This window comes from Janthinobacterium sp. 1_2014MBL_MicDiv (assembly GCF_001865675.1).
In the GTDB taxonomy this organism is placed as follows: domain Bacteria; phylum Pseudomonadota; class Gammaproteobacteria; order Burkholderiales; family Burkholderiaceae_D; genus Janthinobacterium.
On record NZ_CP011319.1, the window covers coordinates 5,009,630 to 5,066,397 of the forward strand.

The window sequence follows — 56,768 nt, forward strand, 5'->3', positions numbered from 1 at the left end:
CGATGCCGTCGTCGGAAAACTCCAGCAGCAGCCATGGCAAGGCGGCAACCTCCTCGTCCACCTCGATGCGCGCGCGTATCGTGATCTGCCCCGGCCCGCCTTGCGGGTAGCCGTGGCGGGCGCTGTTCATCAGCAGGTTCGAGAGGATTTGCGACAGCTTGCCGGCCGCCAGGCGCACCTGGCAGTCGGGCGCGATGTCGAGCTCCACGCGCAGGGCCGCCTTGCGCAGTTCCGGGCTGTGCGCCGACACCAGGCCGTGCACATAGTCATGCAGGGCCAGGTCGGCCACGTATTCGCTGACCTGGTCCACGGCCAGCTGCTTGAAATTACCGATCAGGTCGGCCGCGCGCGCCAGGTTGCGCTCGATCAAGGCGGCCGCGCCCTTCAGCGCTTCGGCGATGTCGATCAGCTCGGCACGGCTGACCTTGGCGCCACCGAGCAGCTGCACCAGCTGGTCGGCATAGCTGCCCATGCTCGACGCCGCCGTCAGCGCCACGCCGACGGGCGTGTTGACTTCATGCGAAACGCCCGCCACCAGCGAACCGAGCGCCGCCATCTGTTCCTGCTCGATCAGGTTGGCCTGCGCCGTCAGCAGCGATTCCGTGCGCTGGCGTACGATTTCTTCCAGCTGCTGCGTGCGCTCCTGGTGCTGCAGCTCGGCCGCGCTGCGGGCCGAGAAGATCGACAGCAGCAGCAGGGCCAGCAAACGCTTGTTTTCATCGATGGGACGCGTGTCGATGGCCGACAGGATGCCCAGGGTCTTGCCCTCGGTATCGATGAGCGGCATGCCGACATAGCTTTCCGCATGCATGTCGACCAGCAGGCTATCGAATGGAAAGCGACGCTGGATGTCGCTGCCGTGAAAACACATGCTCTGGCAGGTGACGTCCTGGCAAGGCGTGTGCTGCAGGCTGTATTCGATGTTCGGCTGGTAGTCGTTGCCGCCCCACAGGGCCAGGGTGCGGATGCCTTCGCTGCCATCCGCCATGCGGATCAGGCGGCCGGCGATCACGTACTGCACGTCGAGCGCCTCGGCCAGGTCCTTGACGAGGATGCGCAGGAAGTCGTCGCCCCGGGCGCGCGCCGTCGAGGCGGTGATCGAGCGCAGGGCCGCCTCCGCCAGGGTGCGCCGCTGCTCGGGATCGAACAGGGGTTCTTGCGAATTCACATCAAACAGCGGAATACTCATGAATGCTCCTGCGCAGCACGGAAAGCGCAGGCAAACCTGCCGGCGCGGCGACTCTCAGCCATTGGCCCGGGCGAGCGGACCTGCCGCGATTGTACCCCCGGATATTGTCCAATAATACAGATTTGCAGGAATTTTTTATAGCCAGCCGGATCGCTTGAACAAGTAATACATATAACCGCAGACACAGCTCATCACTCCCACGGCCGCAGGATAGCCGTAATGCCAGTCCAGTTCCGGCATGAACTTGAAGTTCATGCCCCAGATGCCGGCAAACGCGGTAAACACGGCGAAAATAGCCGCCCAGGCCGCCAACTGCTTGTTCACTTCGCTCTCGTCAATGGCCACCATCGACAGATTCACCTGGATCGCCGTGCTGATCGTATCGCGGATGGTGTCGAGCGTGCCATTGATGCGCGCCAGGTGATCGTGCACGTCGCGGAAATATTCCTGCGTATCGTGGCACAGCGGCGGCACGCGCCCGCCATGCAGCTTGCCCACCGCTTCCATCAGGGGCGCCACCACGTGGCGCAAGACCATCACCTTGCGCTTCAACTGGTACAGCCGTTCGATATTGTCGCGCTCGGTGCCGCGGTCGAAGATGCGGTCCTCGATCAGTTCCAGCTCCGACTCGAGCGCGTCGAGCACGGGAAAGTAGCGGTCGACGACGGCATCCATCAGCGCATACAGGACGAAAGCGGAGCCCTGGCGCAGCAGATGCGGTTCGCGCTCGGCGCGCGCGCGCACGCCGAGGAAGCCTTGCGAGCTGTTGCTGCGCGACGAGAGCACGTAATTGGCGCCAACGAAAATGTCGACTTCGCCCAGCACCAGCTCGTCGCCCACCATTTCCACGGTTTTCACGACGGCAAACAGGGAGTCGCCATATTCCTCGATCTTCGGGCGCTGGTGGCCGCGCTGCGCGTCTTCCACCGCCAGTTCGTGCAGGCAAAACTCGTGCTGCATCTGCTTCAGCTCGTCGGGCGTGGCGTCGAGCAGGGCGACCCAGACGAAGCAATCGGGGCGCTCCACGTAATCGCTGATATCGTCGATCGGCAAGTCGGCCAGTTTTTTGCCATCCTGGTAGGCCACGCAGTTAATCAGCATACAGTTCCACAATGAAAGTTAAGACCGGACGAAACCATCCGGCAGGCGCCAGCTTACCCTATCGTCCGCTTTGATTGTGCATTGTGGCGCGCAACAGACGCCGGGGAAGGAAGGCGGACGGAGCGGGCTCCCCTTGCGGGCGCCCCGTGGCTCCGTCCGGCAGGTGGCTCAATCGTCCTTGGCGCCGTCGATGCCCAGTTCCGAGATCTTGCGCGTGATGGTGTTGCGGCCGATGCCCAGGCGCACGGCGGCGTCGTTCTTGCGCCCATGCGTATGCTTGAGCGCCGTCTTGATCAGGGCCGACTCGAATTGCCGTCCCAGCACGGCCATGACCTCCTGCTGCCCCGCGCCCAGCATGCCGGCCGCCTGCAGTTCCAGCAAGCCGATCCAGCCCGGCGGCGCGCCATTGGCGGGCGCGGCGGCCTCGAACACCTGGCCGCCATGCGCATGGGCCACGGCCGGTGCCGCGCCTTCGCCCGAGACGACGCTGGCGGCGCCATCGCCCTGCCCCTGCGTCAATTCCAGCGGCAAATCCTTGATTTCCACCGTCTGGCCCGGCGCCATGACGGTGATCCAGTTGCACAGGTTTTCCAGCTGGCGCACATTGCCGGGCAAATCTAGGCTGCTGAGAAACTGCATGGTCGGTTCGCTCATGCGCTTGGCTTCCACGCCCAGCTGGCGCGCACTTTGCACCAGGAAGTGGCGCACCAGGATGGGGATATCCTCGCGCCGCTCCCTCAAACTGGGCAGGCGCAGGCGGATCACGTTCAGGCGGTGATACAAGTCTTCGCGGAACAGGCCGTCGCGCACGCGCTGCTCGAGGTTCTGGTGCGTGGCCGTGATCACGCGCACATTGGCTTTCATGGGCTGGTGCCCGCCGACGCGATAGAAATGGCCGTCGGACAGCACGCGCAAGAGCCGCGTCTGCAGGTCGAACGGCATGTCGCCGATCTCGTCGAGGAACAGGGTGCCGTTCTCGGCTTGCTCGAAGCGGCCCCGGCGGGTCGTCTGCGCGCCCGTAAAGGCGCCCCGTTCATGGCCGAACAGTTCCGATTCCAGCAAATCCTTGGGAATCGCCGCCGTGTTGAGGGCGATGAAGGGCTGCGCCGCGCGCGGACTGTGCTTGTGCAGCGCGCGCGCCACCAGTTCCTTGCCGGAACCGGATTCGCCCGTGATGAGCACCGTCACGTTCGATTGCGACAGGCGGCCGATGGCGCGGAAGACTTCCTGCATGGCCGGCGCCTGGCCGAGGATTTCCGGCGTTTCCGACGGCCCCGATTCGACGCTCGTCTCGCGCAGGCTCTCTTCCAGCGCGCGGCGGATCAGTTCGACGGCCTTGTCGATGTCGAAGGGCTTGGCCAGGTATTCGAAGGCGCCGCCCTGGAAGGCCGCGACGGCCGAATCGAGGTCGGAAAAGGCCGTGATGATGATGACAGGCAAGCCGGGAAAGCGCGACTTGACCGTCTGCAGCAATTCCAGGCCGGACGCGCCCGGCATGCGGATGTCGGACACGAGCACTTGCGGCGTGTCCAGTTCCAGCGCGGCGATGGCGTCACGCGCATTGGCAAAACTCTTGGTGGCGAGATTTTCCCGCGCCAGGGCTTTTTCCAGCACCCAGCGGATTGATTCGTCGTCGTCAACTATCCAGATTGGCTTCATTAGTGTGTGCGTCCCGCAATGGATTTCATGGGTGGGATACGCCCCCGCTTATGGCAAGGGCAGAACGATCCTGAAATCGGTGTATCCAGGCCGGCTTTCGCACTCGATCACGCCCAGGTGCTGCTGCACGAAGGTTTGCGCCAAGGTCAGTCCCAAACCGCTGCCGCCTTCCCTGCCCGACACCAGCGGGTAGAAAATCCGGTCGCGGATCTGGGGTGCGATGCCCGGTCCATTGTCAATGATATGCAAGTCTAATGCCAGGTTGTAGCGGACCTTGGCCAGGGTCACCTGGCGCGCCACGCGCGTCTTGAAAATCAGTTCCGCATCGCCCGCCTCGATGCGCTCGGCCAGCGCCTGCGCCGCGTTGTGCGCGATGTTGAGCACGGTCTGTATCAATTGTTCCTTGTCGCCGCGGAACTCGGGGATCGAGGCGTCGTAATCGCGCGAAATGGTCAGGCCGCTGGGAAACTCGGCCAGGATCAGGCTGCGCACGCGCTCGCACACTTCGTGGATATTCACGTCGCCGACGATGTGCGGGCGGCGGTGCGGCGCCAGCAGGCGATCGACCAGGGTCTGCAGGCGGTCCGCTTCCTTGATGATGACCTGCGTGTATTCGCGCAGCTCGCTCAGGTGCAGGGCCGGCAATTCCAGCTCCAGCAGCTGCGCCGCGCCGCGGATGCCGCCCAGCGGGTTCTTGATTTCATGCGCCAGGTTGCGGATCAGCTCCTTGTTGACCTGGCTCTGGTCGAGGATGCGTTCCTCGCGGTCGAGTTTGAGTTGCTGCACGTTTTCGCGCAGCTCGATCAGCACGCTGTCGGGCGGCGCGTCGAGCGCGCTGATGATGCTGTGCACGCGCAGCGGTTCGCGCCCCAGGCGTTCCAGGCTCAAGTCCTGGCGCAAGTCGGAAAACTTGTGCTCGAGCGCCTGCGCGCAGATGCCGGCCAGCTCGTCGGGATTGAGGAACAGGGCCGTCAGCTTTTGCCGCGACAGGGCTTTCAGCGAGCTTTCCAGCAGGTTTTCCGCCGCCGCGTTGGCATAGCCGATGCGGCCGTCGCCGTCGAGCAGGATCACGGCTGACGCGAGCAGATCGAGGCCGGCCAGGTGGGCCGGGCGGCTGGAGTGGGTGTCTGTAGTCATCGTCTCGTCATCGGATATTCGCGATCTCGCGTTTCAGGGCCTCGACGTTCTGCTGTGTCCGGCTAATGTTGTCCTTCAGTTGCGCCACCCGCTCCTGGTACTTGGCATAGTTGCGCTCATTGCCCTGGCGTTCCGGCTGGCCCTCGTTGAATTCCAGGCGCTGCGCCGCCAGTTTCTGCTCTTCGCTGCGTAATTCATCCTGCAAGATCTGGCGCCGGTCCAGGTCGCGCGCGCGCTGCTCGGCGCCATCGACCCGGGGAAACGCGCCGGCGGCGGGCGCCGGCGTGCCTGCCGCCTGGGTACTGGGTCGCGCGGGCGCGCCCGACGGGGGCGGCGTCTTGCGCGCCGGCGGCGCCGTGATGGCGCCCGGTAAATCGAGCAGCTGGCAACTGGCGTTGCGCCGCATATCCGTCAATTCCTTGTGGCCCTGGGCATCCGTGCACAGGAAAATCTGCCCATGCGCCTGGGCCGCGGCGCCCAGCAATCCGGCCATCAACGCCATTCTGTAATGCTTAGTCAATCTCTACTCCTGTCAGCTTGCATCGCATCGATGCTGGGCTGAATATACAACATCACACTGGCGCGCCGGATAAAAAAACGCGGGCAAGACCATCGCCTCACCCGCGTTTTTTATTCACTACCGGCAAGTTGCCGGCATGGCGCCATTACAGCGAGTAGTACATGTCGAACTCGGCAGGATGCGTGGTCATGCGCATGCGCTGTACGTCCTGCATTTTCAGTTCCAGGTAGGCATCGATCATCGAATCGCTGAAGACACCGCCACGGGTCAGGAACTCGCGGTCCTTGTCCAGGGCTTCCAGCGCTTCTTCCAGCGAGGCGCAAACGGTAGGGATCAGTGCATCTTCCTCTGGCGGCAGATGGTACAGATCTTTCGATGCGGCTTCGCCCGGATGGATCTTGTTGGCAACGCCGTCCAGGCCAGCCATCAGCAGTGCGGCGAAGCACAGGTACGGGTTCGCCAGTGGATCCGGGAAACGCGCTTCCACGCGACGGCCTTTTGGATTGGCCACGTGCGGGATACGGATCGAGGCGGAACGGTTTTTCGCCGAGTACGCCAGTTTCACCGGTGCTTCGTAGCCTGGTACCAGGCGCTTGTACGAGTTGGTGCCCGGATTGGTGATCGCGTTCAGTGCCTTGGCGTGCTTGATGATGCCGCCGATGTAGTACAGGGCGAAATCGGACAGGCCGGCATAGCCGTCACCGGCGAACAGGTTCTTGCCATCTTTCCATACGGATTGATGCACGTGCATGCCCGAGCCGTTGTCGCCAACGATAGGTTTCGGCATGAAGGTGGCGGTCTTGCCATAGCTGTGCGCCACGTTCCACACCACGTATTTCAGGTTTTGCGTCCAGTCGGCGCGCTCGACCAGGGTCGAGAACTTGGTGCCGATTTCATTCTGGCCCGCGCCAGCGACTTCGTGATGATGTACCTCAACCGGGATGCCCAGCGATTCCAGGATCAGGCACATTTCCGAACGCATGTCCTGGAAGCTGTCCACTGGCGGCACGGGGAAGTAGCCGCCCTTGACGGTAGGACGGTGGCCGCTGTTGCCGCCTTCGATGTCCTTGCCGGTCGACCACGAACCTTCGTCCGAACCGATCTTGACGAAGCAGCCCGACATGTCGATCTTCCAGCGCACGCTGTCGAAGATGAAGAATTCCGGCTCAGGGCCGAAGTAGGCGGTGTCGCCCATGCCCGACGATTTCAGGTAGGCTTCGGCGCGTTTCGCGATCGAGCGCGGGTCGCGGTCGTAGCCCTTGCCGTCCGACGGTTCGATCACGTCGCACTGCATGAACAGCGTCGTTTCTTCCATGAACGGGTCGATATTGGCGGTGTTTGGATCCGGCAGCAAGATCATGTCGGACGCTTCAATGCCTTTCCAGCCAGCGATCGAGGAGCCGTCGAAGGCATGGCCCGATTCGAATTTGTCCATGTCGAAGTGCGACACGGGAACCGTCACGTGCTGCTCTTTACCACGGGTATCGGCAAAGCGGAAATCAACGAATTTGACTTCGTTCTCTTCTACCATCTTCAAGACTTCTGCGGCTGTCATTGCCATGCGTATCTCCTAAATGAATGTGGGGTGAGCCGACCTTAATGCGTCCGGGCTGATGAAGCGAAGCAAACATTGCGTGCCACCAAAACTCATAGGGATCATAGCAGATTCCATGCCAGCTCCAGGAGCTCCTGGGTGTCGGCGGCAAAATCGCTGTCATCCCAGTGAAAGTTTTCATGGCGGCGATTTCCACGCAAGAACAGCCGCACATCAGGAATGCACTATACAAGTGCGAAAAACTAATAACGCACCATTATCGTGCATTTCCTTGCTTTTTTGAGAAAATGCCTCTTTATGGTGCGACGCGCATGCACCGCGTATTCCCGTTTGCGGGGCGCCGGTGGCGCACTATAATCGTTCATACCATTCCACCTTCATCGAGGACGCCATGACCACCGCCGCCGACATCCTGAGCACCGCCCGCAGCCGCGCCAATGAGGGTACGCCGTACGCCGGCGCCGTGACGCCGCAGGAAGCGTATGAATTGCTGCAACTCGATGCCAGCGTCAAGCTGATCGACGTGCGCACCAATGCCGAGCGCGACTGGGTCGGCCGGGTCGACATCGCCGATACCCAGCATGGTGCGGTGCAATGGGCCACTTATCCGGGCGGCGTGCCCAATCCCGACTTTCTCGCGCAACTGGCTGCCCAGGCCGGCAAAGACGAAGTACTGCTGTTCCTGTGCCGCTCCGGCGTGCGCTCGCGCCATGCGGCCAAGCTGGCCACCGAACACGGCTATGCGAATTGCTTCGACATCCTCGAAGGCTTCGAGGGCGACAAGGATGCCGACGGCCACCGCAAACAGATCGGTGGCTGGTGCAAGGCGGGCTTGCCGTGGCTGGGCGCCTGAGGTTTTAACGGTGCGGCTATTGCTCGGGCCTGACGGCGCGCTCCGGCGCTAAGCAGGAAACGCCCGCATCCAGCGCTCAGGCCGGCTCGCCCGCCTCCGCCGCGGCGGTCGGATGCTCGCCCATCAGGGTTTGAATCCGCTTGCGCACGAAATTGATGTGGCTGCGCAAGCCGTACAGGCCGTCCGCAAACGACAGCGGGATCGAAATCTGGTTGACCATTTCCTCGATCTGGTCGAGCCGCGTCAATTGCTCCGCATACACTGCAGCACGCCTATCTTCCGGCACGTCTTCCAGCGCCTGCTCGACCGTGCGCAGCTGGCCATACCAGCGGTACACGCGCGAGCGGATGCGCCACACATACAGCGGCGGCACGACGCGCGACAGGGGCAGGATCAGCGCGCCCAGCGCCACCACCAGCACCCACATGCGGTCGAAGAAATTGGCCAGCCAGAAACTCATATAGCGCTGCAGCACGGGCGCGCCATCCTTGTAGAATTTCAGCGCTTCCGGCGCGACGGGAATTTCCGTGTAGCGCGCGGACGGGAACTGCCCCTGCTGCTGGAACCAGCCCGTGCCGCCGTGGATGCCGGCCGCCGCCTGCACGAACAGGTCGATCAGGGCCGGATGCAAGTCTTCGCGCGCCACCAGCGTGGCGGTCGGCGCGATCAGGTGATAATCCTGCGCGGGAATGTTCTGCCCCAGGTCGACGATGCCACGCGGCAAGATGACGTGGGTCAGAAAGGGCAGGCGCCGCGTGTACGCCTCGGCTTGCGAAAAATCAAACAGCTTGATGCCCGGCGTTTGCAGCAGCATCTGGATCAGCGGCGCTTCCGGCGCCGAGCTGAACACGAGGCCGTCGATGCGCCCTTCCAGCAGCTCCACCGTGGCGGGCGTGTTTTGCAGGTCGCTTACCGTCAGCTCCGTTGCTTCTACGCCATTTACGGACAGCAATTGACGGAACAGGCTGGGCACGCCCGTGCCCTCCGGCCCCAGGTTGATCTTCATGCCTTTCAGTTGCGTCAGCTCCGTGACGGCCTTGTCTTCGCGCATGAACAGCCACACGGGTTCCGTAAACAGGCTGCCCAGCGAAATCAGGCCATGCCGTTCGGCATCGGCGTGCTCCGTCGAGCCGCTTTGCACGAAGGCGATATCGGTCTTGCCGCCATTTAAGCGCTGCAGGTTTTCCTGCGAGCCCAGCGATGGCTGCAGGGTCACCTTGATGCCGTGCTTGGCCAGGGTGGCCGCGTATTTCTTGCCGAATTCTTCATAGGCGCTATTGTCCTGCCCCGTCGACAGGCTGACCTGACGCGGCGGCGCCGGATCGACCAGCCAGTACGCCAGCGCGCAGACGGCGCCGATCAGCAGCAGGGTGGGGCCGGCGGTGGCGAGGAAATCGCGCACGGAAAAGCGGCTGAACGCGAGGATTTTGGACATGTGGTGGCGCATAGGTTTCATGGGTGGCTACGATGCCAAGAAAACCGCAACTATGCAAGGCATCTCTCGCGCGCGGCGTGGCCAATTCGGCTACAGTGCTGGATCAACCACTTGCCGCGGGAGCCCTGCATGCTGAAAATTCTTGGAAAAGCCGCCTCGATCAACGTCCGCAAAGTCCTGTGGACGTGCGAGGAACTCGATCTGCCGTACGAACGCGAAGACTGGGGCAGCGGCTTTCGCGCCACCGACGACCCCGCCTTCCTGGCCCTGAACCCGAACGCCATGGTGCCCGTGCTGCTCGATGGCGACCTGGTGCTGTGGGAATCGAACACGATTTGCCGCTACCTGTGCGCGCAGGCGGGCCGCGACGACTTGTTGCCAAGCAGCCCCCGTGCCCGCGCGGAAGTGGAAAAATGGATGGATTGGCAGATGGGCGATTTGAACAACAGCTGGCGCTACGCCTTCATGTCGCTGGTGCGCCACAGCCCGGCGCACCAGGATGCCGCGCAACTGGCGGCCGGTATTGCCGGATGGAACAAGATGATGGGCATCCTCGAGCAGCAGTTGCAGCGCACGGGCGCCTTCGTGTGCGGCGAAGCGTTTACCGTGGCCGATATCGTGCTGGGCCTGTCCGTCAAGCGCTGGCTGATGGCGCCGCTGCAGCGTCCCGACTACCGCGCCATCGCCGCCTATCATGCGCGCCTGGCGGACAAGACCGCCGTGTTTGCCGGCTAATCGAGTTCCACTGCTTCGACCGTGCCGCCGATGACATAGCAATCGCCATCGCGGCGCACCTCGTCCAGGGTCGCAGGCTCGTCGTGCGCATACGTGCCGTCGACATCGACGCACCACAGGTCGCCAAAGCGCAGCAGCTTCACGCCGCAGCAGATGCGGTTGATGAAGTTGCCCGGCGTCTTCAGCGCCACTTCCTCCACCTCGCCCACCGTGATGGCCACCCGGCGCCAGACATTGCCTACCAGCACATGATTTCTCGCGTGCAAGACGATACGCACGGACAGCACGCCGCGAGGTTGATACAGCTGCTCGATCGATACCAGCGAGCCATCGTCGAAACGGTGGTATTGCTCAAAAATCTGTTGCGTCCTGTCCATCGTTCCTTTCTTCTCCACAAAAAAAACCGGCCTGTCGAGGCCGGCTTTCATCATACAAGCGCGCCCGCTTAATTGGTGCACTGCCTGGCCACGCCTTCGGCCGGCGCGGGCGGCTCGATCAGCGGCATCAGGCTCGGCGCCAGCGAGACGAGCAACTGTACCGGCAAGGCGCTGGTGAAATCGTAGTTCTTCGATTCCGGCCCCCGCACATACGCCGTCATGCTGCCATAGAAGCGTTCGCCGATATTGAAGACGAACGTGGCCGAGCGGTTCACATAGCGCGACTCGATCAGGCGGCCACCGGCGCCATACACGTCGAAACGCTGGTCGCCCGTGCCCGTCTTGCCGCCCATCGGGATGGGCACGCCGTCGGCGCCGACGAATGCCGTCTTCGCCCGCTTCGCCGTGCCGTCCGACACCACTTCGCGGATGGCCTTGGCCACGGCGCGCGCCACGTCCGGCGACAGCACTTGCTCCGCCTCCACCTTGCTGCCCCGCTGGAACTTGGTGTCATATGGCGTGTTGGCGGCGAAATGCATGGAATCGATGCGCACGCTCGGCTTGCGCACGCCATCGTTGATGATGATGCCCATCAACTCGGCCAGCGCGGCGGGCCGGTCGGCCGAGGCACCCAGGGTCGTCGCGTACGACGGCACGAGCGAGTCGAACGGATAGCCCATCTTCTTCCACTGGCGGTGGATTTCCAGGAACCCTTCCACTTCCAGCAAATTGGCGATGCGGCGGTCCTGCGCATGCTTGCGGTGCGTATTGAACAGCCATTTGTACACTTCCTGGCGTTCCTTTTCGCTGGCCGCCACCATCTGCGACAGGGTGGAACCCTCGTGCTGGCGCAGGTACGCCACCATCCACAGTTCCAGCGGATGCACATTGGCGAGATAACCACGGTCGGCCAGCGACCAGTTTTCCATCGCGTACTGCTCGTACATCTTGGCCACGCGCTCGGGCGGCACTTCATTTTGCGATGGCAAGTTGGCGTTGAGGAAATCGCCGAATTCCGCCACGGTGCCCTTCGGATTGATGGTGCGGAAGATATTCGCCAGGCGCACGGGGGTCGGGCGTATGCTGGCCAGCAAGATCTTTTCCTGCTCGTCGACGCTCTTGCCACGGTATTTCTGATAGAAGCGGTGCAGGAATTCGCGCCCTTCCTTGTCGGCAAAACGGCTCAGGTACTGCGCGCGGCGCGGATCGTCGGCGTCCGCCAGCAAGGAGGCGGACGAATCGGGACGCGAAAACATGTAGTAGCGGGCCACGTCGCGCATCAGGCGCACGAACACCAGGTTGGTCGACTGGCGCAGCGCCTGCTGCAAGGTCATGATGCGGCTGTCGTCGAGCTTGGAGAAGTTGCCGAAATGGTGCAAGCCGCCGCCCGTGAAGAAGCCTTCGCCCGGGTTGCCCGAATACTTGCGTTCCATGGCGGCCGCCAGCATGGCCGGCAGCTTGCGCGCCTCGCCGAGCGGCAATGGTTTCAAATAGGCAATCGCCCACTGCGACAGCATGTCCTTCGGATCGACGGCGATCTTGCCCAGCTCGGCGGCGCCCATGCCGCTGTAGCGCTGGTGCAGCTGGTCGATGATGTCCAGGTAGGTCACCAGCGTGCGCAGCTTGGCCGTGGAGCCGAGGTCGAGCTTGGCGCCCTCGTTGATGTCGAGCGGCTGGTCATAGTTGTCCGTCTGCACGCGCAGCAGGTTGGCCTGCTCGCCCTTTTGCAGCAGGGTAAAGCTGTACACGACATTGGCCGGGTCGCCATTGCCCAGCATGCCCTTGCCCGTCAGGCCGGCCGCTTTCGCCACTTCGGGGTCGCGCAGCTCGCGCAAGACCTTGGTGACGGCGTTTTGCGCCTGCGCGTCAAGCGTGCTGACCACTTTCAGGTCAAGACGGTCGAGGTTGTACAAGCGCGGATCGCCGAGCATGCCAGCCAGGTGGTTGCGCACGGCATTCGAGGCCTTGCGCGTGACGAACGAGGTCGACGCTTCCGACTGCACGCCCGAGGCCGTCGATGGGCGCAGGCGCTCGGCGACGGCGGCATCGCGCAGCTGCGGCGAGATCACGCCCGCCTGCGCCAGCAGGCGCAGATGGCTGTTCGTCAATTCTTCCAGGTCGGCGCCGCCGGCCACCAGATAATGCGAGGGACGGCGCTGCGCGATCAGCAGGCTCAGCGCCTGCTTGTAGGCGAGCGCGCTGCCCGGCTGGTCCATATTGCCCTTGAGCAAAGTCTTGACCTCGGCGAACGGGCGGCCATACCAGACCCACATGCCGTCGCCAATGCCGTTGACTTCGCCAAAGCCGCTTTTCGCCGACAGCGGCACGGTATTGAGGTAATTGACGACGATCTTGCGCCGCGCTTCCATGGTGTTTTCGCCATCCTGGTACGAACGCAGGCTGGCCGAAATCATCTGCAGCAGCTTGTCCTGCATGGAACTGGTGCGGCCGTCTTCCGAATGCCGGTATTTTTCGATCTGCGTGGCCAGGGTGCTGCCGCCGCCGCTGCGGTGGCCGCCAAACAGGTTCAGCGCCTTGTCGAGGACAGCCTTGCTCAGGCGGTCCCACTCCACGGCCGGGTTGCGCTCGGGCGTGCCCGGGTCGAGCAATTCGCGGTTTTCAATGAACAGCAGGCTTTGCACGAGCGCCGGCGGCGCTTCGGCGAAGCCGTCGAACATGCGCTCCGGGTAGCTGGCGGCAAACAGGGGCGCGGCACGGCAATCGAGGATGGACAGGCCGGCGCGGTTTTTCTCGTGATACGTGGCAAAGATGCCGCGATCGACCAGCTGCACCATCTTCGGCGACATGCGCGCCTGCGCCGTGATTTCATAATCGCGCGCGTTGAGCTTGGTGATGAAGTCCGGCAGGCTGGCATAGCCGAGCCGCTCGTCGTACGGGCCATGCTGCGGGTAGCGGATGGCGTCCGCCGGCGCGGGACCGGGCTCGACCTTGTACGTCAGCTGGCGGTCCAGGCGCGTGAAGAATTCCGCCTGCAGGGCCGACGTGCGCACTTCGCGCATGACGAACCAGGCCACGCCGGCGATCAGCGCCAGCGCAATGATGGCAAAGATGGGCCAGATGCGCGAACGGCGCTTCTTCGGCGGGCTCGCCGGCGGCGGGGCCTCGGCGCCCGCGTCGGGCAGTGTATCGGCTGGGGGCCGCTCTTGCGCGGCCAGGTTGACGCCTGTGTCTTTCATGGGATGCTGGGGTAAGGTTGGGTGTGGACGGCGCGGAAAATGCGGTAGCTGCACCGCACACTCGTGCGGCAATGGCTGCAATCCGCGCAGGGTAAGACCGGGGCCAGCCGTAGCTGGTCACAACGAAGCTTGCTTAACATGATGTCCATACCGGTGAATCAAAAATACGCTCTACTGCACAGGCAGGCGGCCCCGCTTCCTGCACGCGACGCCCCTGTTCACCATTCCACCACATCGGCATGAAAACGACTGACGAGCGCACACAAAAATCTTGCTTCATTGAAGATTTTCGCAAAAAAACAACGTCTTGGACTGTACGCTCGCGAACATAGGAGCAAGGCGGGCTGGACGCCAGCGAAAAAGCCGCCGGCGCCGGGCTGGCGGCCGGTCAGATGGTGGTGTATTCCGCCTGCAAGGTATCGAGCGCGGCGCGCATCTCGGCAAAGGCGGCCGCCGCCTGCGCGGGCTCGCCCTTGACGCCCAGTTCGATATGCCGGCGCGTCTGCGCGTCGCCCACGCTGGGCAGGCTGAACACCTTGATCAGCGGAAACTCCGCCTCGAGCCGCACCATCAGCGGCGTCAGCAGCGATTCCGCCGTCTCGTACACGAGCAAGGCGTGTTCCGCGTGCGGTACCTGGTTGAACAGGTGGGCGTAATGCGTATCGAGCACCCACTCGATCATGGGCCAGGACATGATGGGAAAGCCCGGTACAAAGTAATGCTCGCGCACGGCAAAGCCGGCAATCTTGTTGTACGGATTCGGTATCAGTTCGGCGCCATGGACGAATTCCGCCATTTTCAGGCGGTGCAGGTTTTCCGGCGAGTGCAAATCGGCCGGCACGCCCGCCTCCTCGCCCATTTCCGTGATCCGTTGCTGGATATTGGCCTTGCCCTGCGGATGCAATACCAGCGGCAAGCCCAGCGCGTCGGCGGCGGCCTGGCGCGTGTGGTCGTCCGGCGTGGCGCCGATGCCGCCGAAGCTGAAGACGATGTCGCCGCTGGCAAAGCTGCGCTTGAGCAAGGCGACGAGGCGGGCCGGTTCATCGCCCACGTATTCCGCCCAGCTCAGCTGCAAACCGCGCTGCTTGAGCATTTGCACCACTTTCGGAAAATGCTGGTCCGTGCGCTTGCCCGACAGGATTTCGTCGCCGATGATGATCAATCCGATAGCCATGAAACTTCCTTCTTCGATTCGATAGTGAGGGTCAGGCGTCCGCCGGTGCCACGTCCGTCATGCCGCGCTGGCCCCGCAGGCGCGCCAGTGCTTCCAGGCAGTAATACTGGAACCACAGGCCCGTGAAGATAAAGATCAGCACATACAGCCAGATGGCGAACGCCGCCAGGAAGGGGAAAAACACGACGGACATCACGCCGCCCATCCACAGCAGGCCAGGCACGGCGCCGGCCGCGCCGGACACCATGCCGATGGCCAGCAGGGGCCAGCGCTGCTCGCGCATGATGGCGTGGCGCTCGTCCACGCTGGCGTAGTCGGCCATCGCGTCATACGCCATCACCCGGTAGGTCAGCCAGCCCCACAGCACGGCCTGTCCCACCAGCGCGGCCGGCGGAAACGCGTACAGGGGCAGCATGACGAGCCAGGCGACGATGAACAGCAGAAAGGTGGCAAGCGAGGTGCCGACGCTGCCGACCAGGCTGCCGCCATGCTTCTTTTCCAGTTGCGGAAAATGCCGGCCGCCGATATGGCGGCCGATGGCCGGCATGGCGAACAGGCCCATGAAGATCAGGGCCGTCAAGATCATCAGCGGCAGCAGCATGAACATGGCGATCAGCGGCACGATGACGGCTTTCAGCACGCCCAGGCCGAACGTGGCCAGCACCTGGCCGCTGGTGCGGAAGAAATCGTACTGCGTGAACAGCGCGTGCAGGCTGTCGATCAGCGGCTGCAGGCCGACATACAGCAAGCCGCCCCACAGGATCAGCGACAGGATGAACGGCGCGACACTCAGCAGCAATATCCTGCCGTGCAATTGCGACAGCAAGGCACGGCCATACGAGTTCAGCACATTACGCATCAACGGCGTCCTTTTCGTTTCAATCTTGCAAATTCCACCATGCGGCGCAGGCCCAGCCATTGCTGTTGCCAGAAGCCGCGTCCATAGTTGCGTCCCGGCCGGCCCACGCCATTGCCGTCGATGCGGGCCAGCTGGTCGCGCACGCCCGTGCGCGCATAGCCTGCCGAGAAATTCGCGGTGCCCAGCAGCATATCCCAAATCGGCAAGACCACGCCGAAGTTGCAGCCGCCCATGCTGCCCTTGCCTTTCGACTCATGCCCCACGCCGATCGCATGGTGCGTGCGGTGAAAACGCGGCGAAATCAAGAGCCGCTCGCCGATGCGGCCGAAGTGTATCCTCACATTCGCGTGCTGCAAGCTTTGCAAGATGCGCGAAATCGAGACCAGCAGCACATATTGTCCCGGCGGCACGCCGATACCGAGCGCCACCAGGGCCATGACCACGTCGCGCAAAAAGTCATCGAGCAGGTGGTTGCGGTCATCGCTCCACAAGTTCATGTTTTGCTGGCTGTGATGCAGGCTGTGCAAACCCCACCACCAGCCGAAATGGTGCGAGGCGCGGTGGTAGCAATAGTCGACGAAGTCGATGATCACAAAATAAATGATAAAACTGAGCAAGGGGCTGATGCCGGGCAACAGCGACTCCAGGTTCAAGGGATGGATATTGTCGAAGCGCAAAGCCCCGGCCAATGCATCCATCAGCGGGTCGAGCGTGAAGAAAACCAGCACGGAAAACAGGCCGATGCGGTGCAGCACGGTATAGATGAAATCGTTCCAGCGGGCGCGCGGATCCGTCATCTTTTGCGCGGGTATCAGCGCTTCGAGCGGGCGCAGCACGAGAAACAGCAGCAGCAGTTCGCACAGGCCGATCAGCAGCCATTCCGTGCCTTCGAACGCCTCTTCCGTGAATTCGCCAAAGCCCAGGTGGTACACGAGCGGATTGACGACCGTCTGGAACAGCCAGCCCTGCGCCGCGCCAAAGGCATCGACCACCGTGTCGACGGCGGGCTGCAGGAGGGACGCGATGTCGGCGGCCATCATGGCTGCCCCTTCTTCTGCGCGTAATCGGGATGCTCGCGCAGCGTGGCAAAACAGAAACCCTTGTCCTGCAAGCCTTTGACCAGGGCATCGAGGTTGGCCGGCGCCCACGCATCCTTGCGCGACCAGATGCCCATGTGCGAGATGAAGATATCGCCGCTGCGCAGGTTCGCCAGCGCTCTCTTGAGCAGCATGGCGTTTGGATACTTATCGCTGGGCAATTCATCGCCCGAGTACCCTGCTGGCGCCCAGCCCGCATGCCGGTAACCGCAGGCGCTGCCTGCCGCCAGCGTGCGCGGCGACGTATAGCCGCCCGGCGCGCGCCAGAACGGGTCGAGCTTGTGCCCGGTCAGCTCCTGGAAACGCGTGTCGACACGGCGTAATTCCTCGCAGAACTGCTTGTCGGTGAAGGACGCGAGCTTGCCGCCCTCCTTGCCGAACTGGGGCTTGACCTGGATCAAACCGTTGGCTAGATCCTTCTTCCAGTACACGTGGTCAAACGTATGCGTGCCGAACGCATGGCCTTCGGCCACGCGGTCCTTCCAGTATGACGCCCAAGAGGCATCAAGCGAATAGTCGCCGCGCGTGGTCTTTTCATTGGCCAGGAAAAACGTGGCTTTGATATGGCGTTTATTGAGTACGTCGGCAATCAGCTGCGCTTGCGACTGGCTACCCGTGTCGAACGTCAGGTAGATCGTGCCCTTGCAGGCGGCCGGAGCGGCCGACAGCGCGGGTGTGGCGACGGCGCCAGGCGCGGCAAGCTTGGCAGGCGCGGCGCTGGAAGCGGCAGGCACGGGACTGGCAGCGGCAGTCGCATGCGCGCAAGCGTGCGGCAGCATGGTCGCACACAGCAGCATGGCGGGCATGACGGCGCGGCGGCTCACGCCAGGAGCCAGGCGGCGCAAAATCAGGGGCGCCATCATCACATGCGCGGCGAGTGGGTGGCGAAATACACGCCATGGGGCGAGCGGCCCACGGGTATCAGCTTGATCACCTTGCGCGTCGTCAAGTCGATCACGGCCACTTTCTTGATCCAGCGCAAGGTCACCCACATGGTCTTGCCGTCGGGCGTGATTTCCATGCAGTCCGGACCGCCCGGCACATTGATGGTGCCCACGTTTTCCAGCGTTTTCTGGTCGATGATATTGATCGTGTTCGATACGCGGTTCGAGACGAACGTCATGCGGTTGTCGCCGAGCGCGCGGAAATTGTGCGTGCCGGCGCCGGCCTTGATGCGCTTGACGGTCTTTTGCGTGCGCCAGTCGATCACTTCCACATAGTCGCTGCCCATGATGCCGACCAGCAAATGTTTGCCATCGGGCGTCATCGTGATGCCGGCCGGCGCGGGGCCGACGGGCATGGTCCATTTCACCGTCTGCGTCTCCAGGTCGATGGCGCTGACCTGGTTGCTGCCCTGCTGGGTAATGAAGGCCATGCGGCTGTCGGCCGTGAACGCCATGTGGCTAGGCAACTTTGGCAGCGGGATGCGCTTGGCCAGGGTCAGGTTCTTGCCATCGTAGCGGTACAGGTCGATGCGGTCCAGGCGCAGCGAATTCGAGATGAACCACTTCTGGTCCGGCGAAAAGCCGATCTGGTAGGGGTCGAGGATGTTGCTGATGCGGCGCTGGATCTGGCCCGACACGGGGTCGAGGAAGATCAGCTCATTGCCGACGGAACTGGCGACGATCAGCGACTTGCCGTCCGGCGTCTCCATCAGGTGATGCGGCTCCTTGCCGACGGCAAAGGTGGACAGGGGCGCATAGGTTTTCTGGTCCAGCAGTTGCACCGTAGCATCACGGGAATTGAGCACCACCACCACTTCGGCTTGCGCCGTAGACATTGCGGAAACCAGGCACAGCGAGGAAAAAAGAAGGCGGCGTAGACTGCGGAACATGGAAGAAATCACTGTTAAATACAAAACATGTATTTTACGTGGAAACACTGTATTTATTGTGTGAAATCCCCCCTTAAATGCTACCGCTGGCAACAAGCGACGGTAATTTCCGGTTTTTCCATTCGACAGGGCCTGGAATGGCGCTTTGCAAGCCATTGCTCTACAATCTGAAGCTTTCATCGCCTACACAAGGATTATCATGACCACCATTACCACCGCTTCCGGCCTGCAATACATCGACACCGTTGTCGGCGAAGGCGCTGAAGCGCAAGCCGGCAACAATGTTGTCGTGCACTACACGGGCTGGCTGCAAAACGACGACGGCAGCGCCGGTGCGAAATTTGACTCGAGCAAGGACCGCAACGACCCGTTCGAGTTCCCGCTGGCCGCTGGCCGCGTGATTCAAGGCTGGGACGAAGGCGTGCAAGGCATGAAAGTGGGCGGCAAGCGCCAGCTGATCATCCCGGCAGCACTGGGCTATGGCGCGCGTGGCGCCGGTGGCGTGATCCCACCGAACGCCACCCTGATTTTCGACGTCGAACTGCTGGGCGTCTAAGCACCGACCGGGCAAGGTTCACATGACCGCGCCAGGCGCCGCCCCTGTTCACTCAGCGGCGGCGCTTTTTTTGAGTGTGTCCTCTAATGCACGGCGCGCTTTTTTCACTATGATGTCAGGCACTGCAGCACGCACGGTGGCCACTCCGCCAGGCCTGCCGCACTTTCCCAGCGATTCCATCAGCACACAGGAGCCATCATGAGTTTACAAGAGCAATTCGACCAAGCGCAACTCGATTCCAAGACCCTGTCCGAGCGTCCGGACAATATGACCTTGTTGAAAATCTACGCCTTGTTCAAGCAAGCGTCGAGCGGCGACGCCACGGGCGAGCGTCCCGGCATGACCGACTTCGTCAACCGCGCCAAGTTCGACGCCTGGGCGGCCCTGGCCGGCACCTCGAAAGAAGAGGCGCAGCAGCAATACATCGACCTGATCGAAGACTTGAAGGACTGATCGTCCCCCCTGCCCCGGCTGACGCCGGGGCAATGTTATGATTTCCGCATGACACCATCACCGATTTCCCAGGTTTCCCTGGCCCACGCCGCCGACCTGCCCCGTCTGTTCGACGTCTGGCACCTGTCCGTGCGCGCCACCCACGATTTCCTTGCCGACAACGATATCGCCTTCCTCAGCCCCTTCGTGCGCGACGAACTGGCCAGGGTGACGGCCGAACGCCTGCTGCACGTGCTGCGCGCCGATGACGGCGTCGCCTATGCCTTCCTGTGCGTCGAGCACGCCAAGATCGAGATGCTGTTCGTGCATCCGGAGCGGCGCGGCAGCGGCGCCGGCAGCGCGCTGGTCCGGCACGCCATCGCCAGCCTGCAAGCGACGGCCGTCGATGTGAACGAGCACAACACGCAGGCGCATGGCTTTTACCGCCACCTGGGTTTTCTCGACGCAAGCCGTTCCGAACGCGACCCGTTCGGCAAGCCTTTCCCCATTTTGCACCTGAAACTGGCCGAAACAGGCTAAAAACTCACCAAAAACCACGAAAACAGGCGGTTAACGCAAAAGTGGCTACCGTATCGGTAGCCACTCTTTATGCGGAAATAAACGGCGCTGACTCTTATTGCTTCGCCGCCGCCTGCGCTTGCGCGATCCAGCCGTCAAACGTCTGCTGGTGGAACTTGATCCAGCCGGCCGTGTGGCGCGCGATATCGGCTTGCGTGTTTTCGCCGCGGCGCATGCGCTCGTTCTGCGCATTGATGTCGGCCACCGGCAATTGCATCACTTCGAACAGCTTGGCCGCGGCCGGGTTTTTCTGCGCCCACTCCTTGTTGGCCACGATGCGCGCCGTGTTGACGGCAAAACCGTAATCGCTGCCATCGTCGAGGCGGGTATTCACCTTGTCCGGATTGGCCGAGAACGGCACTTTCAGCCAGATGACATCCTTGCCCGGCACCAGTACGCCGCTGACCCAGTACGGCGTCCACGTGTAGTACAGGATCGGTTCGCCACGCTTGTAGCGGCCCAGGGTGTCGGCGATCAGGGCCGCATAGCTGCCCTGCACGTGGGTCACCGTCTCGCGCAGCTTGTACGCATCCATATGGTTCTCGATCAGCGCTTCGCAGCCCCAGCCTGGGTTGCAACCGGTCAAGTCGGCCTTGCCGTCGCCATCATGGTCGAACAGCTTGGCCAGGGTCGGGTCGCGCAACTGGTCGATATTCGTGATGTTGTACTTTTCCGCCGTGGCCTTGTCGATCAGATAACCCTGCGCCGCCGGCCCCGCATACTGGCCCGTGCGCAACAGCTTGGCGTCGCCGCCCGCATTGTTATAAAAATCCTTGTGCATCGGGTCCCAGTGCACGGCCATGAAGGTGGCGTCGCCGTTGGCGATGGCGATATGCGCGGTCGGGTATTCCACTTCCTTGATCGGCTGCACTTCGTAGCCGAGCTTTTCCAGGGCCTTGTCGACCAGCATGGTCTGGAAGGTTTCTTCCGCGATCGAACTTTGCAGCGGCTGGACCTTGACGCCCTTGCCCGGCAGCGCATTGGCGGCCGCGGCCGGCGTTTGCGCCATGGCCAGGCTGGTGGTCAGGGCCAGGGCGGCAATCGCCAGGGCCGAATACCACTGGAACTTGCGTTGCGATTTTTGCGTTACCTCAAAATGGTCAATTTGATGCATGTGCTTCCTTTCTTATTGTGCGCTGGCCAGCGTAGCTTGCTGGTCAGCATTATTTTTCACGGTATTGCCACGCACCAGGCGCAGCACGCAGCCCACGGGACCCGTCTGGTACCAGTGGCGCACGCCGCGGCGTGGCTGGCCCATCGCCTGCGTCAAACGGTCCAGGGTAATGGCCAGCAGCACGATGCCCAGGCCACCGACTGTTGCCAGGCCCATGTCCAGGCGGCCGATGCCGCGCAGTACCATCTGACCCAGGCCACCGACGGCGATCATCGAGGCGATCACCACCATCGACAGCGACAGCATCAGCGACTGGTTGATGCCGGCCATGATCGATGGCATGGCCAGCGGGAATTGCACGCGGGTCAGCAACTGCCATGGCGAGGCGCCATATGCGCGGGCCGCTTCGATCAGGTCCGGACGCACCTGGCGGATACCGAGGTTGGTCAGACGCACCAGCGGCGGCAGGGCAAAGATGATCGTCACGATCACGCCCGGCGCATTCCCGATACCGAACAGCATCACCACCGGCACCAGGTAAACAAAGGCTGGCGTCGTCTGCATGGCGTCCAGCAAGGGGCGCAGGATGTTTTGCGCGCGGTCGCTGCTGGCAAGGAAAATACCCAACGGCAAGCCGATGGCTAGGCAGAACGCCAGCGACGTCAGCACCAGCGACAGGGTGGTCATGGCTTCCGGCCAGATGCCCAGCATGGACACGAGCAGCAGCGCCAGCACGGTGCCGATGGCCAGGGTGCGGCTGGTAAATTGCCACGCCAGCAAGCCGATGATGGCGATCACCGTCAGCGACGGCGCCGCCAGCAGCACGCCTTCCACGCCGGACAGCACGCTGTCGATCGGCGCGCGCACGGCCTGGAAGAAGGGGCGGAAATGCGCGACGACCCAGCCCAGGCCCTGGTTGATCCAGCTTTCCAGCGGCAGCGAGCCATCGAAAATCTGCGTCAGGTGGAAACCGGCCGCATGTTCCGGCTGTACGGCAGGCGCGGCCGCATCGAGCCACGCGGTGCTGGCGTCGGTGGGCGGCGTCAGCGCCCAGGGGTTGATCTGGGCGGCCTGTTCAACAACAGGTTCTACTGTGGAAACGGTGCTTGGGTTCATGCTTGTCCTTTCTGTTGTTGTGGCTCGGCAATGGCTGGCGTATCGCGGTCGAGGAACTTCAGCAAGGTAGTCTTGCTGATGGCGCCGCGGAAGCTGCCGTCATTGGCCACCACAGGGACGGCGTAAGGCAGTTGCGCCACCTGGCCGAACAGGCCGGCGACTGGCTCATCTGCATTGATGGTCTGCACGTCGGGCAGGTAGGCATGCGCCAGGCCCAGCGGTCCGACATGGCCGTCGAGCGCATTGCGCAGCGAATCGGCCGAGACGACGCCGAGGAACTTGCGCTGCGGATTGACGACATACGCAAACGCGCGATCCTGCTCTTCCAGCATCGACAGGGCGGCGCGCGAACCGCGGCTCGGCGACTCCGACACCACGATCTGGCTCTTGCGGGCAATATCGCTGGCCTTGAAGACGGCCGCCGCATCGACGCCGCGCACGAAGTTGCGCACGTAATCGTTGGCCGGCTTGCGCAGGATTTCTTCCGGCGTGCCCACTTGCACCACGTGGCCGTCTTTCATGATGGCGACGCGGTCGCCGATGCGCATGGCTTCATCGAGGTCATGCGAAATGAAGACGATGGTGCGGCGCTTGATCTGCTGCAGGCGCAGCAGTTCCGATTGCATTTCCGTACGGATAATCGGATCGAGCGCGGAAAACGCTTCATCCATCAGCAGAATCGATGGATCGCAAGCCAGCGCACGGGCCAGGCCCACGCGCTGCTGCATGCCGCCCGACAATTCATCGGGATAGCTGGCGCCGTAGCCGTCCAGGCCCACCTGCTCCAGCGCTTGCTGGGCCAGCGCATGGCGCTCGGCCTTCGGCATGCCGGCCAGCTCCATGCCGAAGGCGGTGTTGTCGAGTACGGTAATTTGCGGCAACAGCGCGAACGACTGGAACACCATGCTGATGTCCTTGCGGCGCAGGGCGCGCAGCTGGGCGTCCGGCAAGGTGTTGATGTCGTTGCCGTCGATCATGATACGGCCGGCGGTCGGCTCGATCAGGCGGTTCAGCATGCGCACCAGGGTCGACTTGCCCGAACCGGACAAGCCCATGATGACGAAGATCTCGCCCGCTTCAATGGTAAAGGTGGCGTCGAAGACGCCGATGGTGCAGTCGGTCTTGGCCAGGATGTCCTGCTTGCTGGCGCCCTGACGGACGAGTTCAAGCGCTTCTTCTGGCTTGTCGCCGAACACTTTGAACACATGGTCGATAATAATTTGTTTTGCCACGATGTGGTTCTCCCTCGATTTGACGAATGGAATGAAACCCAGCAAGCCTGCTAGCTTGCGGCGGGAATCAGCAAACCCCGTTCCGTCGGCTACGCCACGGCGCACAAGCGCACGGGAGCGACAGGAAAAGGGGGTGACACGCGTGTGACCAGCGGATGGCAAAAGCCGATGCCGGGGTGCCGTGTGCGTGCTAAAAGAGGCTGTGGTTCAGGACTTTTAACAACGCTAGCGCCATGCAAATACATGGCACCAAATGTATTTAACCGAAAAAATCGATTACTTACGTTTAACTGGATGCGGGTGTAAAACCCAAAGAATTATTCACCACTCAGCGAGTGGGAGTACTGCGAAGCAGAAGGTGAAACGCGGTGTAGCTGTTGTAAATATGACTCAAGTATAACGCAAAAAGCCCGCAAAGTCCAATGGCTTTCCAAATAGAAATGTGCTAGCAATGTTCGCCAGCGTACAGTCAAGTGGGGAACAAGGGGGTAAAGCGGCGAAAAGAAGCCAGTTGCCTGCGTCTTTTCGCCCTTCGCTGCGGCGCCATTCCTACCACCAAAAGTGGCGCCAGACAAGCGGGTGCAAGGCCGTCAGGCTGGCTCGGTAAACACCTTACGCATCTTCTCGGCGATCTTGCCTTCAATCGTGGAGGCGAAGGCGCTGAGCATGAAACCCAGCTTGATTTGCAGTTGCGCCTGCTCTTTTTCAAGCGTCAGCGAACCATCGACGCCGCTGCGCTCGAAACGCAGCACGTCGCCATCCCAGGCGCACGCCAGGTCATATTCCTGGGCCAGCTTGTCGGCCACTTGCTGCGCCGCTTCACGCGCCTTTACCGCTGTCAGCTTATGTTGCTGAACTATATTTATATCCGCCATCAAACGATCCTTTTATTAAAAACGGGGGCAATACGGCCAGCATCATACCAGCCGCGCTGCGGCAGGCGCGGCCGCGGCCAGCGTCGGCACGCCGAAAAAACCTGCGTTTTCCTCTGCATCGCTTGCGCTGCATCAAACCGTAGCAAGCGATGCGGGCCGACTATTCCTGTTCCAGCTGCGCGTGTCTTGGAGAGCTATCATGGACCAGAAAGTCATCGTGCCGGTCGAAGCCGTGCTGACCCAATGCGTGTCCCTGCCCGTCGGCTATGTCCCCACGCCGTCGGCGCCCTACCGCCAGCACCGCAAGAATGCGCAGCTCACCCTGCAGCCGGGTCCGCCCCGCGTGCTCGATCCCGCCACGCGCAAGCTTGAAGCCGTGCCCATCGGCTCGCGCGTGCTGATCTGGAAGCAGGATCCGTCCGTCAGCGAGCTGGGCACGCGCAAGGCCTTCCTGCCCGGCCTGATCCTGCAGGGCCCGCGCGACGCGCGCATCACGTTTGGCGAACCGGGCATCGCCCAGGTCAGCCCGAATGCCTTCGGCGACTTCATCGTCTCGCCCAATACCGACCAGTTCGACGCCGTCCACACCTATGCCATCGTGCGCATGACGCTCACCATGTACCAGCGCGCGCTGGCCAGCAACGACACGGCGCCGCCGCTGCCATGGCAATGGAATAGCGCCAGCAACACGGCGCCCCTGCGCGTGTTTCCGCACGGCTTGCCCAATGTCATGAACGCCTATTACAGCCGCAGCGACAAGGCCCTCAAGTTCGGCGACTTCATCCCCAGCGGCGCCACCGAGCGCGTCTACACCTGCCGCTCGCTCGACATCGTCTCGCATGAAACGGGCCACGCCGTGCTCGATGGCTTGAAGCCGAATTGGCTGCTCAGCAACAATCCACCGCAGACGGGCGGCCTGCACGAATCGTTCGGCGACCTGACGGCGATCTTCCTGGCCCTGTCGCAGCTGGACCAGGTGGAAGCCGTGATCGCCCAGACCAAGTCCGACCTGCACGACAAGACCTTCCTGGCCGACCTGGCCGAGCAGTTCGGCCTGGCGCTGGGGCGCCCGAACGGCTTGCGCAATGCCGACAACGACATCAAGCTGTCCGAGGCGGGCACGGAAGTACACGCCATCTCGCAAGTGTTTACGGGCGCCATCTACGACATCCTGGCCGACATCTTTGCCCACGAACGCCAGCCCCAGCTGGAAGACGACGCGGCCGTGCTGCACCGCTGCGGCGATTACCTGCGCAGCCTCGTCCTGCGCGCCCTGGTGGCATCGCCCGACCAGGCAGCCACCTACGCCGACGTGGCCAACCACATGCTGACGATTGCCCAGGCCGACGGCAATGGCGCCTACCTGGACTTCATCCGCAACAGTTTTACCGTGCGCGAAGTACTGAAGGCCGGCGCCATGACGGCGGACGTCCAGATGCCGTTTGCCGCCGATGTCGTCGACGAAGATGGCGCCGTGCAGGACCGGCGCGCCTGCTGCGGTACCATGAACCATGCGGAATACAGCGAATCGGACCAATTGCTCGAAGCGGAACGCGAGGCGCTGGCAGCCTGGTGCCGCAGTTATGGCCCCCGATAGTCACCGTAACCGGCGCCCCCGCCAGATGCGACACGCAGTACAAATGACAGCCACACCACCACCATCCACAGCAGGGAGCAGCATGAAAATTTCAGCCCGCAGCAGCGGCGGCTTTGCCGGCCTGAGCGAACATTATGAAATCGATACGCAAGCCCATCCCGCCGGCCGCAACCTGGAGGCGGCGCTGGCCAGCAGCGGTTTTTTCACCCAAGATCAAGCTGCAGGCGTGCAGGTCGGCGCCGACATTCCCCAGTGGAGCATCACGGTTGACGCGCCCGCCGCGCGCCGTACGATCACGTTTGCCGAGGATGGCAGCGCTGAAAATGCTCGCTGGCAACAGCTGGTGGCGCAGATACGCGCCAGCGCATGAGTTTTCTGCAATTTAGTTGTACCGCTCTTGACTTGAGTAAAGCAAAAACACCACATGCCACGGCACTACGCCACCTGCCCTGCATTGCCACGCGGCAGGCGACTGTCGCTTTCTTGCCGCGTTCTCCATGCCAACGTCATGGATAGTCGTCGAACTGCCCTCTCTGCGCAGCAACGGCGCCGCCAAAAAATGAATTTGCTTATATGTATTGTATATAAGCGGGATTTGTGAGAAATAGCGAATTGCCTTAAAATACAATGCTTTGCTTTAGTATGCGCCGCCGAGGTTCCTGCAGGCGCTACAGCACCTCCCCCATATTGATAGGACTGTTATGACCCACGTTGTCACCGAATCCTGCATCGCCTGTCGCTATACCGACTGCGTCGATGTCTGCCCGGTAGATTGTTTCCGGGAAGGCCCGAACTTCCTGGCAATCGATCCGGACGAATGTATTGACTGCGCAGTCTGCGTGGCAGAGTGCCCGGTGAACGCGATTTTCGCGGAAGAGGACGTGCCGGGCGACCAGCAAGCCTTCATCAAGATCAACGTCGATCTGGCCCGTAACTGGCCTTCGATCACCAAGACCAAGGCGGCATTGCCGGAAGCCGAGCAATACAAGGACGTCAAGGACAAGCTCGACATGCTGGTGCGCTAAGCACACGGCAGATTCGGCCAACAATGCGCACCGGGGCACGCCCCGACAGCGGCGCAAGGGGGCCATCGACACAAAAAAAGCAGCGGAAACGCTGCTTTTTTACTTTTAAAACATGATTGCCTGTGCAACCACACAACTGTGGCGCGCCGTCACAACTATGCGCAAACTGTGGCCCTGTGCGCGGTAAAGCACATTTTGTCCTCAACAAACATCGTAAAATTGGATTATGATATTTGAGCCGATATTGGCGCTTGGAATCAAACAAGGACTCTATATGCTTTACCAACTGCACGAACTGCAACGCTCCTTCCTCACTCCGGTGATGCAATGGGCAGACATGTCCTCCAAGTTATTTACCAACCCGGTTTCTCCACTGGCCCACACCCCGTTTTCGCAACGCATCGCAGCCGGCTACGAGCTGATGTACCGCCTTGGCAAAGACTACGAAAAACCACAATTCGATATCCAATCCGTTCTCGTCAAAGGCGAGAGCGTCGACATCCTCGAACACGTTGTCGTGACAAAACCGTTTTGCCGCCTGATTCACTTCAAAAAAGAAGCCACTGGCTTGCAACAGCCCAAAGTTTTGCTGGTTGCCCCCCTGTCCGGTCACCACTCGACCCTGCTGCGCGATACCGTGCGCGGCTTGCTGGCCGAGCACGATGTCTACATCACCGACTGGACGGACGCGCGCATGGTACCGCTGACGGAAGGCCCGTTCCACCTGGACGACTACATTTATTATGTGCAAGAGTTCATCCGCCTGCTGGCGCCTGATTTGCATGTGATTTCCGTCTGTCAACCGACCGTGCCCGTGCTGGCCGCCATCTCGCTGATGGCGACGGCGAAAGACCCGCACATGCCGAAAACCATGACCATGATGGGCGGTCCGATCGACCCGCGCCGTTCGCCCACACAAGTGAACAACCTGGCGACGGAAAAGAAATTCTCGTGGTTTGAAAACACCGTGATCTATGCGGTGCCACCGAACTACCCGGGCTTTGGCCGCAAGGTGTATCCGGGCTTCCTGCAGCACGCCGGCTTCATCGCCATGAATCCGGGCCGCCACGCACAAAGCCACCGCGAGTTCTACATGCACCTGGTGACGGGCGACGACGAGCCGGCGGAAGGCCATCGCCAGTTCTACAACGAGTACAACGCCGTACTCGACATGCCGGCCGAGTACTACCTGGAAACGATCAAGACCGTCTTCCAGGAATTCAGCCTGCCGATGGGCACGTGGAAGGTCGGCGGCCAGCTCGTGCGTCCGCAAGACATCACGAATGTGGCGCTGTTCACGGTGGAAGGCGAACTGGACGACATTTCCGGCGCCGGCCAGACGCAGGCGGCACACGACTTGTGTTCCGGCATACCTGCCGACATGCAGCAAGACTTCGTGGCACCAAAATGTGGCCATTACGGCATCTTCTCTGGCCGCCGCTGGCGCGAAATCATTTGCCCGAAAATCGGCGAATTCATCCAGAAGCATTCCTGATCCGCATTATTCCCGCCAAAACGGCACGCCAAGCATCGCTGGCGTGCCGTTTTTTCATGCGCGTTCGATTTTCACCGTCGGGCGCGTATTGACAAAGATCTGCTCGACTCTCGGCTCGCCCGGCCCCGGCTTCTTCATCGCATAGCCATTCACCGGTTGCGAGCGGTTTACCCACAGCGCGTAATACAGGTGATCGGCGCGCGGATCTTCCGTATTCGGATGGATCAAGATCGTCAGGCCCAGGCTGTTCAGCTGCAGCCACGGCACGATCACGGGCAACAGATCATTGGTGAAGCCGAAATAGAATGACGGCGTCACGTGCGGGCCGCGCGGTTCCAGGTTCCAGTCGCCCAGTTCGATCTGGAAGCGCTCGGCAGCCCACTTGCGTATCAGCGCCGCCTTCTGGTAGCTGTCTTCGTCAAAATAGATGTGCGCGTGATAACTCTCGATATCCGTGTAGGCGCGCGGCTTGCTCGGCAAGGTTTCCTCGCCGGGTCGCACGCTGACGGGACGGGGCGTGGGCGCCGTATCCGTATGCTCGCCCCACGGACTCTTGCCCGGCACCGCTGGTTTGACGTCTTGCACGCGCTTGACGGCACCATCCTGCGCCAGGGCGGTACCGGCCAGGCCCGAAGCGGCCAGCGCCGCCACCAGTCCGCCGCCCCGCAAGACCGTGCGGCGCTGCGGCGACAGCAGATTCGCCCACTCCAGGTCGATGGCCGCGTGTTGATGATTGTCAGACATTGTAAGTTCCTAATTTGTAGATGAGTAATAAAGCGCGCTCAAGGAAAAGGCCAGGGCTAGGCACAAGGCCGAAGACCGTACGAACGTACGGCGACCGCCATGGCCTTTTTTGAGCACGATTAAAAGGACACGGTGGCGCGCGCGTAGTAGTAGCCGCCCAACACCCCCAGCGGCCCCGAGTTGTCATACGCGCCCGTGTACTGCGCCAGGTTTGACGCGCTGCGCGCCTCGCGCGGCACCTGGCTCGGCTTCTGGTCGAACACATTGTTGGCGCCCACCGTCACGTTGATGCGCTTGCTGACGTCATAGCCGACGCTGATGTCCGTCACGAAGGCGGCCTTCAGCTGGTAGTCGCCGCCCGTGATGGCGTTCAGGCGCTTGAGCTTGCCGTAGCGCGTCTCGCGCACGTTCACCGTCCAGCCCGCTTTTTCATACGCCAGCGTGACAATTTCCTTGTCGCGCGGCGCCCGGTACAGCAAGTCGTACTCGGCCGACTTGCTCAGGGTGCCGATGTTCGGCAAGCCTTGCAGCACGGCCGGCAGCTCCGCCTTGCCCACCAGGCTAGTGCGGTTGAAATTGGCCGCCGCGGTCCAGCGCAGCTTGCCGTCGGCCACGCGCAGCACGTCCTCGGCCGTGAAGTCGATGCCGCGCGTGCGCGTGTCGCCCACATTCGCAAAGTAATGGGCGACAAGGCCATTGCCCACCGTCAGCCCCGCCGAGCGCAGCAGGTTTTCAATCACGCTCGCCTGTGCCGCCGTCAAGGGCCGGCCACTGCCATCGAGCGCCACGCCCGAACTGCGGTCGATGCCGATGTTCGACGACACGCCCAGGCGGTCGCTGACCTTGATTTGATACGCGTCAACGGCCAGGCGCAAGGTCGACGCAGGATGGAACGTCAGGCCGGCCGACAGATTCGTCGATTTTTCCGGCTTTAAAGGTTGCGCGCCGAGGGCCCGCGCCGCAGCCGAATTCGGTTGCGCCAGGGTATAGGGCACGCCCGCATGGTCGGACGTGTTCGAGTACGATTGCGTCACCAGGCTCGGTGCGTGGAAGCCATTGCTGACGGTGCCGCGCACGGCCACGGCGGGCGTGACGTCAAAGCGCGCGGACAAGCGCCCCGTCGTCTTGCTGCCGAAGTCCGAATATTTCTCGGCGCGCAGGGCCGTGTCGAGCAGCAACTGCGGCGTCAGTTTCGCGCCCAGGCCGATATATGCGGCATAGCTGTGGCGCGCCGTGTCGGATGCGTCGACGGGCAGGTAGCCGGCCAGTGCCGACGAGCCGCTGCCCTGGTAAGACGCAGGCTCGCCCGGGCTGCGCTGCTGCGTTTCATGCGAGTATTCGAGACCGACGCTGAAATCGGCCGGCTCGGCCCATCCCAGTTGCACGGGACGGCGCAGGTCCGCATTCGTCGTCGAGCGGCTGTAGCGCTGGTTTCCAATATCAAAATCCGTCTTGCCGCCAGGGTAAGTGAGCGAATAGTTGGCCGAGTGTTCCACGCCCACGTCGATATCGTCGCGGCCATACGTCGTGCTCAGGTCCCAGGCCCAGCCGCCCGTCTCGCCCTTGATGCCGCCCGTCAGCGAAAAATCGTTTTCACTCGTCGTTTCATACGGCGTGAAACCATCCGGATACACGGACAGCAAGCCACGGTTGTTATTGAAGATGGTATTGGGCAAGCGGAAATTCTGCGCCGAACGGGCGTCGCGGTGCGCATACGTGCCGAAGCCGTACAGTTGCACGTCGGGCGACACGTCATAGCCGAGGTTGGCGCTGAGCGAGGCGGTCGTGCTTTGCGGTACGCCCGTGTTGCGCCACGGATTGCTGTTGCGCGTCGCTTCGGCCGGGTTCGGCGAGGCGCCGGCCGGCAAGCTGTTGTTCGGTCCCAGCTTCACCAGCTGGCCGTCGCTGTTGCGCACGGCCGGATACGACAGGTAGCCGGGGTTCAAGCCGAAGTTACGCACGGCAATGCCCTGGCGCTGGACTTCGGCGCCGAAGTGGGCAAAGCCGCGTTCGCCCAATCGCGTGCCGCCATCGACGCGCACGTAACCGTTCGTGCCATCGCCCGCGTAGGTGGAACCGAGTTGCGTGCTGGCGCTGAGCTTGTCATCCGACTTCAGGATGATGTTGATGACGCCGGCGATGGCATCGGAACCGTAGATGGCCGAGGCGCCATCGCGCAGGATTTCCACGCGGGCAATGGCGCCCGTGGGAATCAGGGCCAGGTCGGTGGCCACGGAACCGGGAAAGCCATCCTCATTGACGATGGCCGTCGTATGCCGGCGCTTGCCATTGACCAGCACCAGCGTGTGCGATGGGTCCAGGTTGCGCAGCTGGCCCGCGCGCACGATGCTGCCCAGGTCGGGCTGCACGCGGGCTGGCAAATTGAACGACGGCAAGGCCGTGTCCAGCGCATCGAGCAGGTTCAGCTTGCCGGTCGCCAGCAGTTGCTGCGCGCTGATCACATCGATGGGCGCGGCGCTGTTGGCCACCGTGCGGCCCGTGCCGCGCGCGCCCGTGACGATCACGGCTTCCAGCGGGCTGGCGCCCAGCACGCCGTCGCCTGCCGGCGCCGTTTGCGCATGGGCCACGCCGGACGCGGTCAGCACGAGCATGGCAGCCGGCACGGCTTGCGCCAATTGCCGCAAGCGCGGGGTGGAGCCTTGCCTGTCATTCAGTTGCAGCATACGAAAACATCCTTTCAAGAGTCGTCAACACAGTGGTTGCAGACTAAAGGATGGACAAACAAACAAGAACGAATGGTTTCGTATTTAGATATTTCGTTTTGGCAACGTGCAACAGCGGCGCGTCAGGGAGGCGCTGGCGCCGTGGCCAGGCTCTGGTCCAGGCGCTTCCAGTAATCGCGTTCGAGGCGGGCCGTGTCGACGTCGCGCGCCGCCTCGTTGAAACGCTTTTGCCACGCCGCGCCTTCCGCATCGCGCTGGAAGCACACGTGCACGGGGCGCTCCTTGAAGACGGACTCGATGGTGCCGATGCGTTCGCGCTCGGCCTTGCTGAAATTGCGGCCCATCAGCAAATGCTGCAAGACATGGCGCTCGATGACGATCACGCGATAGCGCTTGATCAAGAGTTTCTTGAGGTTGGTGGCATCGTTCAAGCCCTCTTCCGTCCTCAGCTCGCCGCGCGCCACCATGCCATCGAACTGCTCGCCGTTCGAGTAGCCGGCCACGGTGCCGATGCGCAGCTTGCCCAGCTCGGCCAGGCTGGCGCCAGGGACGCCATCTTCCTTCAGATACGCGAGCACGCCCTGCGTATTGCCAACCGGAACCGAAAAGTGACAGAGTTTTTCCCGTTCGGGGGTGCGCCAGACGGCCAGGAAACCCGCGTAACGGGGACTGGCCAGGCCGAACTGCATGGCGCGCTTCCATGGAAAATACTCGTATTTGGCGACATAGCCCATGCGTTCGAAGATGGCGCTGACCATCGCCCCTGACATGCCATCGGCAGGCAGGCTGCGGCTGATGAAGGGTGGCCAGTCTTCCGCGGCGAAGCGGACGATGCGCGAAGCGGAGGCGCCGGGCGCCGCCACGGGAGAGGCCGCCTGGGCATGGGCCACGGCAGACAGGACGAATAAACAGAAGGGCAAACCAACTGTCCGGAGGAAACGCATGCTCTGCTCCTATGGCCTGCTCGCCTTGCCGGGCAAGTGCGATGACAGGACTGGCGGTCGGCTTTCTTGATGACTTTCTTGATAAAAATCATGCTCCCATAAAAAAAAGAAATTTCAAAGTTGTTTATTTGCACTTTGACATTCCCGTGGGAAATAAAATACGATTGCGGCGCGCCTGCAACAGCCGTGCTACCGGCACGCTATCCCCTGCCGCAAGACAGGTTTTTCCTTGTGCGCGGCCCGGATGGCCGATAATGGCGTTTTACCGTGGAAGATGACCGTGCCGCACCCTGCCCCTCCCTCACTTGCCGACCAGATCGAAGATGTACTGCCGCAGACGCAGTGCACCAAATGCGGCTACAACGGCTGCCGCCCGTATGCGGAAGCGATCGCCGCCGGCAATGCCGACATCAACCAGTGCCCGCCCGGCGGCGCGCAAGGCATCGTGCGCCTGGCCAGCTTGCTGGGCAAAAAAGTCATTCCACTCAATCCCGTCAACGGCCTCGAACGTCCGCGATCCGTCGCCTATATCGACGAATCGCTGTGTATCGGCTGTACCCTGTGCATCCAGGCCTGTCCCGTGGACGCCATCGTGGGCGCCGCCAAGCAGATGCATACGGTGGTCACCAGCCTGTGCACGGGCTGCGACCTGTGCGTGGCGCCCTGCCCCGTCGACTGCATCGTCATGTACCCCGTCAGCGGCGACGCCACGGGCTGGGATGCCTGGAGCCAGATGGAGGCGGACGACGCGCGCGCGCGCCACGATTTCCGCACGCAGCGCCTGCGCCGCGAAACAGAGGAAAACGAGGCGCGCCTGGCCGCCAAGGCCGTCGCCAAGATGCGGGAAGTGACGCAGGAAGTCCCCGTCACGCCCGACGAACAGGCGGAAAAGGAACGCAAGCGCGCCATCATCGCCGCCGCCATGGAGCGCGCGCGCGCCAAGGCCGCGGCCGCCAGCACGGACACCTCCCAGCCAGCCCCTACCACCCCGAAAAAAGACGCATGAACGCTGCCAAACGCCTGGAAATCTTTACGCGCTTTCGCGCCGCCAACCCTTCCCCGAAAACGGAACTCGAATACACGACGCCGTTCGAACTGCTGATCGCCGTGCTGCTGTCTGCGCAGGCGACGGACGTGTCCGTCAACAAGGCCACGCGGCTGCTGTATCCGGTCGCCAATACGCCGGCCCAGATGCTGGCGCTGGGCGTCGACGAGCTGGCAAGCTATATCCGCACCATCGGCCTGTTCCGCACCAAGGCGAAGAACGTCATCGCCACCTGCCAGATCCTGCTCGAGCAGCACGGCGGCGAAGTGCCGCGCGACCGCGCCTCGCTGGAAGCGCTGCCGGGCGTGGGCCGCAAGACGGCCAATGTGGTGATGAACACGGCCTTTGGCGAACCGACCATGGCCGTCGACACGCATATCTTCCGCGTCTCGAACCGCACGGGCATTGCGCCGGGCAAGAATGTCGATATCGTCGAGCAGAAGCTGCTGAAATTCATCCCCAAGGAATTCCTGCACGACGCCCACCACTGGCTCATCCTGCACGGCCGCTACACGTGCACGGCGCGCAAGCCGCAATGCTGGAACTGCATGATCGCCGACCTGTGCGATTACAAGAACAAGTCGCCGATGCCGGCCGTGGTGTAAGGCAAAAAAAACGGCCCGCAAGGGCCGTTTTGACATCGTGCTGCCTGCAAGTAAGCGCTTACAGCAAGACCATATTGTCGCGATGAATCAGCTCATGGCCTTCCATGTAGCCGAGAATCGCCTCGATTTCCGTGGAAGGTTTGCGCATGATGCGGCGCGCTTCGCCGCTCGTGTAATTCGACAGGCCGCGCGCCACGGGCACGCCGGCGGCATCGACGCAGGTGATCACGGCGCCACGGCCGAACTCGCCATTCACGCCCGTCACGCCGATCGGCAGCAGGGACTTGCCTTCCTGGCGCAGCTTTTGCACGGCGCCCGCGTCGAGCACGACGGCGCCGGCCGTATGCAGGTGATCGGCCATCCACTGCTTGCGCGCCGTCAACTGCCCCGTTTGCGCCCGCAATTCCGTGCCGATCGCCTCGCCCTGGGCAAGACGGCTGAGCACGTCGCTGTCGCGGCCCCAGGCGATAATCGTGTGGGCGCCGGACTTGGCGGCGCGCTTGGCGGCGAGGATCTTCGTCAGCATGCCGCCGCGCCCCAGGCTGCTGCCGGCGCCGCCGGCCATCGCTTCCAGGGCCGGATCGCCGGCGATGCCCTGCGTGATCAGGTATGCGTTGGGGTCCTTGCGCGGGTCGGCCGAGAACAAGCCGTGCTGGTCCGTCAGGATGACGAGCGCATCGGCCTCGATCAGGTTGGCGACCAGCGCGCCCAGGGTGTCGTTGTCGCCGAACTTGATTTCATCGGTGACGACCGTGTCGTTTTCATTGATGATCGGCACCACGCCCAGGCGCAGCAGCGTCGTCAGGGTGGAGCGGGCGTTCAGGTAGCGTTCGCGGTCGGCCAGGTCGGCGTGCGTCAGCAGCACCTGCGCCGTGCCCAGCTGGTGGGCGCGGAAGCTGCTTTCATAGATTTGCGCCAGGCCCATCTGCCCCACGGCGGCACACGCCTGCAATTCGTGGATATCGGTGGGGCGCTGCTCGAAACCGAGGCGCAGCATGCCTTCGGCGATGGCGCCGGAGCTGACGAGCACGACTTCCTTGCCCAGCGCACGCAAGCCGGCTATCTGCGCGGCCCAGCGCGCGATGGCGGCATGGTCGAGTCCGCGGCCATCGTTGGTGACCAGCGAGGAGCCGACTTTGATGATGATGCGGGTAGCTTTTTGAATCACGGAATCCATGGGGCGGCGCTCTTCACTTAATAAACGTCAGCGCGCAGGACGCAGCAGCAGCAAGAGCAGCCCCGCCAGCAGTTCCATTGCGCACATGAACAACACAAAACCCTGGGGCAAGCCGAAGCTGATGGCCGCGAATAAACGGCCGGCGGGCTGCGCCAGGACCAACATTGCAGTGATATCGCTGAAGACGGGCGGTTCGCCCTGCCGTGCCGCGAACAGCGCCAGGAGCGCGGTAGCGCCCCAGACACCGACATGGGAAGCGTAGAACTGGCTGTAGCCGTTGACGCCATTGAGGAAGATGCCCATGCCGGCCGCCATCTCGTCGGCGAACAGCAGGCAGGCGACCGCGCTCAGCCCGTAAGCATACGCGATCAGATGCAATACACGGCGCTGCCACGCTTGCTTGCGCGCTGGCGCGACAGCGGCCGTCTGTACCGACATCAGGGTAACGCTTAGTCGAGAATCTTGAAACGCGGATCATCCGGGTCGATCGACGAGATACCGCGTGCTTCTTCGGTCATCTGCGTTTCTTCGGCACGGCTTTCGCTGTGTTTTTTCTCTTCCAGATGCTGGTAAATCGCATTCACCAGTTCCGGGCAACCTTGATGGTTCAGCGCGGAAATCTCGAAAACGGGACCTTTCCAGGCGAAACGCTTGAGGAAGTCCTTGACGATCTTCTTGCGCTCTTCTTCCGGCACCATGTCGAGCTTGTTCAACACCAGCCAGCGCGGCTTGTCGACCAGCGACTCGTCATATTTCTTCAATTCCTTGACCAGCGCCTTGGCTTCCTTGACAGGATCGACATTGGTTTCAAACGGCGCCAGGTCGACGATGTGCAACAGCAGACCCGTGCGCTGCAAGTGGCGCAGGAATTGATGGCCCAGGCCCGCGCCTTCGGAAGCGCCTTCGATCAAGCCGGGAATATCGGCGATCACAAAGCTCTTCTCGTGCGACACGCGCACGACGCCCAGGTTCGGGTGCAGGGTGGTAAAGGGATAATCGGCAATTTTCGGGCGCGCGTTCGAGACGGCCGAAATGAACGTCGACTTGCCGGCGTTCGGCATGCCCAGCAGGCCCACGTCGGCCAGCACTTTCAGTTCCAGGCGCAGTTCGCGGCGTTCGCCTTCCTTGCCCTCGCCTTTTTGGCGCGGCGCGCGGTTGGTCGAGGACTTGAAGTGGATATTGCCCCAGCCGCCTTCACCGCCCTTGGCCAGCAGTTCGATCTGGCCGTGTTCGGTCAAATCGGCCAGGATTTCGCCGCTCGCGTTGTCGATGATCAAGGTGCCAACAGGCATGCGCAGGTGGATGTCATCCGCGCCCTTGCCATAGCAATCTGCGCCACGGCCAGGCTCGCCATTGCGAGCCTTGTGCATTTTGGAGAAACGGAAATCGACGAGCGTGTTGATATTGCGGTCGGCGACGGCCCAGATGGACCCGCCCTTGCCGCCATCGCCGCCATCGGGACCGCCGAAAGGCCGGAATTTTTCACGGCAGAAAGAGGCGCAGCCGTTGCCGCCATCGCCCGCGATGACTTCGATTTTTGCTTCGTCGATAAACTTCATAATTTTGCCGCCATAAAACTAAAAAGGCTCTACCTTGGGCAGAGCCTTTCGATTGAAGGCTTGCGCCTTACATCATGCGATCACAGCGGAGCACGCGCTCCGCGATGAATTACGCTGGTACTGCTTCGTTTGGTACAACGGTCACGAATTGCTTCGAGCCAGCACCTTTGACAACGAACTTCACTTTGCCAGCGATCAACGCGAACAGAGTGTGGTCCTTGCCCATGCCTACGCCTTCGCCGGCGCGCACTGGGGTGCCGCGTTGACGAATGATGATGCCGCCAGCATTGATAGCTTGGCCGCCGTAGACTTTAACGCCCAGACGCTTTGATTCTGAATCACGGCCGTTTCGCGTTGTGCCGCCGCCTTTTTTATGTGCCATTTAAGACTCCTTGATAGCTGATTAATTCAAACAGCGGCGATTAGCCGTTGATCGAAACGATTTGGATTTCGGTAAAATTCTGGCGATGGCCTTGATGCTTTTGGTAGTGCTTACGACGACGCATCTTGAAAATTTTGACCTTATCATGGCGACCATGCGCCACAACCGTAACCAGTACCGTTGCACCTTCGACCAATGGCGCACCAAATTTAATGGTGTCGCCCGCGCCTACTGCGAGAACTTGATCGATGGTGATTTCGGAACCAATGTCTGCCGGTATCTGTTCTACTTTAAGTTTTTCGCCAGCGACAACTTTGTATTGTTTGCCACCGGTTTTTATGACCGCGTACATGATTTGAAACCTCATCAAATGTTGAAAGAATTTGTCCCACCGCTCTGCAAAGCAAGCCGTACACAACAGGGGGAACCTGCAATTATACATGGCCTGTGAAATTGCGTCAAAAACTATTCACAAAGGCCGATGATCGTGGTATGTCGACAACCTGGACACCATGTCAGGCTTGCGCAAGGCGGACAGGAAAAGCCGCGCCCATGACAACAAGCACAATCAATTGCTCTACAGTCATAGGCAAACATCACGCGCGTGCAAGCCATGTCGTATAATCTCGGCACCCACAATCTATTGCAGGTTCGCCTTGTCTGACGCTAACAAACACGTTAACCAAAACACCATCGTGCAAACGATTGCCGCCGATATGGACGCAGTCAATACGGTGATCCGCCAAAAACTGCATTCCGATGTGATTCTGATCAACCAGATCGCCGAATACATCATCAGCGCCGGTGGCAAACGCATCCGCCCCGTGCTGATCTTGCTGGTGGCCAATGCCCACGCCTATCGCGGCACGGCGCACCATGAGCTGGCCGCCGTGGTCGAATTCATCCACACCGCTACCCTGCTGCACGATGACGTCGTCGATGAATCGTCGATGCGCCGCGGGCGCCAGACGGCCAATGCCCTGTTCGGCAATGCGGCCTCGGTGCTGGTGGGCGACTTCCTGCACTCGCGCTCGTTCCAGCTGATGGTCTCGCTGAATAATATGCGCGTCATGCAAATCCTGTCCGACGCCACCAACGTGATCGCCGAAGGCGAAGTGCTGCAGTTGCTGAACATGCACGATCCCGACGTGACGCAAGAGAGCTACCTGAACGTCATCCGCTCGAAGACGGCGAAACTGTTCGAGGCATCGGCGCAACTGGGCGCCCTGATCGCCGGCGCCAGCGAAAACGACATCGAAGCGGCTGCCGAATACGGCCGCTCGCTGGGCACGGCCTTCCAGCTGATCGACGACGTGCTCGACTATGCAGGCGACGCCACCGAAATCGGCAAGAACGTGGGCGACGACTTGCGCGAAGGCAAACCGACCATGCCGTTGATCTGGCTGATGGAAAACGGCACGCCGGAACAGCGCGAACTGGTGCGCAGCTGCATCGAGCAGGGCGACGAGCAGCATTTCGACGCCATCCTGGCTGCCATCACCAGCAGCGGCGCGCTCGACTACACGCGCCAGCAGGCGGAAATCGCCGGCCAGCGCGCCGCCGATGCCATCGCCGGCTGGCCCGACAGTGTCTACAAGCAATCCATGCTGCAACTGTGCTCGTTTGCCGTGGACCGCAATCACTGATCGCGTTTGACCAGCCTCCATAAAAAACGGCGCCAGTAGCGCCGTTTTTTATTGCTTGTCATTATTTGCTGCTCGCCATCTGCTGTTTACTGCTTGCTCTCATGCTCCATGGCCGCGCCCGCCAATGCGCGCACGATGGCCGGCTCCGCTTCCAGCCGCTCGCTGTAGCGGCTGCCCAGGTAATCGCGGCGGTCGCGCACCAGCAAGGTAAATTTGTACAATTCCTCCATCACGTCGACCAGGCGTTCGTAGTACGGCGACGGCTTCATGCGGCCGTCATCGTCGAATTCCTGATACGCCTTGGCCACCGACGACTGGTTCGGAATCGTCACCATGCGCATCCAGCGTCCCAGCACGCGCAAGCCGTTGACGGCGTTGAACGATTGCGAGCCGCCCGATACCTGCATCACGGCCAGGGTCCGTCCCTGCGTCGGACGCACGCTACCCGTTTCCAGCGGCAGCCAGTCGATCTGCGATTTAAACACGCCCGTCATGGCGCCATGCCGTTCGGGACTGCACCACACCTGCCCTTCCGACCACAGCGACAGTTCGCGCAGCTCCTGCACTTTCGGATGCTCGGGCGACACGCTGTCGACCATGGGCAAGCCGTGCGGATCGAACACGCGCGTGTCGGCGCCGAAATGGCGCAGGATGCGCTCCGCCTCCAGGGTCATCAGCTTGCTGTACGAGCGCTCGCGCAGCGAACCATATAGCAGCAAGATGCGCGGCGCATGCGTCGACAGCTGTGCTGGCGCCAGCTTGTCCAGGCTGGGCACGTCCAGGTGGGCGGCGCTGATATTCGGCAGATCCTCCATGCTTCCCCCTCAAGCCACCGGCTTGCCGTCGGCGCCCACCACGGGCTGGCCGTCTTCCTTGGCAAATGCCCCCTGCTGCGGCAACGGCAGGATGTCCAGCACCTTTTCCGACGGCCGGCACAGGCGCACGCCCAGTTCCGTGACGACGATGGGGCGGTTGATGAGGATCGGATGGGCTTGCATGGCGTCGAGCAGGACCGCATCGGGCAAATCCGCATTGGCCAGGCCCAGTTCCTCGTACAGGGCGCCCTTGTCGCGCATGATGGCGCGCACGGAGAGGCCGGCGCGGGCGATCAGGTCCAGCAGCTCCTCGCGCGACGGCGGGTTCTTGACGTAATCGATGATGACGGGCTCGACGCCCGTATTGCGGATCAGCGCCAGGGTGTTGCGCGAGGTGCCGCACGCCGTGTTGTGATAAATCGTGATCGTCATGTCGTGATGTCCTTCTATAAAGTGGTGGTGTCCGGCACGCAGCAGGGCGCGCCCGCGCAGCAGTTTTCCGTCAGGAAAGCCAATAGCCCGTTCATGCCCGCGTAATTGGCCGTGTAGATGATGGAACGCCCTGCCTTGCTCGCCGTCACCAGCTTGGCATGCGCCAATTCCTTCAAGTGAAACGACAGCGATGACGGCGCGATGGCCAGCGCCTCGGCGATTTTCGTGGCGGCCAGGCCTTGCGGCCCCGTCTGCACCAGCAGGCGGAAGACGGCCAGCCGCGATTCCTGCGCCAGCGCGGCCAGCGCCGCGATGGCGGCCGTGCTCGTCAGTGGTGTCGCTTGCGTCGCGACTGTGTTTTCATTTTCCATAATTCAATAATACTCGAATTATGGAATCAATGCCAGCGATCGCGCTGCGTACGTAACCTAGCGCACCGACCGATATGGCCTATCGGTCTACCTTGATGAAAAATTACTGCGATCGGCATCCCATGACACGCTCGACACCCCTGAAAATCCTCGGCTGGAGCCTGGCCGCCCTGCTGGCCCTCATCGCCATCGTGGTCATCCTTGTGCTGACCTTCGACTGGAACCGCGCCCGCCCCTACATCAATGAGAAGGTGTCGGCAAGTACGGGCCGTACCTTCGTCATCGGCGGCGACCTGCGGGTGCAATGGCGGCAGGGACTGAAGACGGAACCGGGCTGGCGCCGCTACGTGCCACGTCCCGTCATCAGCGCCCAGGACGTGCGCATGAGCAACCCGGACTGGGTCACGGCCGGCCCGCAACTGGCCAGCGCCAAGCGCATCGACGTGGCCATCCACCCGCTGCCGCTGCTGCAGCACAGGGTGGTACTGACGGACCTGGCGCTGGACGCGCCGCAGATCGCCCTGCAGCGGCGCGCCGACGGCAGCAACAGCTGGACCTTGAAGGACAACGGCCCCTCGCCATGGGAAGTGGAAATCCAGCGCATGGCCTTCGGCGACGGCGCCATCCGCTACCTCGACGAGGGCATCGCACTGGACCTGCGCGCCAAGGTCAGTTCGACGGCGCCCGACGCCACGCCGGGCGACGCGTCAGGAAGCGCGCCCGTGGAAAAGTACGGCATCGCCTTCAGCCTGGGCGGCAGCTACCGCAAGGCGCCCGTCACGGGCGGCGGCAAGGCGGGCGCCGTGCTGTCATTGACCGATAACAACACCGTCTATCCCGTGCAGGCCCATGCCGTGCTGGGCAAGAACAAGGCCAGCATCGATGGCACGCTGACGGACCCGCGTTCGCTGTCCGGCATCGACTTGCAGCTGAGCCTGGCCGGCGCCAGCATGGCGGACCTGTACCCGCTGACAGGCGTGCTGCTGCCGGAAACCCCGGACTACGCCACCAGGGGACGGCTGCTGGGCAAGAAGGAAGGCGATATCTGGAACTGGACCTATCAAAACTTCAAGGGCACGGTGGGCAAGAGCGATCTGGCCGGCACCCTGCAATACCTGCCACGCCAGCCGCGTCCCTTGCTGCGCGGCGAAGTGACGTCGCAGCAACTGCGCCTGGAAGACCTGGGCCCCACCATCGGCGCCGACAGCAATGCGCAGAAGCAGGCGCGCGGCAAGGCCCCCGTGCAGCCGGACAGCAAGGCCTTGCCGGTGGAACAGTTCAATACGGCCAAATGGGATGCGCTTGATGCCGACGTGAAATTCACGGGCAAGAAGCTGGTGCGCACGCACGACGTTCCCCTGACCGACATCGTCGCCGACATCCACATGAAGGACAAGGTGCTGAGCTTGACGCCGCTCAACTTCGGCATGGCCGGCGGCGACATCACCTCGAATATTTCGCTCGACGGCCGCCAGAAAACCATCGCCGCGCAAGCCAAGGTGGCCGCGCGCCACCTCAAGATACGCGAACTGTTTCCCAAGCTGCAATCGATGCAGGCCAGCTACGGTGAAGTGTATGGCGACGCGGCGCTCACCGGCCACGGCAATTCCATCTCGGCCATGCTGGCCAGCGCGAATGGCGAACTGGCGGCCACCGTCAGCGAAGGCTCCGTCAGCCAGTTCATGCTGGAACTGGCCGGCCTGAACCTGGCCAATGCCGTCTTCGTGAAAATCTTCGGCGACAAGCAGGTACACCTGAACTGCCTGGCCAGCGATTTCGCCGTCACGAACGGCCTGGCGAACGTGCGCCGTTTCGTGCTCGACACGGATACGGCCGTCGTGAACGTGACAGGCAACGTCAACCTGGCGCAGGAAACCCTGGACCTCGACGTGCGCCCGCGCACCAAGGGCGCCCGCATCATCACCCTGCGCACGCCGCTGTACGCGAAAGGCACGTTCAAGAACCCGGACGTGGGCCCGCAAAAAGGCCCGCTGGCCCTGAAGGCGGGCGCCGCCGTGGCCCTGGCCACCGTCGTCACGCCGCTGGCCGCCCTGTTGCCGTTAGTCAATGTCGACAAGGCGCCCGACACGGACTGCGCCGCCGTCATGGCCCAGGCGAACGCCACGCGAAAAAATCCCACCGCGCCGACGACGAATGCACCGGCGAAAAAGGTCAGCGCAGCGGACATCAGGAAAGCCCAGCAGGAAAAGAAATAGACCTTGACGCAGCCGCTTGAAAGCCGCCCCGCCATCTGCTGTAATACGACTATGCGGGGTGTGGCTCAGCCTGGTAGAGCGCTGCGTTCGGGACGCAGAGGCCGGAGGTTCGAATCCTCTCACCCCGACCAGCTACCCCAAGGTAGTAAGTCCACGTTAATTTAGCGTTTAGTGCGCACCTCCATAAGCGTGCTCATGCGCGACGCCGAGGTCATACAGCACCAAGGGTTGCATCGCCTTGGCCACCACACGAGCGATTGCGACGCTCCTGTCAGGGGCAGCATCAAGAACATGGTTGGATTTGCTGCCGGATCGCGGGTTGTCGACATATGATCCCTCCAACGAGCATCCGCTGGCAGCGGATCGTTCAAGCCAAAATTTTTAAATCCCTATGGCAGAGCAAGCAAGAGTAGTTCCTGCAAGTAGTTGCGAATAAAAAAAGCCAAGTGATTAGCGCCACGAGCAAGTCAACGAAATATATCCAGCGTCGACAAGTGCTGTTTGCTGTTGCGAGATACTGGACGGGCATGGGTGTCCCTCAGTACGCAGGCTTGTCGTGGGACTCTGGCTCGACCGCATCCTGGATACTGGACCAGGGAGGTAATTCTGCCGGAGGCAAGGGGAGTACCTGGTCAAGCCTACTCAGCTTCAGGTCGGGATTGATTTGTAACGCGTCGTAAATGGCGTTGTACCGATCTTTTCTCGACGCATCAGCCTTAATGCCGAGCAGTTTAAAACCAGCCTTATCTTCGTCATCAGCGTTAGGCCCATGTCCATCCGTAAAAATTAACTCCAGTGCGGCGGCACAGTCCCGACTTCCAAATTTTGTACCATTTTGGTATAAGTCTAGTGCCTCTTTATAACGTTTTTTAACTTCTGCTTGAATACCTAAGTTATAGGCAGCAGCAGCGTGTCCCTGTTGATATGCACATTGCAGCATAATTACCGCATCGTCCTGGCGACCTGCTTCGCTATATGCTTGAGCCAGCACAATCTGTGCCTCCGGACTACCGAGCTGGGCCGCCCTCAGATAATATGCCCAAGCCAAATCGACATCGTAGTGTGCCCCTCCATAGCCGTGCTCATGTGCTACGCCGAGGTCATACAAGCCCCAAGGTTGCATCGCCTTGGCCGCCACGCGGGCGATTTCGACCGCTTGATACGCGTCAGGCTTGAGCACCTCATTCGATGCAAGCGGCCCCAGGCCTTCGAGAAAAAAATGGGCCATCAGTGCGCGGGCACCCCAGTCCCCCAAATCGGCGGCTTTTCTCACATCGGTGAGAATTCGCGTCGCCTCCTCGTGCGTGAGTTGCCACTCTATCTTGCTGCGCCATACCTTGCGAGCCTCGATGTAGAGCTGGTAGGCCACCGGATCGCGGGTTGCCGGCATATGTTCCTTCCAACGAGCACACGCGGGGAGCGGATCAGACAGACTGAACTTATGGAATCCATAGGGCAGGGTATGCAAATTTTTCTCCTTGATATAGTTATTGAGAGAAAATGCGCCAATAACCAGCCCCGCTAGTAGAGCAGAGGCATATATCCACCGTGTCCGCGCGGTGCTCATGGCTATATGACAGGTGAACCAGGCTTGCGGTCGACATAGAAGGGACTCAACTGACTCTTTAATCTCGTTCCCGATGTTCTTGAAAAAAAATTATTGGAAGCAATTTTTGTCCATTGCTTGAACATTTCCTGCATATCCCCAAACTGTGCCGGTCCCGCCATCCCGGAGCACTGGCTGAACAAATCACAGCGCAATTGAAACGCCACGTCCTTCGCCTCACTCAACACGTTGAGTTCGCTGTCAAGCGCCATGCTGCGCAGATTCAGGTTGGCCGAGCCGATGGTGAACGCGGCGTCATCGACGACCGCTACCTTGGCATGGATGTAGATTTCCTCGTAATCCTCCGCTCGCAACCTCTCTTCGCCTTGTGCGCACGTCCACAGGGAACCCATGAATACATTGATGCCATGTTCACCTAGTTCTTCTGCGGTAATCGGCGGCTTGGTTTTTTTCTTCTGCGCCAGTTCGATAGCCTCTTCATGCTCTACCTTCATCGCCTCGCTCCTGCCCACCCGGCTGGCCACGTCGTAAGTCGGATAGTCCATTCCCTTGTCTTCCGGCGTGGAAGTCAGGATGAATACATGAATCGGCTGCATGTAGCCGGCCGAACGCAGGCGACCAACGCACTCGATAAGATGCTCCGCCCAAGGCGTGTACTGAATGTACTGGTTCTGTATGAAGATGTAGCGAAGCATTTGCCGAGTCAGGTTGGCGTAGCATTCCTTGATGCTCTTTTCGGCATGCTGCGGCTCGGTGCGCAGCAGTTGTACATTATGCTGCCCGTTTTGTAGTTTGAACGCGCTCCATGGTATCTTCGCGCGCCGCGCAATGAAGTCTGCATCCATCTTGTTATGAATCCAGTTCCCGATCTGCTTGGCGAACCAGACTGGCGGAACAAGAAGCCACGCTGTGTCCATGAAGAGCGAGGGAGGTCTGGTGGACTTTTCCCAGGCTTGGCAGAAATTATGATTGAGGTCGTATAAAATCGGGCCATGCAGGCGGCAAGATACATCCTGATATGGTTTCACCACATGGCTGTTTTTGTCGATGTATGACTGGACGAGGCGCTCCTTGGCCGCCTGCTGTCCTGAGTTCAATCGGTATCCCGGGCTTGCCCCGTCATAGCATTCACCCTCTTTCCAGGCCGCATTTTGCAGTTTCACATGCTCCATGTGGTAGATGCGTTCCCGCCTGATGTCGCGGAAGCGGTGCTCTGCCGTATCCCAGAAATCGGTGACCGAATTATGTCCCATCACATAACCTGTGGCATTGACGGGAGTTTCATAGTCAATCAACAGCATTTTCTGGTGATGTGTGGCAAACCTCTTGGTGACTTGTGCCATAAAGCCATTGGGGGCCACTTCTCCCGTCAATGATTGTTCTAGCAGGCTTATTGGAACGCTGCGAACGTGAATGTGGATGTTCGGCACTTCGCTGCTGCCCACCTGCGCATACCACTCAGCGTTATAGGCCTGATGGGATTCACTGAAATAACCGCTTTTTCCGCATCCGATGTGGGGAAATCGTCCACCGTAGTAACCTGGATTGTTCCTCATGATCACTTGCGTTGCGACACTGTCGTGCCATATCAGTAAACGAACTTTGACCGGATCAGTTTTGCGCGAGGCAATTATTTTCAAGAGGTCTCCATAACGCACCCCATCCTCGGCGCTTTTGCCACGCACCAGCACCATGCCGGGATCGAATCCCCATGTGATGATGTCGACGCTATGCCTGGCGCGCTGCAAATCCTTGGCTATTTTTCGAAAGACATCTTCTCCGCAAATCAATGGTTCGATAAAACAGCGATAACGCGGTGGATGGATAGGATAGGGAACATGAACAAACCAGGGCTGTGCAAGGCATTGGCGGGGAACATCGTTATCGCGATAGGACAGCGTTTGCTCGTAGAGCCCTACGTTGCTGTTCATGCCACTCATGGTGTACTCCTTGGGAAAGTGATGGCCTCATGCTTCGGATATCGCCAAAATCACAAACGCTCCAAACAGGGACACAGATATATCCAGACTCGTCGATATCTTGTGCGTATCCCCAAAATTTGACCGCCTAATCGGTAATGGCGAACAACTCCATCCGCAGTTCCGTGAAGGTGCCAGGCGCATAAATGGCTATCGCCTGGGCCTTCATCATGGCCTCGTAAAGTTCACTACGATAATCAATCGAGAAGTAATAGGCGTTCGGACGAACCGGCACCTCCATCGGCACCTGGGCCATGTGCACCAACTGCAGTCCGGGCAAGGCACTGCGAATCAGCGCCTCGATATCGTGCGGCGATGCAATTTTTAACTGACGCGGTACCTCCGCGACCAGATTGAGTGCAGGCATATTGGCGGTGACGGCAAGATATAAGCCAGCTTTCCGGTCCATCAGCGTGGCATCAATTTTCCCCTGATGGTACGGGCCTTGTTCCTTGTCGAAAGTCAGGGGAATGACGACATATCTCGACGAAACTACGGTATCGAGCAATTCACAAATGATGGCGTTCAGCGCATCGAATCCAGGAGCTGGATTCTCATGGTCATAGATGGGCAAATCTGCTACCGAATATTTTCGGGAAAACGCCATCAGACCGCCTGCGAGCACCATCAGTTTGTCGAACAGACGCTCTGGATGGCAGTGTCCCGATCTGGCGCAATGGGCAAGGGATGCGTTCGCGGCGCTCACAGTGCTGAGCATCCAGAATGAGGAAACGTCACCACTGTGAGCCTCAATGGCGTTTCCACGCGGTTGCCGTTGCAAACGGTAGAGTGCCTCGGCTTTGGCGGTCAACTTGACGAGCAAGCTTCGCAGCATTTCCCGCATGACAGGATCAACGTCGGCCGACAGACTCGGCGCCATGAAGGTCGGGTCGATTTCAAAGGTGCTGTCCTCTTTGCGGCGCACCTTCACTACCGGAATACAGTCGTAGGCATCGCGCATCTCGAGATGCGCTAGCAAACGCAGTTTTTTTCTCATGTAAGAAACGTTGGAGCTGAGCGCATCGGTGTAGAGGTCCAGCGTTTGTGCGTCGAATGACGAGTAACGGGTATCAGCGTGCCGCGCCTCGCTACTGGCCAAATTGCCACCATGTGTATTGATGACCGGCAGAGCCGCGTAAAAAACAAAGCTTTGCTCATCTGCGGGCAGCTTGCTCAAATCTATCGCCAAGGGTAATTCGTCGGACAGCGGTGCCTGGTAGATTTCCCCATCCTTGAAAATCAGGGTCAATGCCTGCGCATACAGCATGTTGTTGGGCACGCCTTCAATACTCCACCGTGCAAGCTGAACGCCCCAGGCATAGGGATTGATGGCCGAGGCGATATGCCGCAACCGGGTTTCGTGATACAAGTCCAACTGCTGAAAATGCTGTGCATCAAGCGTAAGGCCTTCGGCCCACAAAACTTTTGATGAGATGCTCATGCTCTCTCCCTTGGGATACATTGCTCGCCAATAGAGTTTGACGCTGCATTGAGGAAACTCATTGAGTTTTCGCAAAAAAATGTTCCAGGTCCGAGCATTACCACGATGGCAGCGCACAAAGCCCGCCGCTGTCGCCAGCATTGCGCAACCGCAATATATTCGCCATCACTTGATTGATACTTGATCATCTGCACACGGCTTTCGTCCGTGGCGCTCAATAACAGCCTGATGGGGGGGGGAGCGTGATGGAGGATCTGTTGCCGTACTTCGAGCGTGAGCTGATGTATCTGCGCCGCCTCGGCCGCGAATTTCACGAGCGCTATCCGAGAGTGGGTAGCGCGCTGCAGCTCAGCGACGATACCTGCCCTGACCCGCATGTCGAACAACTGATACAGTCCGTCGCGCTGCTTTCCGCACGGGTGGCGAAACGGCTGGACGACAGCTATCCGGAATTGACCGAGGCGCTGCTCGAGGCGCTGTTTCCGCACTACCTCAGACCATTTCCCTCCTGCGCGATAGTGTGCGCCACTTACCCTTCCATCAAGTCGGCGGGCGAAGCACCGGTACTGGCCATTCCGCGCGGTACCGAGATGGACTCTGGCGCAGTTGACGGCGTACGCTGCAGTTTCAAGACCGCCTATCCCATTGCGCTCTCGCCAGTGACGCTGGCCGCCGCCCGGTTCGACGCAGTGATACGCCCCCCGTCCAGCCTCGCCCTGCCTGCATCTGCCAGCGCGGCACTGAGCATCGTCCTCGAGGGCGCCGTGCCGGCCAAGCTCCCCTTCTTGCGCATCTTCATCGATGGCGAGCCCTCGTTTTGCGCAGCCCTGCGCGACGCACTCTTCACGCACGCCGTGTGCGCCTATGTTGAAGCCGAGCCGGGGCACTGGACGCCGTTGGCGGCCGTGCCACTTGCACCGGTCGGTTTCGCCGAGGACGAGGCGCTCATCCCGTTCGACGCCCGCTCGCACGTGGCATACCGGGTGCTCAGCGAGTACTTTGTTTTTCCGGAAAAGTTCAATTTCTTCGACATCGACCTGGCGGCATTGCGGGCCCTGCTGCCACAGGAGTGTCGCCGCTTTACGCTCCATGTAGCCTTGGCCGGACTACGGCCAGATTCCTCCCGCACCCGCATGCTGGCCAGCTTGTCGGAGACGAATTTTCTGCTCGGTTGCAGTCCGGTGGTCAACCTGTTCCAGCGTCCGGGACAACCGATATCCGTGACACAGTTGACCGCCGATTATGCGGTGGTGGCGGACGCCGCACACGCGAAATCGTTTGAGGTGTACTCGATAGACTCGGTCAAGATGGTGCGCCGGCGCGGGCAGAAGGAAGTGGTGACGGAATTCCGGCCGTTTTATTCGCTGCGCCACGGCGAGGAGGCGACCGCAAAGAATGGGCATTACTGGATGCTGCGCCACGATGCCGAATTGGCTGCCCTCAGCCCCGGCCATGAAAAGCGCATCACCCTGATTGACGGCGACTTCAATCCCATGGAAGTCGAAAAAACGAGCCTGTCGATTGCGCTGAGCTGCACCAACAGTGACTTTCCCAACTCGCTGAAATACGGCCAGGCCGGCGGCGACCTGACGCCCCTGCGCGATGCCGACAGCTACTCGGTTCGCCTTCTGCGCCGGCCGACCCGCACCTGCCGCTTTCCCAAAGGAAGCCAGCAATGGCGTTTGATTTCCCATCTGACGGTAAACCACCATGCACTGTCGCAGGGCGGACTGCCAGCCTTGCGCGAAATTCTGGCCCTGTACGACCTGCCACAGTCGCCGATTTCGCGGCGTCAGATAGAGGGCATCACCGACCTGAAACAGGTGGCGGCGGTGACGTGGATGCGACACAAGCATGGCGCCGCGCTGGTGCACGGAACCGAAATACGCATGACACTCGACGAAGAAGCTTTTGTGGGTAGCGGCTTGCTGCTGTTCGTGGAAGTCATCGACCAGTTCCTGGGCCTGTATGTGCAGGTTAACAGCTTCATCGAATTGGTCATTCTATCCAAACAATCAGATAAGGAACTGATCCGATGCAAGCCAAGAAGCGGCTACCTGAAGTTAGCGTAATCCAGCATCTGATGGATCAACCCCAGCAGTTCCAGTTTGTCCAGGCCATGCGCATCCTGGTACGCTGGCTGCGTCAGACCGGCCTCTGTTGCGATGACGAGCAAGCGCTGTCTCATGTGCTGCGTTTTCAGAACAGCCTGTCGCTGAGTTTTCCAGCCAGCCCAATCGAGGCACTGAGGACAGAACCGGCAAGGTACGAGACCGATATCGAGCTGCTGCAGGCCATGCGGAAGGTGCCGGGCGCGAAGATACTTCTGACGCCCGCGTTCCTGGGGCTCCTTGGTCTGAACGCTGGCATGCCTTTACATCGCACGGAGCGGATGGTCGCCGCGCAACGCTGGAAAGGGGAAGATAGCGCCCGTGCGTTTATCGACTTGTTGTCCCAGCGCATGGTGGCTATGTTTTTTCAAGCCTGGGGCAAGTATCGTCTGGAGCACCAGTTCGACATGGGTGGAAAAGATGGCCAGTTGCCGCTGTTGACAGCCCTGGCGGGTATCCACCATGACGCGCTACCTGACGGCACTGACGATGCGGCTTGCGAGATGGCAGGGTTCCATGCTGTCTTGCTGCGCACCAGACCAGTGGCGGCAAGCTCGGTCTCGCGCGTATTGACGCATCACTTCGGTGTACCTGTCGAGCTTGAACCTTTCGTCGAAGCCTGGGACCTCATCCCGAAAAACAAACGCAGCAAGCTCGGTGCCGGAGTTGCCAAGCTGGGATACGGCGCAGTGCTGGGCGGGCGGTTACGCAGGAGGGATCTGCGCGTCAGGCTGAACATCGGCCCACTCGACAAGGCCGACGCCGAGCGTTTTCTCCCACGCGGCAGCGCTGCCGTAGCGCTGGCGCAAAGGGTCAAAATGTTCGCATTGCCAAATTTGCAGTTCGAGGTACGGATTTTATTCAAACCGCCGTGCCTGCAGCGCCTCATCCTGACGAGCGAACCTGGTGCGGGGCGACGCCTGAATTGGGACGCCTTTCTGCTGCGACAAGATGGCAACGTTTCCAGAAACACCGCCGGCTATTTGCTACGTTTCAAGGAGGCTGCATGATACGCAACACGATGGACGATGGCATCGCGGCGCTGTCCGTATTCGGTGCCCAATCGCAGGCCAATCGACTGATGCGGATGGACTTCCCGCAGAAGGATGGGCCTGCAAACACCGTCATGCTGATCAACAAGATGTGGATGCGGGAAGAGTTGTCGCGCGATTTCCGTATTCAGGCCGAAGTCTTGTCGGACGACACGGGTATCTCCCTCAAAAGCATGATGGGAAGGATGGTCACCATTTCACTGGTGCGCGAGAACGGCAGCCTGCGCTATCTGAACGGTTATGTCGGGACTTTCCGCTTTATGCGCACCGATGGCGGCTTTGCCTACTACGAGATGGTGCTGTCGCCCTGGCTGGCCTTCGCCAGGCTGCGCAAGGACAACGTCTCCTTTCACCACCGCAGCATCATCGAATTGACTGAAGCCACTCTCGGGCACTATCGCCAGCGTGACTGGAAGACCAGACTGGGCCCCGGCTACGACGACAAGAAACTCAGCTGCGCCAACCAGCATAACGAGACGGACTACAACCATCTGCACCGCCGCTGGGAAGATGCGGGGCTGTATTACCACTACGAACATCGGGTCGACGGCCACACGCTGATTCTCAGCGATAACTCCACCCTGGCCGAACCCATTGACGACGCCCATGTCGCCGATGCAGCTGACCTGATGCAGTTCCGCGCCCAGGCAGGGGCCGAAGAGGCCGACGGGATTGACGACTGGCAAGCGGTACGTGAACTCGGCTCCGGAAAACTGACACTGGCAAGTTTCAACTACAAGAGCCCCCGTGCGCAACGGGTCAATGGGAGTTCCCTGAACGAGCAAGGTGACGTGGACGTCTATGAGCTCTACGAAAACACCGGTTCCTACGGCTATCCGAATCTGCGTGACGGCGAGGCCCTGGCGCAGCGCCGCATGGAAGAGCATGACCAGCGCACCCAGTATTTCGAAGCGGGCGGCAACGACCGCGCCGCGCAACCCGGCCGCACGTTCAAGTTGAAAGGCCACTTCAGTGCGCAAGTCAGGGCGCCCGCACCAGGCAAGGACAGGCAAGCAGACATCGGTGCGCGCGACTATCTCATCGTATCTGTCGAACATACCGCGAGCAATAATTATCCCGCCGGTCCGGATGGCAAGTCGGAGTACAGCAACACGCTCGCCTGCATATGCCGCGACATACGCTGGCGGCCGGGGCGTCAGCATAACAGCGTGCCGTGTCACCATCCCGGCGCGCAGACGGCCATCGTCGTCGGCCCCCCCGGCGAGGACATTTATACCGATGAACTGGCCCGTATCAAACTGCAATTTCACTGGGACCGGCTGGGTACATTTGACCAGGCCAGCTCGCCCTGGATACGCGTCATGATGCCCATGGCCGGCCAGTATTTCGGCCAGATGTGCCTGCCACGCATCGGTCAGGAGGTGGTCGTGCATTTCCTCGATGGAAATATGGACCACCCCATCGTTGTCGGCGTCGTCTACAACCGCGACAACATGCCACCCTGGCATTTGCCCGCCCAGCGGGCGCTGGCTGGTATGCGCAGCCGCGAATTGAAAAGCGGCGGCGACGGCAACAGCAACCATCTTGTAATGGATGACACCAAGGGCTTTCTTCAGGCCCAGCTCAAGAGCGACCACGAGCACAGCCAGCTGTCGCTGGGCAGCATTACCCGCATTGAAACGTCCGACGGCCGCATGGATGCGCGCGGCGAAGGCTGGGAGCTGGCGACCAATGCCTGGGGCGTGGCGCGCGCGAACCGGGGCATGCTGATCACTACCGAAGCGCGGCCCAACGGCGCCTCGCACATCAAGGACATGGGTGAAACACAATTGCGCTTGAGCACCGCCTATGCCCAGCAGGAAGCATTGGTAAAGCTGGCCCAGCAATCAGGGGCACAGGACGGCGAGGATCAGGCCAGGACGGTGGCCGCCATCAAGGCGCAGAACGACAGCATCAAGGGCGGCGCAGGCGCCAAAGGGAGCTTTCCCCAACTGGCTGCACCGCATCTGGTGCTGGCCAGTCCCGCTGGCATCGAAAGCACTACCCGGGGCAGCACCCATCTGGCCAGCGATCAGCATACGGCCATCACCACCGGGCAGGACCTTTCCATTGCCAGCGGCGGCAGCCTGTTCGCCAGCGTGCGGCAAGCGCTGCGTTTGTTCGTCCAGAAGGCCGGCATGCGGCTGATCGCGGCAGCCGGCGATATCGATGTGCGGGCCTTGACAGACAGCGTCAACATCCTTGCCAAACTCAACATCACGCACACGGCCAACCGCATCACCATCAGCGCCAAGGAAGAGGTAGTGATCAACGGCGGCGGCAGCTATGCCAAATTCAGCGCAGGCGGCATCGAACAAGGCACCAACGGCACCTTTGTCGCGCATGCAGCCAAGCACAGCCTGCCTGGACCGAAAAACCTGCAGATGGCTCAGGTGCAACCGCCGCAGGCCAAGCTTGCGGGAGCTGGTACGTTTCATTTGAACAGCCATCCGGCTGCGGGCGGCGCCCTCAATTCTCGCTTGCCCTACAAACTCTATAAGGATGGCGCGCTGACGGAACACGGGGTCTTTGACGACGATGGCAACATGACTTTCCAGCACGAGCTGGAAAAGCAGTCCACCTACGAGTTGGAGCTCCCCAACGGCAACCGCTATACCATCGCGCCGAACCCACATGACGAAAAACAGGAAATGAGCGCTGGCATCGGGTACCACGGGTACGCCAATTCGGGCGGGGCTGCCAACGAGGGCTACGCGACGCTGGAACAGAGTCGTGTGCTGTCAAATCCAGCATTGGACGACGGCGAAGATTCATCCGAAGCATGACGCCATCGCATACTTCTTTAAGGAATGCACCATGAGTGCCATGAACAGCAACGTCGACCTCTACAAGCAAACGCTATCCTATCGCGACAACGACGCGCCCTACCAATGTCTCGCACAGCCTTGGTTTGTTCATGTTCCATATCCCGTCCATCCGCCGCGTTATCGCTGTTTTATTGAACCATTAATTTGCGGAGAAGCGGTCTTTAGAAAAATAGCGAAGGACTTGGAAAGCGCCAAGCATAGCGTCGATATCATCACATGGGGATTCGACCCTGGCATGGTGCTCGTGCGTGGGAAGAGCGCCGAGGATGGGATACGTTATGGAGATTTGCTGAAGAAGATTGCCTCGCACAAGCACAATCCGGTCAAAGTTCGTTTGCTGGTATGGCACGACAGCGCCGTGACGCAAAAGGTAATGAAAAACAATCCTGGCTACTACGGAAGACGATTTCCAAATATCGGATGCGCCCAGGGCGGTTACTTTAGCGAATCGCACCAAGCTTATAACACCGAATGGTATGCGCAGGTTTGCGACGACGCGATACCGAATATTCATTTTCATGTGCGCAAAGTTCCCGTCAATTTATTAAATAATTCATTGTCGGGAGAGCTGGCGCCCACTGGTTTTATGGCGCAGGTAACCCAAACGTTTGCCACGCACCACCAGAAAATGCTGTTGATTGACTATGAAAATCCGGTCAATGCGATAGGTTACGTGATGGGACATAATTCCGTCACCGACTTCTGGGACACGTCAGAGCACCACTTCCGCGACATCAGGCGCGAGCGTATCTACCACATGGAGCATGTGGCGCTACAGAAGGCGGCATGGAAAGAAGGCGAGTGTTATGACAGTGCCGGTCCAGGATACCAATTGAGCTCGCTGCAGCAGGCGGCCAAGGAGCGGCTTGTCCAATCATACATCGACAAAAATAGCCATGTGGTGAAACCGTATCAGGATGTGTCCTGTCGCTTGCATGGTCCGATTCTCTACGACCTCAATCATAATTTCTGCCAAGCGTGGGAAAAGTCAACCAGGCCTACCTCTCTCTTCATGGACACGGCTTGGTTCTTTAATCCGCCAATCAAGCGTATCGTTAGGAAAGCTCGAGACTGGCTTCATGATGAGATGGATCCGGAGTTCGTCGCGCGGCGCGCGAGAATACCATTGAGCGCATTCAAACTACAAAATGGCTTACACAATGTACAACTGCTGCGCACCGAGCCGCAGCATACAGAGAAGGCCATTAAGGAATGCTACGCCAACCTGACCCGGCAGACTCTTCGCTATATCTTCATACAAAACCAGTACATTCAGTACACGCCCTGGGCGGAGCATCTTATCGAATGCGTGGGCCGCCTGCGTTCGGCCGGCTACCTGAAGCCGATATATGTATTCATCCTGACCTCCACCCCGGAAAATGATGGCATGGACGTGCCGACCTACGATGTAGTCAGCAAGGTGGGCAGGAGCGAGACAATGAAGGTGGAGCACGAAGAGGCTTTGAAGTTGGCGCGGGAGAAAAAGACCAAACCGCCGATTACCGCAGAAGAACTGGCCGAGCGTGGCATCAACGTTTTTATGGGGTCGCTTTGGACTTGCGCCAGAGACAAAGACAGGCTGCAAGCGACGGACTATGAAGAAATCTACATCCACGCCAAGGTGACGATTGTGGATGACGCCGCGTTCACGATAGGCTCGGCCAACCTGAATCTCCGCAGTATGGCTCTAGATAGCGAGCTTAACGTGTTGAGTGAGGCGAAGGAGGTAGCGTTTCAATTGCGCTGTGATTTGTTCAGCCAGTGCTCTGGGTTGGCGGGGCCGGCGCAGTTTGGGGATATGACAAGCACGTTCGACGACTGGCAAGATATTGCGACGGCGAACACCGACTGTAAGACATTGAGAACAAAACTTAAAAGTCAGTTGTTACCGTTTTACGTGGACCGCAAACCTGGATCTCCGCTCGTCTAACCATGAGCAAAACGCGGATACGTTGGATATATGCCACTGCTCTGCTGGTGGGGTTGGCTATTGGCGCAGTTTCCCTCAACAACTACTTCAAGGAGCGAGCTTTGCATACCCTGCCATATGGATTCCAGAAGTTCAGTCTGTCTGACCCGCTACCCGCATGCGCCCGCTGGAAAGACCACATGCCGTCGACCCGCGACCCGGCAGCATACCGGCTATATATCGAGGCTCGCAAGATATGGCGTAGCAAGATAGCGTGGCAATTCACACGAGAGGAGGCCACGCTTATACTCACCGACGTAAAAAAGGCGGCCGATTTGGGCGACTGGGGAGCGCGTGCACTAATGGCGCATTTTTATCTGCACGGACTCGGTGCTCTCGAATCCAATCATGTTCTTGATGCAAACCCTGAGAAAAGTGTCGAAATCACTCGCATGGCGGCCAAGGCGATGCAACCGTGGGGGCTATATGACCTCGGTGTCGCGTACGAGCATGGTTAT

At 60.8% G+C, this 56,768-nt stretch carries 50 protein-coding genes and 1 tRNA gene (2 of these 51 running past the window's edge); 19 read left to right on the forward strand and 32 right to left on the reverse strand.

The window, feature by feature from the left end:
- From YQ44_RS21595 to glnA, 6 genes are all read right to left on the reverse strand, one after another.
- Positions 1-1,189: the 5' portion of an ATP-binding protein gene (locus YQ44_RS21595; protein WP_071325149.1), read on the reverse strand. It extends 185 nt beyond the left edge of the window; only the first 1,189 of its 1,374 coding nucleotides appear in the window; the start codon lies at positions 1,187-1,189; the stop codon falls past the left edge of the window.
- 135 nt (positions 1,190-1,324) lie between these two features.
- The gene (gene corA / locus YQ44_RS21600) at positions 1,325-2,290 is read right to left on the reverse strand and encodes a magnesium/cobalt transporter CorA (RefSeq protein WP_071325150.1); all 966 of its coding nucleotides are present in this window, start codon (positions 2,288-2,290) and stop codon (positions 1,325-1,327) included.
- 168 nt (positions 2,291-2,458) lie between these two features.
- Positions 2,459-3,949, reverse strand: a complete 1,491-nt coding sequence (ntrC, locus tag YQ44_RS21605; protein WP_071325151.1) for a nitrogen regulation protein NR(I) — start codon at positions 3,947-3,949, stop codon at positions 2,459-2,461.
- 48 nt (positions 3,950-3,997) lie between these two features.
- Positions 3,998-5,086 (reverse strand): nitrogen regulation protein NR(II), encoded by a 1,089-nt coding sequence (gene glnL / locus YQ44_RS21610; protein WP_071325152.1) that lies wholly within the window; start codon positions 5,084-5,086, stop codon positions 3,998-4,000.
- 7 nt (positions 5,087-5,093) lie between these two features.
- The gene (locus YQ44_RS21615) at positions 5,094-5,579 is read right to left on the reverse strand and encodes a DUF4124 domain-containing protein (protein WP_071326667.1); all 486 of its coding nucleotides are present in this window, start codon (positions 5,577-5,579) and stop codon (positions 5,094-5,096) included.
- A gap of 172 nt (positions 5,580-5,751) precedes the next feature.
- Positions 5,752-7,167: a type I glutamate--ammonia ligase gene (glnA, locus tag YQ44_RS21620; protein ID WP_070219258.1), complete on the reverse strand. Its 1,416-nt coding sequence runs from the start codon at positions 7,165-7,167 to the stop codon at positions 5,752-5,754.
- Between the two features lie 385 nt (positions 7,168-7,552).
- Here glnA and YQ44_RS21625 point away from each other — a divergent pair, with 385 nt between their 5' ends.
- Complete coding sequence (locus YQ44_RS21625) at positions 7,553-8,014, forward strand: rhodanese-like domain-containing protein (protein WP_071326668.1); 462 nt, start codon at positions 7,553-7,555, stop codon at positions 8,012-8,014.
- Positions 8,015-8,090: 76 nt separating this feature from the next.
- On the opposite strand, the gene YQ44_RS21630 is transcribed toward YQ44_RS21625, so the two are convergent.
- Entirely contained in the window at positions 8,091-9,449 is a 1,359-nt protein-coding gene (locus YQ44_RS21630; RefSeq protein ID WP_071326669.1) for a TAXI family TRAP transporter solute-binding subunit, read from the reverse strand.
- Positions 9,450-9,578: 129 nt separating this feature from the next.
- Here YQ44_RS21630 and YQ44_RS21635 point away from each other — a divergent pair, with 129 nt between their 5' ends.
- Positions 9,579-10,184, forward strand: a complete 606-nt coding sequence (locus YQ44_RS21635) for a glutathione S-transferase family protein (protein WP_071325153.1) — start codon at positions 9,579-9,581, stop codon at positions 10,182-10,184.
- On the opposite strand, the gene YQ44_RS21640 is transcribed toward YQ44_RS21635, so the two are convergent.
- The 7 genes from YQ44_RS21640 to YQ44_RS21670 all read right to left on the reverse strand — a co-directional run bounded on the left by YQ44_RS21640 (position 10,181) and on the right by YQ44_RS21670 (position 18,722).
- Positions 10,181-10,561 carry a hypothetical protein gene (locus YQ44_RS21640; RefSeq protein ID WP_156894952.1) on the reverse strand — a complete coding sequence of 127 codons (381 nt, stop codon included), beginning with the start codon at positions 10,559-10,561 and terminating at the stop codon, positions 10,181-10,183. The genes YQ44_RS21635 and YQ44_RS21640 overlap by 4 nt on opposite strands.
- A 68-nt stretch (positions 10,562-10,629) precedes the next feature.
- A complete protein-coding gene (locus YQ44_RS21645) occupies positions 10,630-13,758 on the reverse strand; it encodes a transglycosylase domain-containing protein (RefSeq protein ID WP_083411999.1) in 3,129 nt (1,042 codons plus the stop codon).
- Positions 13,759-14,146: 388 nt separating this feature from the next.
- A complete protein-coding gene (locus YQ44_RS21650) occupies positions 14,147-14,932 on the reverse strand; it encodes a competence/damage-inducible protein A (protein WP_071325155.1) in 786 nt (261 codons plus the stop codon).
- Between the two features lie 31 nt (positions 14,933-14,963).
- Positions 14,964-15,791 (reverse strand): EI24 domain-containing protein, encoded by an 828-nt coding sequence (locus tag YQ44_RS21655; protein WP_071325156.1) that lies wholly within the window; start codon positions 15,789-15,791, stop codon positions 14,964-14,966.
- Entirely contained in the window at positions 15,791-16,831 is a 1,041-nt protein-coding gene (locus tag YQ44_RS21660; protein WP_232250960.1) for a sterol desaturase family protein, read from the reverse strand. Before YQ44_RS21660 ends, YQ44_RS21655 begins: the two co-directional genes overlap by 1 nt.
- Entirely contained in the window at positions 16,828-17,667 is an 840-nt protein-coding gene (locus YQ44_RS21665; RefSeq protein WP_071326672.1) for a polysaccharide deacetylase family protein, read from the reverse strand. The genes YQ44_RS21660 and YQ44_RS21665 overlap by 4 nt, the downstream gene beginning before the upstream one ends.
- A gap of 83 nt (positions 17,668-17,750) precedes the next feature.
- Positions 17,751-18,722, reverse strand: coding sequence for a YVTN family beta-propeller repeat protein (locus YQ44_RS21670; RefSeq protein ID WP_071325157.1), 972 nt, complete (start codon positions 18,720-18,722; stop codon positions 17,751-17,753).
- 199 nt (positions 18,723-18,921) lie between these two features.
- On the opposite strand from YQ44_RS21670, the gene YQ44_RS21675 reads away from it, so the two are divergent.
- The 3 genes from YQ44_RS21675 (at position 18,922) to YQ44_RS21685 (ending at position 20,250) form a co-directional block, all read left to right on the forward strand.
- The gene (locus YQ44_RS21675) at positions 18,922-19,278 is read left to right on the forward strand and encodes an FKBP-type peptidyl-prolyl cis-trans isomerase (protein WP_071325158.1); all 357 of its coding nucleotides are present in this window, start codon (positions 18,922-18,924) and stop codon (positions 19,276-19,278) included.
- Positions 19,279-19,476: 198 nt separating this feature from the next.
- The gene (locus YQ44_RS21680; protein WP_071325159.1) at positions 19,477-19,731 is read left to right on the forward strand and encodes an acyl-CoA-binding protein; all 255 of its coding nucleotides are present in this window, start codon (positions 19,477-19,479) and stop codon (positions 19,729-19,731) included.
- Between the two features lie 48 nt (positions 19,732-19,779).
- A complete protein-coding gene (locus YQ44_RS21685; protein ID WP_083412000.1) occupies positions 19,780-20,250 on the forward strand; it encodes a GNAT family N-acetyltransferase in 471 nt (156 codons plus the stop codon).
- A 94-nt stretch (positions 20,251-20,344) separates the two neighbouring features.
- Here the strand turns inward: YQ44_RS21685 and proX are convergent, their stop codons facing one another.
- From proX to YQ44_RS21705, 4 genes are all read right to left on the reverse strand, one after another.
- The gene (proX, locus tag YQ44_RS21690) at positions 20,345-21,403 is read right to left on the reverse strand and encodes a glycine betaine/L-proline ABC transporter substrate-binding protein ProX (RefSeq protein WP_083412001.1); all 1,059 of its coding nucleotides are present in this window, start codon (positions 21,401-21,403) and stop codon (positions 20,345-20,347) included.
- Between the two features lie 12 nt (positions 21,404-21,415).
- Positions 21,416-22,519 (reverse strand): glycine betaine/L-proline ABC transporter permease ProW, encoded by a 1,104-nt coding sequence (gene proW, locus YQ44_RS21695; protein WP_071325160.1) that lies wholly within the window; start codon positions 22,517-22,519, stop codon positions 21,416-21,418.
- The gene (gene proV, locus YQ44_RS21700; RefSeq protein ID WP_071326675.1) at positions 22,516-23,751 is read right to left on the reverse strand and encodes a glycine betaine/L-proline ABC transporter ATP-binding protein ProV; all 1,236 of its coding nucleotides are present in this window, start codon (positions 23,749-23,751) and stop codon (positions 22,516-22,518) included. Before proV ends, proW begins: the two co-directional genes overlap by 4 nt.
- Before the next feature lie 590 nt (positions 23,752-24,341).
- Complete coding sequence (locus tag YQ44_RS21705; RefSeq protein ID WP_071325161.1) at positions 24,342-24,626, reverse strand: polyhydroxyalkanoic acid system family protein; 285 nt, start codon at positions 24,624-24,626, stop codon at positions 24,342-24,344.
- Between the two features lie 199 nt (positions 24,627-24,825).
- Here YQ44_RS21705 and YQ44_RS21710 point away from each other — a divergent pair, with 199 nt between their 5' ends.
- From YQ44_RS21710 to YQ44_RS21725, 4 genes are all read left to right on the forward strand, one after another.
- Complete coding sequence (locus YQ44_RS21710) at positions 24,826-26,223, forward strand: hypothetical protein (RefSeq protein ID WP_071325162.1); 1,398 nt, start codon at positions 24,826-24,828, stop codon at positions 26,221-26,223.
- A gap of 82 nt (positions 26,224-26,305) precedes the next feature.
- A complete protein-coding gene (locus YQ44_RS21715) occupies positions 26,306-26,593 on the forward strand; it encodes a protealysin inhibitor emfourin (RefSeq protein ID WP_071325163.1) in 288 nt (95 codons plus the stop codon).
- A 331-nt stretch (positions 26,594-26,924) separates the two neighbouring features.
- Positions 26,925-27,248, forward strand: a complete 324-nt coding sequence (gene fdxA / locus YQ44_RS21720) for a ferredoxin FdxA (RefSeq protein WP_010395176.1) — start codon at positions 26,925-26,927, stop codon at positions 27,246-27,248.
- A 274-nt stretch (positions 27,249-27,522) separates the two neighbouring features.
- On the forward strand, positions 27,523-28,743 hold the full coding sequence (locus tag YQ44_RS21725) for a polyhydroxyalkanoate depolymerase (RefSeq protein ID WP_071325164.1): 1,221 nt from the start codon (positions 27,523-27,525) through the stop codon (positions 28,741-28,743).
- Between the two features lie 54 nt (positions 28,744-28,797).
- Here the strand turns inward: YQ44_RS21725 and YQ44_RS21730 are convergent, their stop codons facing one another.
- The 3 genes from YQ44_RS21730 to YQ44_RS21740 all read right to left on the reverse strand — a co-directional run bounded on the left by YQ44_RS21730 (position 28,798) and on the right by YQ44_RS21740 (position 33,115).
- Positions 28,798-29,487, reverse strand: a complete 690-nt coding sequence (locus YQ44_RS21730) for a DOPA 4,5-dioxygenase family protein (RefSeq protein ID WP_071325165.1) — start codon at positions 29,485-29,487, stop codon at positions 28,798-28,800.
- A 119-nt stretch (positions 29,488-29,606) separates the two neighbouring features.
- Positions 29,607-32,171 carry a TonB-dependent receptor plug domain-containing protein gene (locus YQ44_RS21735; RefSeq protein ID WP_071325166.1) on the reverse strand — a complete coding sequence of 855 codons (2,565 nt, stop codon included), beginning with the start codon at positions 32,169-32,171 and terminating at the stop codon, positions 29,607-29,609.
- Positions 32,172-32,293: 122 nt separating this feature from the next.
- Positions 32,294-33,115 carry a substrate-binding periplasmic protein gene (locus YQ44_RS21740; protein WP_232250961.1) on the reverse strand — a complete coding sequence of 274 codons (822 nt, stop codon included), beginning with the start codon at positions 33,113-33,115 and terminating at the stop codon, positions 32,294-32,296.
- A 274-nt stretch (positions 33,116-33,389) separates the two neighbouring features.
- Between YQ44_RS21740 and rsxB the strand changes: the two genes are divergently transcribed.
- Both rsxB and nth read left to right on the forward strand, forming a co-directional pair.
- A complete protein-coding gene (gene rsxB / locus YQ44_RS21745) occupies positions 33,390-34,121 on the forward strand; it encodes an electron transport complex subunit RsxB (RefSeq protein ID WP_071325167.1) in 732 nt (243 codons plus the stop codon).
- A complete protein-coding gene (gene nth, locus YQ44_RS21750) occupies positions 34,118-34,765 on the forward strand; it encodes an endonuclease III (RefSeq protein ID WP_071325168.1) in 648 nt (215 codons plus the stop codon). The genes rsxB and nth overlap by 4 nt, the downstream gene beginning before the upstream one ends.
- A gap of 58 nt (positions 34,766-34,823) precedes the next feature.
- Here the strand turns inward: nth and proB are convergent, their stop codons facing one another.
- From proB to rplU, 5 genes are all read right to left on the reverse strand, one after another.
- On the reverse strand, positions 34,824-35,942 hold the full coding sequence (proB, locus tag YQ44_RS21755; RefSeq protein ID WP_071325169.1) for a glutamate 5-kinase: 1,119 nt from the start codon (positions 35,940-35,942) through the stop codon (positions 34,824-34,826).
- A 27-nt stretch (positions 35,943-35,969) separates the two neighbouring features.
- Positions 35,970-36,380, reverse strand: coding sequence for a hypothetical protein (locus YQ44_RS21760; protein ID WP_071325170.1), 411 nt, complete (start codon positions 36,378-36,380; stop codon positions 35,970-35,972).
- Between the two features lie 11 nt (positions 36,381-36,391).
- On the reverse strand, positions 36,392-37,501 hold the full coding sequence (gene obgE / locus YQ44_RS21765; RefSeq protein ID WP_071325171.1) for a GTPase ObgE: 1,110 nt from the start codon (positions 37,499-37,501) through the stop codon (positions 36,392-36,394).
- Positions 37,502-37,610: 109 nt separating this feature from the next.
- The gene (gene rpmA, locus YQ44_RS28435; RefSeq protein ID WP_070219281.1) at positions 37,611-37,883 is read right to left on the reverse strand and encodes a 50S ribosomal protein L27; all 273 of its coding nucleotides are present in this window, start codon (positions 37,881-37,883) and stop codon (positions 37,611-37,613) included.
- Positions 37,884-37,923: 40 nt separating this feature from the next.
- Positions 37,924-38,235, reverse strand: a complete 312-nt coding sequence (rplU, locus tag YQ44_RS28440) for a 50S ribosomal protein L21 (RefSeq protein WP_038500602.1) — start codon at positions 38,233-38,235, stop codon at positions 37,924-37,926.
- 364 nt (positions 38,236-38,599) lie between these two features.
- Between rplU and ispB the strand changes: the two genes are divergently transcribed.
- A complete protein-coding gene (gene ispB, locus YQ44_RS21780; protein ID WP_232251320.1) occupies positions 38,600-39,529 on the forward strand; it encodes an octaprenyl diphosphate synthase in 930 nt (309 codons plus the stop codon).
- An 86-nt stretch (positions 39,530-39,615) separates the two neighbouring features.
- On the opposite strand, the gene arsH is transcribed toward ispB, so the two are convergent.
- From arsH to YQ44_RS21795, 3 genes are read right to left on the reverse strand one after another with little or no spacing between them, the layout of a single operon-like run.
- Positions 39,616-40,344 (reverse strand): arsenical resistance protein ArsH, encoded by a 729-nt coding sequence (gene arsH, locus YQ44_RS21785; protein WP_071325175.1) that lies wholly within the window; start codon positions 40,342-40,344, stop codon positions 39,616-39,618.
- 9 nt (positions 40,345-40,353) lie between these two features.
- Positions 40,354-40,776 carry an arsenate reductase (glutaredoxin) gene (gene arsC / locus YQ44_RS21790; protein WP_071325176.1) on the reverse strand — a complete coding sequence of 141 codons (423 nt, stop codon included), beginning with the start codon at positions 40,774-40,776 and terminating at the stop codon, positions 40,354-40,356.
- A gap of 14 nt (positions 40,777-40,790) precedes the next feature.
- Entirely contained in the window at positions 40,791-41,147 is a 357-nt protein-coding gene (locus YQ44_RS21795; RefSeq protein ID WP_198043796.1) for an ArsR/SmtB family transcription factor, read from the reverse strand.
- A 122-nt stretch (positions 41,148-41,269) separates the two neighbouring features.
- Here YQ44_RS21795 and YQ44_RS21800 point away from each other — a divergent pair, with 122 nt between their 5' ends.
- On the forward strand, positions 41,270-43,363 hold the full coding sequence (locus tag YQ44_RS21800) for an AsmA family protein (protein WP_071325177.1): 2,094 nt from the start codon (positions 41,270-41,272) through the stop codon (positions 43,361-43,363).
- 54 nt (positions 43,364-43,417) lie between these two features.
- Positions 43,418-43,494 (forward strand) — tRNA-Pro (locus YQ44_RS21805).
- 407 nt (positions 43,495-43,901) lie between these two features.
- Here the strand turns inward: YQ44_RS21805 and YQ44_RS21810 are convergent.
- From YQ44_RS21810 to tssK, 3 genes are all read right to left on the reverse strand, one after another.
- The gene (locus tag YQ44_RS21810) at positions 43,902-44,831 is read right to left on the reverse strand and encodes a tetratricopeptide repeat protein (RefSeq protein WP_232250962.1); all 930 of its coding nucleotides are present in this window, start codon (positions 44,829-44,831) and stop codon (positions 43,902-43,904) included.
- Between the two features lie 101 nt (positions 44,832-44,932).
- The gene (locus tag YQ44_RS21815; RefSeq protein ID WP_232250963.1) at positions 44,933-46,870 is read right to left on the reverse strand and encodes a phospholipase D-like domain-containing protein; all 1,938 of its coding nucleotides are present in this window, start codon (positions 46,868-46,870) and stop codon (positions 44,933-44,935) included.
- A 127-nt stretch (positions 46,871-46,997) separates the two neighbouring features.
- Positions 46,998-48,350 (reverse strand): type VI secretion system baseplate subunit TssK, encoded by a 1,353-nt coding sequence (gene tssK, locus YQ44_RS21820; protein WP_071326679.1) that lies wholly within the window; start codon positions 48,348-48,350, stop codon positions 46,998-47,000.
- Between the two features lie 245 nt (positions 48,351-48,595).
- Here tssK and tssF point away from each other — a divergent pair, with 245 nt between their 5' ends.
- From tssF to YQ44_RS21845, 5 genes are all read left to right on the forward strand, one after another.
- A complete protein-coding gene (gene tssF / locus YQ44_RS21825) occupies positions 48,596-50,422 on the forward strand; it encodes a type VI secretion system baseplate subunit TssF (protein WP_071325179.1) in 1,827 nt (608 codons plus the stop codon).
- Positions 50,386-51,471 carry a type VI secretion system baseplate subunit TssG gene (gene tssG / locus YQ44_RS21830; protein WP_071325180.1) on the forward strand — a complete coding sequence of 362 codons (1,086 nt, stop codon included), beginning with the start codon at positions 50,386-50,388 and terminating at the stop codon, positions 51,469-51,471. Before tssF ends, tssG begins: the two co-directional genes overlap by 37 nt.
- Complete coding sequence (locus YQ44_RS21835; RefSeq protein WP_232250964.1) at positions 51,468-54,299, forward strand: type VI secretion system Vgr family protein; 2,832 nt, start codon at positions 51,468-51,470, stop codon at positions 54,297-54,299. The genes tssG and YQ44_RS21835 overlap by 4 nt, the downstream gene beginning before the upstream one ends.
- A gap of 31 nt (positions 54,300-54,330) precedes the next feature.
- Entirely contained in the window at positions 54,331-56,271 is a 1,941-nt protein-coding gene (locus YQ44_RS21840; protein ID WP_269466314.1) for a phospholipase D-like domain-containing protein, read from the forward strand.
- A 179-nt stretch (positions 56,272-56,450) separates the two neighbouring features.
- Positions 56,451-56,768 carry the start of a tetratricopeptide repeat protein gene (locus YQ44_RS21845; protein ID WP_232250965.1) on the forward strand. The gene runs 534 nt beyond the window's last position, so only the first 318 of its 852 coding nucleotides appear in the window; it begins with the start codon at positions 56,451-56,453; the stop codon falls past the right edge of the window.

What these genes read in the sequence shown, in the direction of transcription:
- YQ44_RS21795 (WP_198043796.1), bottom strand. Translation starts at nt 41,147, where the DNA reads ATGGAAAATGAAAACACAGTCGCGACGCAAGCGACACCACTGACGAGC.
- YQ44_RS21675 (WP_071325158.1), top strand. Translation starts at nt 18,922, where the DNA reads ATGACCACCATTACCACCGCTTCCGGCCTGCAATACATCGACACCGTT.
- YQ44_RS21705 (WP_071325161.1), bottom strand. Translation starts at nt 24,626, where the DNA reads ATGGCGGATATAAATATAGTTCAGCAACATAAGCTGACAGCGGTAAAG.
- nth (WP_071325168.1), top strand. Translation starts at nt 34,118, where the DNA reads ATGAACGCTGCCAAACGCCTGGAAATCTTTACGCGCTTTCGCGCCGCC.
- YQ44_RS21645 (WP_083411999.1), bottom strand. Translation starts at nt 13,758, where the DNA reads ATGAAAGACACAGGCGTCAACCTGGCCGCGCAAGAGCGGCCCCCAGCC.
- YQ44_RS21715 (WP_071325163.1), top strand. Translation starts at nt 26,306, where the DNA reads ATGAAAATTTCAGCCCGCAGCAGCGGCGGCTTTGCCGGCCTGAGCGAA.
- arsH (WP_071325175.1), bottom strand. Translation starts at nt 40,344, where the DNA reads ATGGAGGATCTGCCGAATATCAGCGCCGCCCACCTGGACGTGCCCAGC.
- ntrC (WP_071325151.1), bottom strand. Translation starts at nt 3,949, where the DNA reads ATGAAGCCAATCTGGATAGTTGACGACGACGAATCAATCCGCTGGGTG.
- YQ44_RS21615 (WP_071326667.1), bottom strand. Translation starts at nt 5,579, where the DNA reads ATGGCCGGATTGCTGGGCGCCGCGGCCCAGGCGCATGGGCAGATTTTC.
- proX (WP_083412001.1), bottom strand. Translation starts at nt 21,403, where the DNA reads ATGCATCAAATTGACCATTTTGAGGTAACGCAAAAATCGCAACGCAAG.
- YQ44_RS21840 (WP_269466314.1), top strand. Translation starts at nt 54,331, where the DNA reads ATGAGTGCCATGAACAGCAACGTCGACCTCTACAAGCAAACGCTATCC.
- YQ44_RS21730 (WP_071325165.1), bottom strand. Translation starts at nt 29,487, where the DNA reads ATGTCTGACAATCATCAACACGCGGCCATCGACCTGGAGTGGGCGAAT.
- YQ44_RS21660 (WP_232250960.1), bottom strand. Translation starts at nt 16,831, where the DNA reads ATGATGGCCGCCGACATCGCGTCCCTCCTGCAGCCCGCCGTCGACACG.
- YQ44_RS21725 (WP_071325164.1), top strand. Translation starts at nt 27,523, where the DNA reads ATGCTTTACCAACTGCACGAACTGCAACGCTCCTTCCTCACTCCGGTG.
- corA (WP_071325150.1), bottom strand. Translation starts at nt 2,290, where the DNA reads ATGCTGATTAACTGCGTGGCCTACCAGGATGGCAAAAAACTGGCCGAC.
- YQ44_RS21640 (WP_156894952.1), bottom strand. Translation starts at nt 10,561, where the DNA reads ATGGACAGGACGCAACAGATTTTTGAGCAATACCACCGTTTCGACGAT.
- glnA (WP_070219258.1), bottom strand. Translation starts at nt 7,167, where the DNA reads ATGGCAATGACAGCCGCAGAAGTCTTGAAGATGGTAGAAGAGAACGAA.
- proB (WP_071325169.1), bottom strand. Translation starts at nt 35,942, where the DNA reads ATGGATTCCGTGATTCAAAAAGCTACCCGCATCATCATCAAAGTCGGC.
- tssK (WP_071326679.1), bottom strand. Translation starts at nt 48,350, where the DNA reads ATGAGCATCTCATCAAAAGTTTTGTGGGCCGAAGGCCTTACGCTTGAT.
- YQ44_RS21680 (WP_071325159.1), top strand. Translation starts at nt 19,477, where the DNA reads ATGAGTTTACAAGAGCAATTCGACCAAGCGCAACTCGATTCCAAGACC.
- ispB (WP_232251320.1), top strand. Translation starts at nt 38,600, where the DNA reads ATGGACGCAGTCAATACGGTGATCCGCCAAAAACTGCATTCCGATGTG.
- tssF (WP_071325179.1), top strand. Translation starts at nt 48,596, where the DNA reads ATGGAGGATCTGTTGCCGTACTTCGAGCGTGAGCTGATGTATCTGCGC.
- YQ44_RS21800 (WP_071325177.1), top strand. Translation starts at nt 41,270, where the DNA reads ATGACACGCTCGACACCCCTGAAAATCCTCGGCTGGAGCCTGGCCGCC.
- glnL (WP_071325152.1), bottom strand. Translation starts at nt 5,086, where the DNA reads ATGACTACAGACACCCACTCCAGCCGCCCGGCCCACCTGGCCGGCCTC.
- YQ44_RS21685 (WP_083412000.1), top strand. Translation starts at nt 19,780, where the DNA reads ATGACACCATCACCGATTTCCCAGGTTTCCCTGGCCCACGCCGCCGAC.
- YQ44_RS21635 (WP_071325153.1), top strand. Translation starts at nt 9,579, where the DNA reads ATGCTGAAAATTCTTGGAAAAGCCGCCTCGATCAACGTCCGCAAAGTC.
- proW (WP_071325160.1), bottom strand. Translation starts at nt 22,519, where the DNA reads ATGAACCCAAGCACCGTTTCCACAGTAGAACCTGTTGTTGAACAGGCC.
- YQ44_RS21670 (WP_071325157.1), bottom strand. Translation starts at nt 18,722, where the DNA reads ATGTTCCGCAGTCTACGCCGCCTTCTTTTTTCCTCGCTGTGCCTGGTT.
- obgE (WP_071325171.1), bottom strand. Translation starts at nt 37,501, where the DNA reads ATGAAGTTTATCGACGAAGCAAAAATCGAAGTCATCGCGGGCGATGGC.
- YQ44_RS21710 (WP_071325162.1), top strand. Translation starts at nt 24,826, where the DNA reads ATGGACCAGAAAGTCATCGTGCCGGTCGAAGCCGTGCTGACCCAATGC.
- YQ44_RS21625 (WP_071326668.1), top strand. Translation starts at nt 7,553, where the DNA reads ATGACCACCGCCGCCGACATCCTGAGCACCGCCCGCAGCCGCGCCAAT.
- YQ44_RS21735 (WP_071325166.1), bottom strand. Translation starts at nt 32,171, where the DNA reads ATGCTGCAACTGAATGACAGGCAAGGCTCCACCCCGCGCTTGCGGCAA.
- YQ44_RS21655 (WP_071325156.1), bottom strand. Translation starts at nt 15,791, where the DNA reads ATGCGTAATGTGCTGAACTCGTATGGCCGTGCCTTGCTGTCGCAATTG.
- YQ44_RS21760 (WP_071325170.1), bottom strand. Translation starts at nt 36,380, where the DNA reads ATGTCGGTACAGACGGCCGCTGTCGCGCCAGCGCGCAAGCAAGCGTGG.
- rplU (WP_038500602.1), bottom strand. Translation starts at nt 38,235, where the DNA reads ATGTACGCGGTCATAAAAACCGGTGGCAAACAATACAAAGTTGTCGCT.
- YQ44_RS21665 (WP_071326672.1), bottom strand. Translation starts at nt 17,667, where the DNA reads ATGCTGCCGCACGCTTGCGCGCATGCGACTGCCGCTGCCAGTCCCGTG.
- tssG (WP_071325180.1), top strand. Translation starts at nt 50,386, where the DNA reads ATGCAAGCCAAGAAGCGGCTACCTGAAGTTAGCGTAATCCAGCATCTG.
- YQ44_RS21650 (WP_071325155.1), bottom strand. Translation starts at nt 14,932, where the DNA reads ATGGCTATCGGATTGATCATCATCGGCGACGAAATCCTGTCGGGCAAG.
- YQ44_RS21740 (WP_232250961.1), bottom strand. Translation starts at nt 33,115, where the DNA reads ATGCGTTTCCTCCGGACAGTTGGTTTGCCCTTCTGTTTATTCGTCCTG.
- YQ44_RS21815 (WP_232250963.1), bottom strand. Translation starts at nt 46,870, where the DNA reads ATGAGTGGCATGAACAGCAACGTAGGGCTCTACGAGCAAACGCTGTCC.
- arsC (WP_071325176.1), bottom strand. Translation starts at nt 40,776, where the DNA reads ATGACGATCACGATTTATCACAACACGGCGTGCGGCACCTCGCGCAAC.
- rsxB (WP_071325167.1), top strand. Translation starts at nt 33,390, where the DNA reads ATGACCGTGCCGCACCCTGCCCCTCCCTCACTTGCCGACCAGATCGAA.
- rpmA (WP_070219281.1), bottom strand. Translation starts at nt 37,883, where the DNA reads ATGGCACATAAAAAAGGCGGCGGCACAACGCGAAACGGCCGTGATTCA.
- fdxA (WP_010395176.1), top strand. Translation starts at nt 26,925, where the DNA reads ATGACCCACGTTGTCACCGAATCCTGCATCGCCTGTCGCTATACCGAC.
- YQ44_RS21835 (WP_232250964.1), top strand. Translation starts at nt 51,468, where the DNA reads ATGATACGCAACACGATGGACGATGGCATCGCGGCGCTGTCCGTATTC.
- YQ44_RS21630 (WP_071326669.1), bottom strand. Translation starts at nt 9,449, where the DNA reads ATGTCCAAAATCCTCGCGTTCAGCCGCTTTTCCGTGCGCGATTTCCTC.